The 57,671-nt window shown below is 46.4% G+C and carries 48 protein-coding genes (1 of these 48 running past the window's edge); 41 read left to right on the top strand and 7 right to left on the bottom strand.

The window, feature by feature from the left end; translation table 11 throughout:
- The 32 genes from rpoB to AC4OGX_RS15410 all read left to right on the top strand — a co-directional run.
- A protein-coding gene (gene rpoB / locus AC4OGX_RS15565; RefSeq protein ID WP_493331526.1) for a DNA-directed RNA polymerase subunit beta crosses the window boundary here: on the top strand, positions 1 to 3,386 show its 3' portion. Its footprint begins 472 nt before the window's first position; only the last 3,386 of its 3,858 coding nucleotides appear in the window; the start codon falls outside the window, past its left edge; it ends in the stop codon at positions 3,384 to 3,386.
- 14 nt (positions 3,387 to 3,400) lie between these two features.
- A complete protein-coding gene (rpoC, locus tag AC4OGX_RS15560) occupies positions 3,401 to 7,027 on the top strand; it encodes a DNA-directed RNA polymerase subunit beta' (RefSeq protein ID WP_493331525.1) in 3,627 nt (1,208 codons plus the stop codon).
- Positions 7,028 to 7,301: 274 nt separating this feature from the next.
- Positions 7,302 to 8,168 (top strand): hypothetical protein, encoded by an 867-nt coding sequence (locus tag AC4OGX_RS15555; RefSeq protein ID WP_493331524.1) that lies wholly within the window; start codon positions 7,302 to 7,304, stop codon positions 8,166 to 8,168.
- Positions 8,161 to 8,979 carry a CheR family methyltransferase gene (locus AC4OGX_RS15550; protein ID WP_493331523.1) on the top strand — a complete coding sequence of 273 codons (819 nt, stop codon included), beginning with the start codon at positions 8,161 to 8,163 and terminating at the stop codon, positions 8,977 to 8,979. The genes AC4OGX_RS15555 and AC4OGX_RS15550 overlap by 8 nt, the downstream gene beginning before the upstream one ends.
- 37 nt (positions 8,980 to 9,016) lie before the next feature.
- Complete coding sequence (locus AC4OGX_RS15545; protein ID WP_493331542.1) at positions 9,017 to 9,382, top strand: response regulator; 366 nt, start codon at positions 9,017 to 9,019, stop codon at positions 9,380 to 9,382.
- A 21-nt stretch (positions 9,383 to 9,403) separates the two neighbouring features.
- Positions 9,404 to 11,080, top strand: coding sequence for a methyl-accepting chemotaxis protein (locus tag AC4OGX_RS15540; RefSeq protein WP_493331522.1), 1,677 nt, complete (start codon positions 9,404 to 9,406; stop codon positions 11,078 to 11,080).
- Positions 11,081 to 11,101: 21 nt separating this feature from the next.
- Entirely contained in the window at positions 11,102 to 11,713 is a 612-nt protein-coding gene (locus AC4OGX_RS15535; RefSeq protein WP_493331521.1) for a chemotaxis protein CheC, read from the top strand.
- A 3-nt stretch (positions 11,714 to 11,716) separates the two neighbouring features.
- Positions 11,717 to 12,193 (top strand): chemotaxis protein CheD, encoded by a 477-nt coding sequence (locus AC4OGX_RS15530; RefSeq protein ID WP_493331520.1) that lies wholly within the window; start codon positions 11,717 to 11,719, stop codon positions 12,191 to 12,193.
- 46 nt (positions 12,194 to 12,239) lie between these two features.
- Entirely contained in the window at positions 12,240 to 13,208 is a 969-nt protein-coding gene (locus AC4OGX_RS15525) for a diguanylate cyclase (RefSeq protein ID WP_493331519.1), read from the top strand.
- A complete protein-coding gene (locus AC4OGX_RS15520) occupies positions 13,195 to 15,207 on the top strand; it encodes an ATP-binding protein (protein ID WP_493331518.1) in 2,013 nt (670 codons plus the stop codon). The genes AC4OGX_RS15525 and AC4OGX_RS15520 overlap by 14 nt, the downstream gene beginning before the upstream one ends.
- A complete protein-coding gene (locus AC4OGX_RS15515) occupies positions 15,198 to 15,650 on the top strand; it encodes a chemotaxis protein CheW (protein ID WP_493331517.1) in 453 nt (150 codons plus the stop codon). Before AC4OGX_RS15520 ends, AC4OGX_RS15515 begins: the two co-directional genes overlap by 10 nt.
- Positions 15,651 to 15,900: 250 nt before the next feature.
- Positions 15,901 to 16,632, top strand: a complete 732-nt coding sequence (locus AC4OGX_RS15510; RefSeq protein WP_493331516.1) for a GntR family transcriptional regulator — start codon at positions 15,901 to 15,903, stop codon at positions 16,630 to 16,632.
- Between the two features lie 393 nt (positions 16,633 to 17,025).
- On the top strand, positions 17,026 to 17,754 hold the full coding sequence (locus tag AC4OGX_RS15505) for a GntR family transcriptional regulator (RefSeq protein WP_493331515.1): 729 nt from the start codon (positions 17,026 to 17,028) through the stop codon (positions 17,752 to 17,754).
- A gap of 28 nt (positions 17,755 to 17,782) precedes the next feature.
- Entirely contained in the window at positions 17,783 to 18,985 is a 1,203-nt protein-coding gene (locus AC4OGX_RS15500) for a BMP family lipoprotein (RefSeq protein ID WP_493331514.1), read from the top strand.
- A 25-nt stretch (positions 18,986 to 19,010) separates the two neighbouring features.
- The gene (locus AC4OGX_RS15495; protein ID WP_493331513.1) at positions 19,011 to 20,552 is read left to right on the top strand and encodes an ABC transporter ATP-binding protein; all 1,542 of its coding nucleotides are present in this window, start codon (positions 19,011 to 19,013) and stop codon (positions 20,550 to 20,552) included.
- A complete protein-coding gene (locus tag AC4OGX_RS15490) occupies positions 20,545 to 21,615 on the top strand; it encodes an ABC transporter permease (RefSeq protein ID WP_493331512.1) in 1,071 nt (356 codons plus the stop codon). Before AC4OGX_RS15495 ends, AC4OGX_RS15490 begins: the two co-directional genes overlap by 8 nt.
- On the top strand, positions 21,615 to 22,532 hold the full coding sequence (locus AC4OGX_RS15485; protein ID WP_493331511.1) for an ABC transporter permease: 918 nt from the start codon (positions 21,615 to 21,617) through the stop codon (positions 22,530 to 22,532). Before AC4OGX_RS15490 ends, AC4OGX_RS15485 begins: the two co-directional genes overlap by 1 nt.
- Positions 22,533 to 22,547: 15 nt before the next feature.
- Complete coding sequence (locus tag AC4OGX_RS15480; protein WP_493331510.1) at positions 22,548 to 23,111, top strand: cysteine hydrolase family protein; 564 nt, start codon at positions 22,548 to 22,550, stop codon at positions 23,109 to 23,111.
- A 23-nt stretch (positions 23,112 to 23,134) separates the two neighbouring features.
- Entirely contained in the window at positions 23,135 to 24,091 is a 957-nt protein-coding gene (locus AC4OGX_RS15475) for a carbohydrate kinase family protein (RefSeq protein WP_493331509.1), read from the top strand.
- Positions 24,088 to 24,834, top strand: a complete 747-nt coding sequence (locus AC4OGX_RS15470; protein WP_493331508.1) for a nucleoside phosphorylase — start codon at positions 24,088 to 24,090, stop codon at positions 24,832 to 24,834. The genes AC4OGX_RS15475 and AC4OGX_RS15470 overlap by 4 nt, the downstream gene beginning before the upstream one ends.
- Before the next feature lie 184 nt (positions 24,835 to 25,018).
- Positions 25,019 to 25,810, top strand: a complete 792-nt coding sequence (locus tag AC4OGX_RS15465; RefSeq protein ID WP_493331507.1) for a BtpA/SgcQ family protein — start codon at positions 25,019 to 25,021, stop codon at positions 25,808 to 25,810.
- 21 nt (positions 25,811 to 25,831) lie between these two features.
- Positions 25,832 to 26,980, top strand: coding sequence for an iron-containing alcohol dehydrogenase (locus tag AC4OGX_RS15460; protein ID WP_493331506.1), 1,149 nt, complete (start codon positions 25,832 to 25,834; stop codon positions 26,978 to 26,980).
- 2 nt (positions 26,981 to 26,982) lie between these two features.
- Positions 26,983 to 27,696, top strand: coding sequence for a tryptophan synthase subunit alpha (locus AC4OGX_RS15455; RefSeq protein WP_493331505.1), 714 nt, complete (start codon positions 26,983 to 26,985; stop codon positions 27,694 to 27,696).
- 316 nt (positions 27,697 to 28,012) lie between these two features.
- Positions 28,013 to 29,050, top strand: coding sequence for a zinc-dependent dehydrogenase (locus tag AC4OGX_RS15450; RefSeq protein ID WP_493331504.1), 1,038 nt, complete (start codon positions 28,013 to 28,015; stop codon positions 29,048 to 29,050).
- A 90-nt stretch (positions 29,051 to 29,140) separates the two neighbouring features.
- Positions 29,141 to 29,983, top strand: coding sequence for a class I fructose-bisphosphate aldolase (locus AC4OGX_RS15445; protein ID WP_493331503.1), 843 nt, complete (start codon positions 29,141 to 29,143; stop codon positions 29,981 to 29,983).
- 21 nt (positions 29,984 to 30,004) lie between these two features.
- Positions 30,005 to 31,543, top strand: a complete 1,539-nt coding sequence (locus AC4OGX_RS15440) for a xylulokinase (protein ID WP_493331502.1) — start codon at positions 30,005 to 30,007, stop codon at positions 31,541 to 31,543.
- Between the two features lie 47 nt (positions 31,544 to 31,590).
- Positions 31,591 to 32,559 (top strand): D-2-hydroxyacid dehydrogenase, encoded by a 969-nt coding sequence (locus AC4OGX_RS15435; protein WP_493331501.1) that lies wholly within the window; start codon positions 31,591 to 31,593, stop codon positions 32,557 to 32,559.
- A 125-nt stretch (positions 32,560 to 32,684) separates the two neighbouring features.
- Positions 32,685 to 33,533, top strand: a complete 849-nt coding sequence (locus AC4OGX_RS15430) for a MurR/RpiR family transcriptional regulator (protein WP_493331499.1) — start codon at positions 32,685 to 32,687, stop codon at positions 33,531 to 33,533.
- A 369-nt stretch (positions 33,534 to 33,902) separates the two neighbouring features.
- Positions 33,903 to 34,856, top strand: a complete 954-nt coding sequence (locus tag AC4OGX_RS15425) for a phosphotriesterase family protein (protein ID WP_493331498.1) — start codon at positions 33,903 to 33,905, stop codon at positions 34,854 to 34,856.
- A 109-nt stretch (positions 34,857 to 34,965) separates the two neighbouring features.
- Positions 34,966 to 36,099, top strand: a complete 1,134-nt coding sequence (locus tag AC4OGX_RS15420; protein ID WP_493331497.1) for a substrate-binding domain-containing protein — start codon at positions 34,966 to 34,968, stop codon at positions 36,097 to 36,099.
- 62 nt (positions 36,100 to 36,161) lie between these two features.
- A complete protein-coding gene (locus AC4OGX_RS15415) occupies positions 36,162 to 37,679 on the top strand; it encodes a sugar ABC transporter ATP-binding protein (RefSeq protein WP_493331496.1) in 1,518 nt (505 codons plus the stop codon).
- A 4-nt stretch (positions 37,680 to 37,683) separates the two neighbouring features.
- Positions 37,684 to 38,664, top strand: coding sequence for an ABC transporter permease (locus tag AC4OGX_RS15410; RefSeq protein WP_493331495.1), 981 nt, complete (start codon positions 37,684 to 37,686; stop codon positions 38,662 to 38,664).
- A gap of 109 nt (positions 38,665 to 38,773) precedes the next feature.
- Here the strand turns inward: AC4OGX_RS15410 and AC4OGX_RS15405 are convergent, their stop codons facing one another.
- A complete protein-coding gene (locus AC4OGX_RS15405; RefSeq protein ID WP_493331493.1) occupies positions 38,774 to 39,487 on the bottom strand; it encodes a response regulator in 714 nt (237 codons plus the stop codon).
- Positions 39,477 to 40,550, bottom strand: coding sequence for a sensor histidine kinase (locus AC4OGX_RS15400; RefSeq protein ID WP_493331492.1), 1,074 nt, complete (start codon positions 40,548 to 40,550; stop codon positions 39,477 to 39,479). Before AC4OGX_RS15400 ends, AC4OGX_RS15405 begins: the two co-directional genes overlap by 11 nt.
- 301 nt (positions 40,551 to 40,851) lie before the next feature.
- On the opposite strand from AC4OGX_RS15400, the gene AC4OGX_RS15395 reads away from it, so the two are divergent.
- From AC4OGX_RS15395 to AC4OGX_RS15370, 6 genes are all read left to right on the top strand, one after another.
- Positions 40,852 to 41,571 carry a LytR/AlgR family response regulator transcription factor gene (locus AC4OGX_RS15395; RefSeq protein ID WP_493331491.1) on the top strand — a complete coding sequence of 240 codons (720 nt, stop codon included), beginning with the start codon at positions 40,852 to 40,854 and terminating at the stop codon, positions 41,569 to 41,571.
- On the top strand, positions 41,553 to 42,311 hold the full coding sequence (locus AC4OGX_RS15390) for a sensor histidine kinase (protein ID WP_493331490.1): 759 nt from the start codon (positions 41,553 to 41,555) through the stop codon (positions 42,309 to 42,311). Before AC4OGX_RS15395 ends, AC4OGX_RS15390 begins: the two co-directional genes overlap by 19 nt.
- Before the next feature lie 29 nt (positions 42,312 to 42,340).
- On the top strand, positions 42,341 to 44,323 hold the full coding sequence (locus AC4OGX_RS15385; RefSeq protein WP_493331489.1) for an FtsX-like permease family protein: 1,983 nt from the start codon (positions 42,341 to 42,343) through the stop codon (positions 44,321 to 44,323).
- Positions 44,310 to 45,062 (top strand): ABC transporter ATP-binding protein, encoded by a 753-nt coding sequence (locus AC4OGX_RS15380; protein WP_493331488.1) that lies wholly within the window; start codon positions 44,310 to 44,312, stop codon positions 45,060 to 45,062. The genes AC4OGX_RS15385 and AC4OGX_RS15380 overlap by 14 nt, the downstream gene beginning before the upstream one ends.
- 135 nt (positions 45,063 to 45,197) lie before the next feature.
- On the top strand, positions 45,198 to 46,286 hold the full coding sequence (locus AC4OGX_RS15375) for a M24 family metallopeptidase (RefSeq protein WP_493331487.1): 1,089 nt from the start codon (positions 45,198 to 45,200) through the stop codon (positions 46,284 to 46,286).
- Between the two features lie 438 nt (positions 46,287 to 46,724).
- On the top strand, positions 46,725 to 48,707 hold the full coding sequence (locus AC4OGX_RS15370) for a sodium-translocating pyrophosphatase (RefSeq protein WP_493331486.1): 1,983 nt from the start codon (positions 46,725 to 46,727) through the stop codon (positions 48,705 to 48,707).
- A gap of 107 nt (positions 48,708 to 48,814) precedes the next feature.
- On the opposite strand, the gene AC4OGX_RS15365 is transcribed toward AC4OGX_RS15370, so the two are convergent.
- From AC4OGX_RS15365 to murC, 4 genes are all read right to left on the bottom strand, one after another.
- A complete protein-coding gene (locus AC4OGX_RS15365) occupies positions 48,815 to 49,999 on the bottom strand; it encodes a ribose-phosphate pyrophosphokinase (RefSeq protein WP_493331485.1) in 1,185 nt (394 codons plus the stop codon).
- 18 nt (positions 50,000 to 50,017) lie between these two features.
- Complete coding sequence (locus AC4OGX_RS15360; protein ID WP_493331484.1) at positions 50,018 to 51,007, bottom strand: ATP-binding protein; 990 nt, start codon at positions 51,005 to 51,007, stop codon at positions 50,018 to 50,020.
- A 13-nt stretch (positions 51,008 to 51,020) separates the two neighbouring features.
- Entirely contained in the window at positions 51,021 to 52,265 is a 1,245-nt protein-coding gene (locus AC4OGX_RS15355; protein ID WP_493331483.1) for a DnaD domain protein, read from the bottom strand.
- A gap of 148 nt (positions 52,266 to 52,413) precedes the next feature.
- Positions 52,414 to 53,790 (bottom strand): UDP-N-acetylmuramate--L-alanine ligase, encoded by a 1,377-nt coding sequence (gene murC / locus AC4OGX_RS15350; protein ID WP_493331481.1) that lies wholly within the window; start codon positions 53,788 to 53,790, stop codon positions 52,414 to 52,416.
- A 214-nt stretch (positions 53,791 to 54,004) separates the two neighbouring features.
- On the opposite strand from murC, the gene AC4OGX_RS15345 reads away from it, so the two are divergent.
- The 3 genes from AC4OGX_RS15345 (at position 54,005) to spoVG (ending at position 56,757) form a co-directional block, all read left to right on the top strand.
- Complete coding sequence (locus tag AC4OGX_RS15345; RefSeq protein WP_493331480.1) at positions 54,005 to 55,279, top strand: glucose-1-phosphate adenylyltransferase; 1,275 nt, start codon at positions 54,005 to 54,007, stop codon at positions 55,277 to 55,279.
- Positions 55,276 to 56,394, top strand: a complete 1,119-nt coding sequence (glgD, locus tag AC4OGX_RS15340) for a glucose-1-phosphate adenylyltransferase subunit GlgD (RefSeq protein WP_493331479.1) — start codon at positions 55,276 to 55,278, stop codon at positions 56,392 to 56,394. Before AC4OGX_RS15345 ends, glgD begins: the two co-directional genes overlap by 4 nt.
- A gap of 75 nt (positions 56,395 to 56,469) precedes the next feature.
- Positions 56,470 to 56,757, top strand: coding sequence for a septation regulator SpoVG (spoVG, locus tag AC4OGX_RS15335; protein ID WP_109732663.1), 288 nt, complete (start codon positions 56,470 to 56,472; stop codon positions 56,755 to 56,757).
- A gap of 53 nt (positions 56,758 to 56,810) precedes the next feature.
- Here spoVG and AC4OGX_RS15330 read toward each other — a convergent pair whose 3' ends face one another.
- Positions 56,811 to 57,479 carry an RluA family pseudouridine synthase gene (locus AC4OGX_RS15330; RefSeq protein WP_493331477.1) on the bottom strand — a complete coding sequence of 223 codons (669 nt, stop codon included), beginning with the start codon at positions 57,477 to 57,479 and terminating at the stop codon, positions 56,811 to 56,813.
- Positions 57,480 to 57,671 lie beyond the last annotated feature (192 nt).

Genomic DNA, 57,671 nt, shown 5'->3' with positions numbered 1-57,671 from the left:
GAAAAGAACTTTACTCAGCGACAGTCATTCCGAACCGTGGTGCTTGGCTGGAATATGAAACAGACTCCAATGACGTTTTTTATGTACGTGTAGATAGAACGAGAAAGGTACCGATCACAGTACTGATCCGTGCACTTGGTATCGGAACGAATGCAGAAATCATCGACCTCTTTGGTGAAGAGCCTAAGATCCTTGCAAGCTTTGGCAAAGATACAGCAGAGAATTACCAGGAAGGTCTTTTAGAGTTATATAAGAAGATACGACCGGGCGAACCACTTGCAGTGGACAGCGCAGAAAGCCTGATCACAAGTATGTTCTTCGACCCGAGACGTTATGACCTGGCGAAGGTTGGACGTTATAAGTTCAACAAGAAGCTGGCTTTAAAGAACCGTATCAAGGGACAGAGAGTCGCAGAGGATATCGTCAGCCCTCTGACAGGGGAAATCCTTGCAGAAAAAGGAACGACGATCACCAGAGAGCTTGCAGATGCGATCCAGAACTCAGCCGTACCATATCTGTGGGTAGAGGGCGAGGATGAGTCACGCAACATCAAGATCCTGTCCAATATGATGGTTGATCTGCAGGCAGTTGTAGATATCGATCCGAAGGAAGTCGGAGTGACAGAGCAGGTATACTACCCTGTACTTGCCGGACTTTTAGAAGAGTCAGCAGGGGATATCGAGGAATTGAAGTCCATGATCCGCAGAGATATCCATGATCTGATACCGAAGCATATTACAAAGGAAGATATTTTGGCTTCCATTAACTATAACATTCATCTGGAATATGGGATGGGCAATGATGATGACATTGACCATTTGGGCAACAGACGTATCCGTGCGGTCGGAGAGCTTCTCCAGAACCAGTACAGAATCGGTCTGTCCAGATTGGAAAGAGTTGTCCGCGAGAGAATGACAACACAGGATCAGGAAGGCATTTCACCGCAGTCACTGATCAACATCAAGCCGGTAACAGCAGCAGTCAAGGAGTTCTTCGGTTCTTCCCAGCTGTCACAGTTCATGGATCAGAACAACCCGCTTGGTGAGCTGACTCACAAGAGACGTCTTTCCGCATTGGGACCTGGTGGTCTGTCAAGAGACCGTGCCGGATTCGAGGTCCGGGACGTTCACTACTCCCATTACGGAAGAATGTGTCCGATCGAGACCCCTGAAGGTCCTAACATCGGTCTGATCAACTCCCTTGCTACTTATGCAAGGATTAATCAGTACGGATTTGTAGAGGCTCCGTACCGTAAGATCGATAAGACAAATCCGGAGAATCCGATCGTTACAGAAGAAGTTGTCTATATGACAGCCGATGAAGAAGATAATTATCATGTAGCACAGGCGAATGAGCCTCTGGATGAGGAAGGACACTTCATTCATAAGAATGTATCCGGTCGTTACCGCGAAGAGACTCAGGAATATGAGAGAAGCAAGTTCGATTATATGGACGTTTCTCCTAAGATGGTATTCTCTGTGGCTACAGCCCTGATTCCTTTCCTGGAGAATGACGATGCGAACCGTGCGCTGATGGGATCTAACATGCAGCGTCAGGCAGTGCCGCTTCTGACTACCGAAGCACCGGTTGTCGGAACAGGTATGGAAGTAAAGGCAGCAGTAGACTCCGGTGTCTGCATCGTTGCAGAAAAAGCCGGTGTGATCGAGCGTTCCACTTCAACCGACATCACGATCAAGCATGATGACGGAACGAAGAAGACTTATAAATTAACGAAATTCTTAAGAAGTAACCAGAGCAACTGTTACAACCAGAGACCGATCGTTGACAAGGGCGAGCGCGTTGAGGAAGGACAAGTAATTGCTGACGGTCCGTCTACCTCCAATGGAGAGATGGCACTCGGAAAGAACCCACTGATCGGTTTCATGACATGGGAAGGTTACAACTACGAGGATGCCGTACTGTTAAGTGAGAGACTGGTACAGGATGATGTATACACTTCTGTTCATATTGAAGAATATGAGGCAGAAGCACGTGATACAAAGCTCGGACCAGAAGAGATCACAAGAGATATCCCGGGTGTCGGCGATGATGCGCTCAAAGACCTGGATGAAAGAGGTATCATCCGCATCGGAGCTGAAGTCCGTGCAGGAGATATCCTGGTCGGCAAGGTTACTCCAAAGGGAGAGACAGAGCTGACAGCCGAGGAGAGACTGCTTCGTGCGATCTTCGGTGAAAAAGCACGTGAAGTAAGAGATACTTCCCTGAAAGTACCTCATGGTGAATATGGTATTGTTGTGGATGCGAAGGTATTTACAAGAGAGAACGGTGATGAGCTGTCTCCGGGAGTGAATCAGGCAGTCCGTATCTATATCGCTCAGAAGAGAAAGATCTCTGTAGGTGATAAGATGGCCGGACGTCATGGTAACAAGGGTGTTGTTTCCCGAGTGCTTCCTGTAGAAGATATGCCGTACCTGCCGAACGGACGTCCTCTGGACATCGTTTTAAACCCTCTGGGTGTGCCTTCCCGTATGAACATCGGACAGGTGCTCGAGATCCACTTAAGTCTTGCTGCAAAAGCATTAGGCTTCAACATCTCCACACCGGTCTTTGACGGTGCGAACGAGATCGACATCATGGATACCCTGGATCTGGCAAATGACTATGTCAACCTGGAATGGGAAGAATTCGCAGAGAAGCACGGCGACGAGCTTCTGCCGGAGGTATTACAGTATCTGTCTGACAATAGAGAGCACAGAAAGCTGTGGAAGGGAGTTCCGCTGTCCCGCGACGGTAAGGTCCGCTTAAGAGACGGACGTACCGGAGAGTTCTTCGACAGCCCGGTAACGATCGGACACATGCACTACCTGAAGCTGCATCACCTGGTAGACGATAAGATCCATGCGCGTTCAACAGGTCCTTACTCACTGGTTACACAGCAGCCGTTAGGTGGTAAGGCACAGTTTGGTGGACAGCGTTTCGGAGAGATGGAGGTTTGGGCACTGGAAGCATACGGTGCATCCTATACTCTGCAGGAGATCCTGACTGTGAAGTCAGATGATGTTGTCGGACGTGTGAAGACATACGAAGCGATCATCAAAGGTGAGAATATCCCTGAACCAGGTATTCCGGAGTCCTTCAAGGTACTTTTGAAAGAGCTTCAGTCACTGGCACTGGATGTACGCGTACTGCGCGATGACAATACAGAAGTTGAGATCATGGAAACTGTGGATTACGGCGAGACCGACCTGCACTCCATTATCGAAGGAGACAGAAGATACCGTGATGATAATGAGCCTCTCGGGGAGCATGGATTCACGGAACAGGAATTTGTTGGGGAAGAACTTGAGGATGTGGAACCTGAAGAAGATGAATTCGAAGAAGAGGTAGAACTTGAATTCGATGAATTTATGGATGACGAAGAATAGGAGGAGCCATTTATATGCCAACAAGTAACAATGAACAACAATACCAACCGTTAACTTTTGATGCGATCAAGATCGGGCTGGCTTCACCGGAAAAAATCATGGAGTGGTCAAGAGGTGAGGTTACCAAGCCGGAGACCATTAACTATAGAACACTGAAACCAGAGAAAGACGGACTTTTCTGCGAGCGTATTTTCGGACCAAGCAAGGACTGGGAATGCCACTGCGGCAAGTACAAGAAGATCCGTTATAAAGGAGTTGTCTGCGACAGATGTGGTGTTGAGGTCACAAAGGCCTCTGTACGCCGTGAGCGTATGGGACATATCGCGCTGGCAGCACCGGTTTCCCATATCTGGTACTTTAAGGGAATCCCGAGCCGTATGGGTCTGATCCTGGACATCTCTCCAAGAACACTGGAGAGAGTCCTGTACTTCGCTTCTTATATCGTACTCGATAAGGGCGAGACAGACTTACAGTACAAACAGGTGCTGTCCGAGGCTGAATACCAGGAGGCTAAGGAAAAATGGGGCTACCGCTCCTTCCGTGTAGGAATGGGTGCAGAAGCGATCCAGGAACTCTTACAGTCTATCGACCTGGAGAAGGAATATGCAGAGCTGCAGGGCGGACTTACCAATGCAACAGGCCAGAAGCGTGCAAGGATCGTGAAGCGCCTGGAAGTGGTAGAGGCATTCCGCGAGTCCGGCAATAAGCCGGAGTGGATGATCTTAAGTGCGATCCCTGTGATCCCGCCGGATCTGCGTCCTATGGTACAGCTGGATGGCGGACGTTTTGCAACATCCGACTTAAATGATTTGTACAGAAGAATTATCAATAGAAATAACCGTTTAAAGAGACTCCTTGAACTGGGAGCCCCGGATATCATCGTCCGCAACGAGAAGCGTATGCTTCAGGAAGCGGTAGATGCCCTGATCGACAACGGCCGCCGCGGCCGTCCGGTAACAGGACCTGGAAACAGAGCGTTAAAATCCCTTTCTGACATGCTGAAAGGTAAATCAGGACGTTTCCGTCAGAACCTGCTCGGAAAACGTGTTGACTACTCAGGACGTTCCGTTATCGTCGTTGGACCAGAGCTTAAGATCTACCAGTGCGGTCTGCCGAAAGAGATGGCGATCGAGCTGTTTAAGCCTTTCGTTATGAAGGAGCTGGTAGCCAACGGTACTGCACACAATATTAAGAATGCCAAGAAGATGGTTGAGAGATTACAGCCTGAGGTATGGGATGTGCTCGAGGAAGTCATCAAAGAGCATCCGGTTATGTTAAACCGTGCCCCCACGCTGCACAGACTTGGCATCCAGGCATTCGAGCCGATCCTGGTAGAGGGTAAGGCGATCAAGCTGCATCCATTGGTATGTACCGCTTACAATGCCGATTTCGATGGAGACCAGATGGCTGTCCATGTACCGCTGTCTGTAGAAGCACAGGCTGAGTGCCGTTTCTTACTGCTCTCACCAAACAACCTGTTGAAGCCGTCCGATGGTGGACCGGTAGCCGTTCCTTCACAGGATATGGTACTTGGTATCTATTATCTGACTCAGGAAAGACCGGGAGCTAAGGGAGAAGGCATGTTCTTCAAGAGCGTGAACGAGGCCATCTTAGCTTATGAGAATGGTTATGTAACACTGCACTCCAGGATCAAAGTCCGCGTGACAAAGACAATGCCTGACGGCACAGAGAAGACAGGTGTGATCGAGGCAACTGTGGGAAGACTTCTGTTCAATGAGATCATTCCGCAGGATTTAGGCTTTGTAGACCGTGAATCAGGAGACAATGACCTGGTACTGGAGATTGATTTCCACGTAGGCAAGAAGCAGTTAAAGCAGATCCTGGAAAAAGTAATCAATACTCACGGTGCAACACAGACCGCTGAGGTACTGGATAATGTAAAAGCGATCGGTTATAAGTTCTCTACGAGAGCAGCCATGACCGTTTCTATTTCCGATATGACCGTGCCGCCGCAGAAGCCGCAGATGATCGAGGAAGCTCAGAATACTGTTGACAGGATCACCAAGAACTACAAGCGTGGTCTGATCACAGAGGAAGAGCGTTACAAAGAGGTTGTTGAGACATGGAAGGCAACCGATGATAAGCTGACAGAGGCACTATTGTCCGGTCTGGATAAATACAACAACATCTTCATGATGGCTGATTCCGGAGCCCGTGGTTCCGATAAGCAGATCAAGCAGCTGGCAGGTATGCGTGGTTTGATGGCCGATACAACAGGACGTACCATCGAGCTGCCGATCAAGTCCAACTTCCGTGAAGGTCTGGACGTATTGGAGTACTTCATGTCTGCGCATGGAGCTCGTAAGGGTCTGTCTGATACGGCTCTTCGTACAGCCGATTCAGGATACCTGACAAGACGTCTTGTTGACGTATCCCAGGAGCTGATCATCCACGACAGTGACTGTGTGGAAGAAGGAAAAGAGATCCCGGGAATGTATGTCAAAGCATTCATGGACGGAAACGAAGAGATCGAGAGCCTACAGGAGCGTATCACAGGACGTTTCTCCTGCGAGGATATCAAAGATAAAGACGGTAATGTCCTTGTAAAAGCAAACCACATGATCACTCCGAGACGTGCGGAGAGAGTCATGAAAAAGGGTGTTGACGAGAAGGGCAATCCATTAGATAAAGTGAAGATCCGTACCATCCTTACATGTAAGTGTAAGAACGGTGTATGCTCCAAGTGTTATGGAGCCAACATGGCAACAGGTGAAGCTGTTCAGGTCGGCGAAGCTGTCGGAATCATTGCCGCACAGTCCATCGGTGAGCCTGGTACCCAGCTGACCATGCGTACGTTCCATACAGGTGGTGTTGCCGGTGACGATATCACACAGGGTCTTCCTCGTGTCGAGGAGCTTTTTGAGGCAAGAAAGCCGAAAGGTCTTGCCATCATCACTGAGTTTGCAGGAACTGCAACCATCAGCGACACAAAGAAGAAGCGTGAGATCATCGTAAGCAACAGCGAGACAGGCGAGTCCAAGGCATATCTGATCCCATACGGTTCCCGTATCAAGGTACAGGACGGTGCAGTATTAGAGGCCGGAGACGAGCTGACAGAAGGTAGTGTAAACCCGCATGATATCTTAAAGATCAAAGGCTTACGTGCCGTACAGGATTACATGATCCAGGAAGTACAGCGTGTATACCGTCTGCAGGGTGTTGAGATCAACGATAAGCATATCGAGGTCATCGTACGCCAGATGTTGAAGAAGATCCGCATTGAAGAGCGCGGTGATTCTGAATTCCTGCCGGGAACCATGGCGGATGTACTGGAATTCAATGAAGTGAATGAGCAGTTAGAAGCAGAAGGAAAAGAGCCTGCAACAGGCGAGCAGATCATGCTTGGTATTACCAAGGCATCCCTTGCGACAGATTCCTTCCTCTCAGCAGCTTCCTTCCAGGAGACGACCAAGGTACTGACAGAAGCAGCGATCAAGGGTAAGGTGGACCACCTGATCGGTCTGAAAGAAAACGTTATCATCGGTAAACATATTCCGGCTGGTACAGGTATGAGAAAGTACCGTGATGTAAAACTCAGCACGGAATTAGCAGTTGAGGATGAACCGGAATTCGAGGAAGAACCAGAGCTTGAAGAAGAACTGGTGCTTACAGAAGAATAAGAGATAGGTAAGACAGCAGTATGGCTGAGGGACCTTGTGTCCCTGGCTGTACTGCTGTTTTTATGTAAAAATCTTCGGAAGCTCTCCAGGGATTGTCGTGCCCCTAAGGGATATACGGTTCCCAAATAAACGCCCCCTCTTAAAAAGTATAAAATCACAGGAGAAACACTTGAAAAGTAAAAAGTTTTTAAGAAAAACAGGGACTTTCCTTGTGTTTCTGACTAGAATAAAGTATGATTAAACTAGCTAAATGAGGCAGGGGGCGGGCAAAGAAATGGTAAGTTTGAACAGGTCTTATCTGGCAATTAAGTCGGATGGGATTTACTATCTTCTTCCGCTGGAAGAAGTGGAACAGATCGTGGACGGGAGTCTGGAGACGGAGCAGGAATTCATTGAGTTTTCCCACATTACCGGTACAGCTCAAAGTGGCGGAAATGCCGGGTACCAGTATGGGATCCTTCTTCATCTTAGGCAGGATGCCACAAGTGGAACGGCCTTAAGCTTCGGGATCCTGACAGAAGAGATCGAAGGGATCCTTAAGGAAGCAGAGTCAGAAGAATTTATGCTGGATAAGCCTGTGATAAACTGTCAAAACCGATACATAAAGGCTGTGTGCAGGATACGGACGGAAGAACGGGAATATACAGGGTTCCTTTTGGATGCCGCACAGCTTTTTAAAGTGGTACGTCAAGACTGTGACAAGGAGGAGAAACACAGAGAACGAAAAGACAGTCACAGCTGCCGGGGAGAAAAGGCCCGGGGTAATGAGGGGGATGAAGACGCCCTGCAGTTTATCACCCTGGAACGGGACGGGGAGCTATTGTATGTGGATAAATCGGCAGTTGAAGCCGTTATCATGAAACCGGAGATTTTAAAGATACCCGGGATCGACAGCCGGATCCTTGGGATATCTTTCTATGAGAGAGAGCTGGTCACGTACTATGATCAGCTAGAAGAGGAAAAAGGGCCAGACTGGCTGCGTCAGCGGACAGTTTATGCCTGTGGAGTGTTATTTCGGACGCGGGAAGGGAATCTTGCAGGGCTGGCAGGAGATTCTACTGGAGAAACAGCATTTTCCACAGTTGATCTGGAAAATGTGATATCTATGGGAAGTGGGATTTGGGTGAGAAAACGTGATTAGGCTGACAGAACAGGAATTTTTAGATGTGGTGGAATATTTCCGTAGTCATTACGGGATCAATCTGAAGAATAAAAAGATATTGATCGAGTGCAGGATGACGAAAGAACTTGAGCGGTGCAAGGTGTCAAACTTTGGAGATTATCTGCGCCTGCTTAAGAAGGACAGTACAGGAGAGATCGCCGGAGGCATGGTGAACCGGCTTACGACAAACTATACATATTTCCTTAGAGAGCCTGCGCACTTTACGTTGCTGGAGGAGAAGATATTTCCCGAGCTGCTCGTGAAAAAAAGGTATGGGCCCTTATATATCTGGTGTGCCGGATGTGCTACGGGGGAAGAATGTTATACCCTGGCGATGTGTATGAATGAGTACCAGGAGAGAACGCAGGAGATGTTAAACGGCAGGATCATAGCCACGGATATTTCTGAGGAGGTTCTCGAGAAGGCACAAAAGGGAGTGTATCCCAAGCGGGAGATCGAGGATATCCCGGCAGCCTGGCAGCAGAAATACTGCAGAGAGGTAGATAAGAACAATTTTTGTGTGGCAGATGAGCTAAAGTATCCGATTAGATTCATGAAACACAATCTGATGCAGCCATTTAAGGAATCGGGAAAGTTCGATATCATATTCTGCAGGAATGTAATGATCTATTTTGACCGGTCTTCCAGGAAACAGCTGGTGTCAATGCTGGAAGAGAACTTGAATCCGGGGGGATATCTGTTGATCGGTCATGCGGAGCTTCTGGCAAGGGAAGAGACGAATCTGGAACAGGTGAATCAGGCCGTTTATAGAAAGCGGGAGAATGTATGACGGGCAGTCAGGACAAGCGGAAAGGGTAAGGTGGATGATGGAAGAAAAGATTATGTTAGTGGACGATGCGCTATTCATGCGGATGACGATACGCAAGACACTGGAAAAGAATGGATACTCAAATATATTGGAGGCAGCTGACGGGGAGACAGCCATACAGATGTACCATGATGAAAAGCCGGATCTGGTCCTTTTGGATATCACGATGCCTGGAAAGTCCGGGATCGATGTGCTGGAGGAGATCTTGGAATTTGATCCTAAGGCAAAGATCGTAATGTGTTCTGCGATCGGGCAGGAGATGATGATACAGAAAGCGATCGGATGCGGGGCGCTGGAATTCATTGTCAAGCCATTCAAACCCGAAGAGCTTCAAAAGATCGTAAAATATGTGCTGCAAAACTGATACAGATGAGAGGAAAATCAAATGAGAGAATATTTTAAAAACCTGAGAGTCGGAAAAAAACTAACGATTGCTTTCTTAGTAGTGATCGGGTTATATATGATAACAGTCCTTGTGTCTGTATTTAATATTAGTCAGCTGTCCCGTGAGATGGAGAAGATGAATAACGGTCCTTTTGCAAATGTAGAGAGTGCACATGATACCAGCGCGAATATACAGATTGTAGGAAAGAATCTCTCTCTTTTAGCATCCACAGAAAATGTGGTGAATGAAGCAAAGTATCTTGAGGATGCAAAAGCAGCAGCGGCAAAGGTCGAGGCAGGGCTGGCGGAACTGCAGGAGGGCTATGTAAGCGGGGAGGCGCAGGTAAAGGAGCTTTCAACGGAGTTTGTTGAATTGAAGGTGACCCGGGATAAGGTGATCAACTGCCTGGAGAAAAATGATAAAGCCGGGGCATTTCAAGCATATTTTAACGATTATGAACCGCAGTCACTTGAGGTGAGATCGCGTCTGGCTGATGTCATCAAAGCCTGCAATGAGGATGTTCAGAGCAGCCTGCGTGACACGGCACAGCTGCGCATGCAGATCATTATTTTCATTCTGGGTCTTTCGGTTATCTGCGTATTGTGTACTGTCGTGTTATGCATAGGAATCACCAGGAGTATTGTTACTCCTGTCAAGGAAGTGAAGAATGCTGCAAACCAAATTTCAAATGGAAAGCTGAGTATTGACCTTGATTATACCTCTAAGAATGAGTTTGGAAATCTGGCGGATGATATCCGGTCCACGGCAGAGACTCTGGATTCCTATGTCTCTGAGATTCAGAAGGCACTGCTTGCCCTGGGCAGCGGGAAGCTGAACTATGAAAATTCATTTCAGTTTAAAGGGGATTTCATCAGGATAGGTGAATCCATGGAGATGATCAGTAAGATGCTGAGAAATTCCATCCAGCAGATCAACAGCAGTGCGGAGCTGGTCTCCGGTGGAGCCGAACAGGTTTCTAATGGTGCTCAGGTCCTGGCACAGGGTGCTTCCCAGCAGGCAAGCTCCATCGAGGAGCTTGCGGCCAGCATCAATGAGATTGCCGAAAGTGTGGGGATGAACGCAGAGAATGCGGTAAGGTCCAGCGAACACGCAGAAAAGGTAGGAAACCAGATTCTTGAGAATAACAATCAGATGCACAAGCTCAAGGAAAGCATCCGGCAGATCCAGGATAATTCGAAAGAGATCACAGGAATTGTCAAGGAGATCGAAGACATTGCCTTCCAGACCAATATCCTGGCACTCAACGCATCCGTAGAGGCTGCAAGAGCCGGGGAGGCAGGAAAAGGCTTTGCAGTCGTGGCCGGCGAGGTGCGCAGGCTTGCTGCGAAGACCACAAGTGCATCGAAACTGACGGCACAGCTTGTCGAAAAGAATACGGAAGCTGTACGTGCAGGGTTTGAAGCGTCAGAGATGACGGCACGTACACTGCACGATTCAGTAGAAGGGGCACAGATGGTAAAAGAGATGATAAAGAATATCTCGGAGCTGTCAGAACAGCAGGCGGATGCGATCACTCAGATCAGGAAGAGCGTGGAATTGATATCCGATATTGTACAGGGGAATTCTGCTACGTCTGAGGAGAGTGCGGCAGCCAGTGAGGAGCTGTCAGCCCAGGCGCAGATCTTAAAAGAACTGGTGGAGCAGTTTGAGCTGTAGAGGCAGGAAAGAAGGATGCAGATGGAGAATTATGAAGAGTTGGATCATGTGGCAAAGGATATCTTAAAGGAGCTGGGGAACATCGGAACGGGAAATGCAGTCGCATCTCTTGCCCTTATGATGGAGCACCCGTTCCAGGTAGGAGTACCTGAGGTCCGGTTTGTGAGATACCAGGATGTTTTCAAGGAATTGGATATTCACGAGGATATTCAGGCAGGGATCATGATCCGGGTATTCGGAGAGCTGGAAGGAATCTTTTTGTTTTTGATGGACGAGGCATTCACCCGCGCTGTACTGGACCGGATGCTGGAAGAGAAGGTAAGGAACCTGACTTCTCTGGATGAGATGGAGCTGTCCGTTTTGAGCGAACTTGGAAATATCATGTGCGGCTCTTACATTCGTGCACTGTCCCAGGTAACGGGGATGGAGACGGATGTATCGGTGCCGGATATGTGTATCGATATGGGCGGTGCGATCCTGGGAGTACCTTTATCCAGACATATCCGAGTGAGTGATGATGTACTTCTGATCGAAAATATATTTCGTATGGGAGAAGCTTCCTTTGTGGGCAGAATCCTGTTCTGGCCGGAACTGGAATCCATGTCGGCAATGCTTCATAAGCTCAGGGAGTGATCTATGGAAAAGATAGTGGTGGGAATTGCCGAGGGAAAGACGGCCATACGTGGACAGGCGCTGATATCCTATGCTCTGGGGTCATGCGTAGGTGTATGCCTGTACGATACAAAGAATAAAATAGCAGCAATGGCCCATGTCATTCTGCCGGACAGACAACACTCTGTGAACCGGGAGAATGCATATAAGTTCGCGGTGGAGGGAACACATGAGCTTGTAAGACAGATCTGCAGAAAAGGCGCCGAGAAGAGATATCTGACTGCTAAGATCGCCGGGGGTGCCAAGATGTTCAGTACAGCTGAACAGAACTGGAACATTGGTTATTGGAATGTCAAAAATGTGAAGCAGACGCTGGCAGAAGAAGGAATACGGCTTGTGGGAGAAGATACAGGAGGCAGTCATGGCAGAACGATCACATTTCTGTCAGAGGACGGTACATTGGAGATCAGATCTGTGAGGCAGGCAGTCGTTTATTTGTAAGGGCAGCAGGGCTTTGGATATAGATACATTAGATGGAGGGATTATCATGGAAACGGAAAGTAAGCAAATTGTAATGGCGGTCGATGACAGCCTGATGGTCTGTCAGCAGATCCGGGCGGCGCTTGAGGAGACACCGTTCTTCCTGTGTGAGGCGCACACAGGGGAAGAAGCCCTGGAAAAGATCGAACGGTATCAGCCGGATCTGATCCTTTTGGATGTGGTGCTCCCGGATAGGGACGGGTTTCATTTATTTGAGGATTTAAAGACGAAAGACCAGAATAATGCCTCCATACTTTTTCTGACATCCAAAGATACAGATGATGATGTGGTAAAAGGTTTTGAAGTGGGTGCCTGTGATTATATCAAGAAGCCCTTTTCGAAAAGTGAGCTGAGATCACGGGTAGTGACCCATCTGCAGCTTAAAAAGCAGAAGGATGAGTTGAACAGGATGAATCTGGAACTTAAGTCCAACATGGACAGACTGAACGAGCTTGCTTTTCGGGACGGACTTACAGGCCTGTATAACAGAAGGTATGTTGTAGGTGACCTGCTGGATGATATCAAAGGCAGCCGGGTGGAGGAAAAGAAGAATGTTGTGATCCTGGCCGATATCGATGATTTCAAATCGGTAAACGATACCTATGGGCATGAGGCAGGGGATATGGCACTGGTATGTATAGCCAGTATCATGGAAGCCCACTGCAGGATGCACAGAGTGGTGCGCTGGGGCGGCGAGGAATTCCTGATTATACTGTTTAATGTAACAGAGAGTGAAGCCTTTGAGATCAGCGAGTCGATCAGACAAGATGTAGAGCAGTTCAAGATTATAAATAAAGCAGATGAATTCTCATGTACCCTGACTCTTGGCCTGCATGTGTATGGGCAGCAGGAAGGGATCGAGGAGTGTATTGCATGTGCAGATAAGGCGCTGTATTACGGGAAGAGACATGGCAAGAACCGCAGCGTATGGTATGAAAGCATAGAACAGACGGAGTGGGAAAATGGGATACTTTGATGCAGATGCACAGGAAATGTTGGAAGTGTATTTATTAGAGGCAAGGCAGTTATGTGAACAGCTCAGTGGAGTTCTTCTTGATGCGGAAAAAAATAATGCATTCACTGAGGGAGAGATCCATAATGTTTTCCGGGTCATGCATACCTTGAAGAGCTCTTCTGCGATGATGGGGTTAAAGAATCTTTCTCTGCTGGCACATAAGATGGAGGATCTGTTTTCCTATTTCCGGGAACAGGGCGGGGGTGTGGAAGCTGCCCAGCCGGAGATATTCGATCTGCTCTATAAATTCTTAGATTACATCGAGGATGAGATGAAGCGGATGCCCGATGGAGATTATGAGCCTGGTGATACTTCGCTTATGCTGGAGGATGCCAGAAGATATCTGAACCATGCGGAAAGGAAGAAGGAGTCCGAAAAGCAGGCTGAGCTTCCTGAGGAAGACAAAACATGGAATCCGCCACCGGAAATGCTGGCAAAGCCGGGGAGTGTTGTCAGGGTGAGATTCGAGGAAGGCTGCCGGATGGAACATCTCAGGGCATTCATGCTGATTCGCCAGGTGAAGGGGATGTGTACGGAAATAGAGACATATCCAAAGGACTTGGAACATGCCCAGGATCAAGCGGAGGAGATCGGGGAATATGGGATTTTTGTCCGCTTTGAGAGTGAACGTAAAGACGAAGTCCTTACTGCCTTAAGCCAGGGGCTGTTTGTAGAAAGCTGCGAGAAGATACAGGATAAGTCCGGGAAAGAGGAAACAGAACCGGAGGTGAAGGAGAAAGGGCCAAAGCCTGCGCAGGCATCTGTGAATCCAGATACGGAGTTTTTGAGTGTGCGCAGTGACAGGCTTGACCGGCTCCAGAATCTTGCCCGTGAGATGATCATCCAGATCATGACATTGGAGATGCAGCTGGAAGAAAACGGGATGAATGAAATCAAAGAAGGAACTGCCCATCAGATCAACCGTCTGATCGGAGATGTGGAACACACGGTCATGGAGATGCGCATGGTGCCGGTTGAACGGATCGTACCGAAGCTGCGCAGGATACTTCGTGATATCTGTAGAGACGAGGATAAAGAGGTTGACCTTGAGGTGAGCTGTGGAGACATCGAGGCAGATAAAAGTGTAGTGGAATATGTCTCAGAGGCTCTTCTGCATCTGATCAGGAATGCAGTGGATCATGGGATCGAATCACCTCAGGAGAGGATTGCCGCAGGAAAGCCCCGGAAGGGAAAGATCAAGTTTACAGTAGAAAGTACGGTCGGCGAGGTTCTGATCACCATATCGGATGACGGCAGAGGTCTGAATAGTGATAAGATCCTGTCAAAGATCAAGGCTATGGGCTTAATGACAAAGCCGCAGGAGGAATACACAAGAGCAGAAATCCTGAATATGATCCTGCAGCCCGGATTTACCACGAAGGAAGTGGTGACTGAGTATTCAGGACGCGGCGTCGGTCTGGACGTGGTTAAAAATGTTTTGGAAAATGCAGGCGGCAATCTCTACATCGACAGTGAGAAGGGGCGGGGGACTACCTTTACACTGGTCGTGCCTCTGACCCTGGCAACGATGGAGTGTATCCGCTTCCGTGTGGAGGATTACCGTTTTTCTATTCCTGCAAGATATGTGTACCGCTTCTTAGAATATAAGGAGGAGATTCCGGAGATTCGTGAGATCAATGGACGCACATATATCTTGTACGAAGAGCGGATGGTGCCTCTGATCGATCTGAGGAAGTTCTACCATATCGGGGGAACAACGCCGGAGGATGCAACGATCATCTATGCAAGGGGAACGGATAAAGAGGGCTGTATTCTGGCGGATTCCCTGTATGAGCAGAAGCGGATCGTGTTAAAACAGCTGCCATCCCTGTTCGGAGTAGATTTCAGGCGCAAGACGGGGGTCAGTGGAATGAGTATCATGGGGACAGGAAGGATCTGCACGGCACTGGATCTGGAGATTATGTTCCGGTTATATGAAAGAGGGAACGGATGGGAATAGATGATGTTTATGATTTGCTTTGTATGAAGGGGGAGGACAAAAGCTATGCCTTTGAATTCTCCGCGGTGAAAGAATTGTGTCCGGAACTGCAGATTTCGAAGGTCCCCTGTCTGCCGCCGTATTTTGCCGGGGTGTGCAATTATAAGGGGGAGATCGTACCGGTCCTGGCCCTGAATAAGGATGCTTATATTGACAAGAGGAAGATCACGATCATCTTTGGAAATCAGGAGTACTTGATTGGGATCTTATGCTATGGTGAACCTTATATCCTGAGCACAGAGTCGTGTAAAGAGATCCAAAGTCCTGATCTTGAGGACGAGATGGGGATGTGGGCGGAGAAAAGACTGATCCAGTCAGGGGATGAGATACTGACAGTGCTGGATATGGAGAAGATCATATGTAATCTTGCGGATTACTTTAAAGGGGAATATTTGCGGAGTTAGGAGGAAAGGCGCACCAAAGAGGATGCGCCTTTTTGACTGTAAAGAAAAGCACTGCAGTATCTGCATATAAGAGTCAGACCGGCAGGGGAATGTTATACTTTATAAGACGCCTCATAAGACGTATATGCAAATAGCCAGAGAGGTATTTCACCAGTTTCGTATTTGTGGTACAATCTATATAAAAGTTGTCCTGCATACACAAAGTATAAAGAATTGAAGACAGGACAGTACATGAACAGGAAGGAAAGCTATGAACGAGGAACGAGTGCCAAAGTATTATCAGTTAAAAAAGGCGATCATTCATAAGATCGAGATGGAGGAATACACACCCGACGGTCCCATCCCGAGTGAACGCGAACTCATGGAGCAGTACCAGGTCAGCCGTATTACGGTCCGTAAGGCAATCGATGAGTTAGTGGTAGAGGGATATCTGTATAAGGTCCAGGGGAAGGGGACTTATGTGAAGACGGACGAGAAGAGTAATGATTTATTTTCGCTTGTCAGCTGCACCCAGGCGGTGCGCAGCATGGGAATGACACCGACAAAGCAGGTGATCGTTTCGCAGATCCTGACGGCGGATAAGAAGAGGGCAAAGGCGTTGAATCTGACGGATACAGACCAGGTCTTCCAGCTGGGGAGGGTCCTTTATGCCAACGGAGAACCGCTCAATTACACACTGGCTTATCTGCCGTTAAAGCTGTTTCCGGGTATTGAGAAGCACCAGTTTGACATTGAGTCTTTGTATCAGGTATTGGGGGAAGAATATCATGTGAATATTACAAAGGCAAGAAGAACAGTAGAGGCAGTGCTTGTGGAGGATGAGATCGCAGAATATCTGGATATAGAACCGGGAATGCCGGTGATCTTATTCGGATGTACCACCTATGGAGAGGTGAATGGGCAGGAGCTGCCGATCGAGAATTTTAAGTGCTATTACAGGACAGATAAGTATAAGTTTTATATTGACCAGGTGGCAGACTAGATATGGACCGGGCAGCAGACAGACGCTCCGGTACGAGGAACAGAACAGAGAGAGGGATTTCAGACAGAAGTCCGTCTCTCTGTTTTTTGTATGATATAGAAAACGTTTCTGGAATTTTCTATACTATAAATCTCTCCGGGGGCTTGCCCACTTTGTTTTTTGTCTTATCAGGGAAGCAGAAAAACGGAATCAGAATCCCAGTTCTAAAAAATAGTATCCGGCAGAATTCACAAATTATTATCGTAAAATATGTGAAAATAAACAAAAATGAATTTGACAAATAAAAAAACTTGTTAAAACTGTTGACTTTTGAAAAGTTTGGATTATTATATAAGTACAACTGGTTATGACGACATAACGACATGATGAGTAGAAGAAAAAAGGGGGAAATGAATGGACGAAGAACGTGTACCAAAGTATTTTGCTCTCAAACGTGAACTGATCCGGAAGATCGAGGAGGAAGCGTTTGAACCTGACTGTCCCATCCCCAGTGAGCGTGAACTGATGGAACAGTATCAGGTCAGCCGGATCACGGTGAGGAGGGCCATCGATGAATTAGTGGCAGGAGGATACTTATACAAAGTCCAGGGGAAAGGAACCTATGTAAAAAGCGATGATTACAGCCAGAACCTGTTTGCGATCACAAGCTGTACGGATGATGTGATCAGACTGGGAAGAAATCCTTCCAAAAAGGTGACAGTCAGTGAGATCGTCCCCGCCGATGCAAAGAGGGCAAGGCTTTTGAACACCGCGGTGGGGGACGAGCTGTACCTCCTGGAACGGATCACCATGGCTGACGGAGAACCCTTGAATTATACGATCACCTATCTGCCCCGCAGACTGTTTCCGGGAATTGAGAAATATGATTTCAATGTCCAGTCGCTTTATGATCTTCTTGCAGAGAGGTATGGGGTCAGATTTGCAAAGTCAAGAAGGACCATAGAAGCAGTTTTAGCAGAGGAGGAGATATCAGAGTACTTAGATATTGACGAACAGATGCCGGTGATTTTATTCGAGAGTACAACGTATGGCATTGTACAGGGCCGGGAGCTGCCGATTGAAAGCTTCAAATGTTACTATCGGACGGATCAATATAAGTTTTATATTGAGCAGGTCAAATAAAGAAAGTGAAAGAACAAGGAGGAGCATTATGAAAAGAAGCAGAAAAGTTTTGAGTGTGTTGTTGGCAGCGGCTATGACAGTAGGATGTCTGACAGCCTGCGGCGGAGGAAGCAAGGACGAAAGAAGTGCTGATTCCGGGAAAAAGGCGGACGCAAAGATCGCCATCGTATGTGATTCGGCAGGACAAAACGACAACGGATACAACCAGACCGCAGTAGAGGGGGCTAAGAAAGCAGCGGACGAGCTTGGTGTGGAATATAAAGTCGTAGAGCCGACAAACGGAGTCCCGGCAGCCCTGGAGACTCTGGCAGAGGATGGTTACAACGTGATCTTCAACCTGGAATATGATTTTGATGCCCTGATCAAAGGCGTAGGCGGTTCCCAGCCGATCGCTGAGATGTATCCGGATACCACATTCGTATGTGTCAATGACAATCCGAACCAGGATGAAAACGGAAAAGTGATCCATGATAATGTCATCTGTGCATTGTTTGACGTGCATGAGGCTTCCTATATTGCAGGGGCACTCGGCGTACAGGTATTAGAGAATAAGGATGTCTTATTCCCGGCTGAGAACTACAAGTTCACGGATCTGGATAAGGGCGGACGTGCAATCGGATTTGTAGGCGGAACCAATTCCAACGGAATCACCGTATTCTCTTACGGTTTTGTGGAAGGAATCAACAAGGCAGCTGAAGATCTGGGTGTAAACTATGATTACTATGCAAAATATGATGCAGGCTTCTCAGATCCTGCAACAGGAAGCACCATCGCAGGAACCTATTACAATCAGGGTGCAAACCTGGTATATGCAGTGGCAGGAAGTGTGGGAGACGGTGTTGCGTCCAAAGCAAAAGAGGAAGGCAAGCTGGCGATCCATGTTGATGCCAATAAAGACGATATGCAGCCGGGGCATATTCTGACAAGTGTCATCAAAAATACCTCTGTTCCGGTATTTGACATCACAAAGGCATATGTAGACGGCAAGATCAATGATATTGACAGACTGCAGACCTTCTCACTGGCATCAGGGGCTACCGATATCACAGACCTGACACAGATCAAGAATGCACTGGCTAAGACAGATGAAGCACAGGCAAAATGGGATGAGATCATGACATATATTGATGACCTGAAAGCGCAGATCGCAGATGGAACGATCAAGGTAACGAATGCACAGGTTGGGGAAGAATTTGACCCGGCTGCATGTAAAAATGTAACGATCAAGTAGACGAATCAGAAACGAGGGTATACATATGAGCATGATAGAAGTGGTTGATCTGACGAAAAAGTTCGGTGACTTTACAGCCAATGACAAAATCAGCCTGAGCGTGGAAGAGCAGGAGATCAAATGTATCGTCGGCGAGAACGGCGCCGGAAAATCGACACTTATGAATATGCTCTACGGCCTATTGCAGCCAACCAGTGGGAAGATCCTGATCCGCGGAAAAGAAGTCCGCATGAACAGTCCCATTGATGCAATAGCAAATGGGATCGGTATGGTGCACCAGCATTTTAAGCTGGTGCCCAGCCTTACCGTGTATGAGAATATTTTGCTTGGTGTCGAGATCAAGAAAGGAAAGAGTCCTTTTGTTGATGCGAAAACAGAGATTGAAAAAGTACAGAAACTGATCGATGAATATCATTTTGAATTAAATCCTCTGGATAAGATCGAGGATATTTCCGTAGGCGGAAGACAGCGCGTGGAGATCCTGAAAATGCTCTACCGTAATGTAGATATCCTGATACTGGATGAGCCTACGGCAGTGCTTACTCCCCAGGAAGTGGATGACCTGATGGTAAGCCTTAAGAACATGAAGAAGCAGGGGAAGACGATCATTGTCATCACACACAAACTGCGTGAGGTAATGGAACTAAGCGACAGCGTCACGGTGATCAAGCAGGGAAAGGTGATCGGGCATGTGAAGACGAAGGATACCAGTGAGGCAGAGCTTGCACAGATGATGGTCGGAAGGAATGTTGTCCTGACCGTGAGTAATGAGAGAAAAGAACCAATTTCGGATGAAGTGATATATGAAGTAAAAGACCTGTGTACTATCAATGATTATGGGAAGGAAGTAGTATCGGACTTGTCCTTCAAGGTACACAGAGGAGAGATCCTGGGAGTTGCGGGTGTAGAAGGAAACGGCCAGTCAGAGCTTGTGAAGCTGATGACAGGGCTGATGGAAGCGACAAAAGGAACGGTTACGTTTTTGGGAAAGGACGTGACAAATAAGTGGCCCGCACAGCTTCGAAAAGAAGGTGTCGGTATCATCCCGGAGGACAGATATGCGCAGGGCTTGTGCGGCGATATGAATATCTCACAGAACTGCATCGCAGGATATCACGGGAATCCGGATGTCTGCAAGAGAGGGATCTTTGATCAGAAGGCGATCCGTGTAAAAAGGGATCATTTCATTGAAGAATTTGATATCCGTATCGGCGATCTGAACGGAAATGTATCCAGTCTTTCAGGCGGAAATGCACAGAAGATCATCGTTGCCAGAGAGCTTTCTGCCGGACCGAAGCTTCTGATCGCATGTCAGCCGACACGTGGAGTCGATATCGGTTCCATTGAATTCATCCATAAGCAGATCTTAAAGTTCCGGGATGAGGGGAATGCGGTCATTCTCGTATCCAGCGAGCTTTCAGAGATCTTGAGCCTTTCTGATAACATGATCGTGATGTACAAAGGAAAGATCTCCGGGCGCGTCAGTCAGAGTGAGGTCACAACAGCAGGCATCGGACTCTTGATGGCAGGTATCCAGCTTGAGAAAAAGGAGGCAGCTCATGAATAAAAAAGGAAATATTTTAAGAAATGTAATGAATTCAGTCCTGCCGATCCTTCTGGCATTTGTCATCGGAGGGATTGTCATAGCATGTATCGGTGAAAATCCGCTGGAGACTTACTGGATTCTGTTAAAGAAGTCCTTTCTGTCCTCCACAGGCTTTATGAATACACTGCACTATGCATCCCCGCTGATCCTGACCGGTCTTGCGATCGCAGTGACCTTCAAGGCAAATCTCTACAACATGGGTGTGGAAGGACAGATGCTGCTGGGCGGTTTCTTTGCGGGAATCGCGGGAGCGTATATCACAGGCATGAACCCGCTGGTACATAAGCTGATCTGTTTTGCAGTAGGAATCCTCTGCGGTATGGCATTTGCTTTGATCCCGGCGCTGTTAAAGGCAAAATGTAAAGTAAATGAAATGGTTGTAACTCTGATGCTGAACTATGCGATGGCAAAAGCGCTGGAATTCCTGTCCACAGGTGTTTTCCGGGATCTGAGTTCCGGCTATGTTGCCACACCGACCATACAGGAGAGCGCAATGTTCTCCCGGTTCGGACGCTCCAGACTTACGATGTTTTTCGTGATCGCGGTCATCGTACTGATCATCATGTATATCGTGATGAAGAAATCCAAGTTAGGATATGAGCTGACAGCCATCGGTAAGAATCCAGAGTTTGCAGAAGCAGCCGGGATGAACGTGGCAAAGAAGACGATCATCCTGATGCTGTTAAGCGGCGCCCTGGCAGGAGTCGCAGGAGCAGGATATATGATGAGCGAGCAGTTTAAATACACCTTAAGCTTTTCCGGGACACCGGGACTTGGCTGGGACGGTATGCTGATCGCACTTCTGGGCGGACACTCTCCGGGAGGGATTTTCATTGCGGCGATCTTCTACGCAGCACTGAAAACCGGAAGTGACAATATTAACATGTATACCAGTGTCCCGAAGGAAATCGTGGCATTGATCCAGGGACTGATCATTCTTTTCCTGGCAGTGAAATTTATCTCCGAGCGGACGAATTTCTCATTCCGTAAGAAGAGTGCAAAGAAAAGAGAGGGGGCTGCATAATGGAATTACTCAATAACATTCTGTACGATACTGTTTACCACAGTACGCCGATCATCCTCTGTGTCATAGGCGGTATGTTCGCATATAAGGCCAATGTGCTTAATATCGCATTGGAAGGCATGATGCTCAACGGTGCGTTTGTTGCGACTCTTACGATGTTTTTTACCGGAAATCTGCCTCTGGCGGTCCTTTTGGCTATTATTACGACGATGATCTACGGTCTTGTCTTTTCAGTCATGGGCATTACCTATAAAGGAAATGTTATCGTCGTAGGTCTCGCCATCAACCTGATCGCTCCTGCGATTGCGGGATTTGTCATGAAGATGATGGAGACGGCGAATATCAACCTGACAAACGTGAATATTGCAAAGTTTAAGATCAACATTCCGCTGATCAAGGATATTCCCATCATAGGAAGTATCTTAAGCGGGCATCCTCCGATCACTTATCTGGCTTTTATTGGGATCGCGGCATTCTCGGTGCTGATGTATAAGACGAGATTCGGTATCTATGTGCGGGTAGTCGGGGAAAACGAGGACTCTGCAAAGAGCCTTGGTATTAAGACGAACTTTTATAAATATGCGGCAGTTTTGATCGGTGCCTTCTGCTGTGCACTGGCGGGAGTGAACCTTTCGGTAGAGCGTCTCGGTCTTTACACCAACGATATGACGGCAGGGCGCGGATTTATCGCAATCGCGGCAATCTACTGCGGACAGGGCAGGCCGGTATTATCTTCCCTCTATGCGATCCTGTTTGGCGTGGCCAGGTCGCTGGCAGTCAACTTAAGTATCTATGCAGGGCCGGCAGCAGGATTGTTTGACATCATTCCATATATCATCATGGTCACTGTGCTTGCGGTGGTATCCATTGTCAAGTATAAGAACGTGAAGGTACGCGGATTCAAGAACGAACTGTAGAATGGAGGGGCATGTATGGGAAAGACAGCACTGCTGATCGTGGATATGGTGAAGGATTTTACAGATCCTAAAGGGCTGGTATTCTACCCCCAGAACCGGGAGATCCTTCCGAAGATCCGAAGGGTATTAGATAAATGCAGAGAAAAGGATGTACTGATCGTGTTTTTACAGCACTGCAACCGGAAAGGAAAGTTTGACCGGAAAGCCGCTGCTATGCGTCCGAACTGTATCGAGGGCAGCGGGGGTGAGGACATCGACCCGTTGCTTGAGGTGAGGGAATCAGATTACGTCATCAAGAAGAGACGTTACAGCGGATTCTTTGCGACAGATCTGGATCTGGTGCTCAGAGAACATGATGTGAAGAATGTGATAATCGTGGGAACGAAGACAAACTGCTGTATCAGGGCAACCGTGACGGATGCATTTTACCTGGACTATGAGGGGTATGTCATCAGCGACTGCGTGGCGACCAACTCGGAGACAGTCAACCGGGTGCATCTGGAGGACATCAATAAATATCTGGGGCATGTGATTGATACAAAGACATTATTTAACATGCTGGATGAAGGGACTTTATAAGCCCGGCAGGAAAGGAAACAAGTATGAAAGAATATGACGTGATTACCAGTGGATATGTCAGCATGGACCATATCATAAAGATCGCTTCGCCTGCGAAGATCGGTTTTACCTCTTTAGTCACCAATAAGAATAACAGCCAGATCCAGTATGGGGGCTGCTCCGTCAATATTGCCTATGCACTGAGCAGGCTTGGAAAAAAGTCACTGCCCGTTTTAAGGGTGGGCGGGGACTATGAGGCAAATGGTTTTAAGGAATTCCTGGAAGACGGAAACGTCCCGCTTGACGGTATCTCGGTGCTGGAGGATGAGATCACCTCGATCTGCTATCTTCTGCAGGATAATAACAATGATCACATCACCATCTTTTATCCCGGCGCCATGGATGGGAAATTTGCCGGTCAGATGGAGGATGCCTTGTTTGAGAAGACAAGGCTGGGGGTCATCACCGTGGCATCCAGAAAAGATAATGAGGTATTCTTCAGACAGTGTAAAAAGTACGGCGTTCCGGTCGTATTTGGGATGAAGGATGATTTCGATGCATTTCCGGAGGAGTTTTTGAAAGAACTTCTGACCGGGAGCCGGATTATTTTCACAAATGAGGTGGAGCGGGGGATCATCGAAGAGCTGTACGGATTTCAGGATATCACAGAGCTGTTTGACATCGGAGAAGTGGATATTATCGTGACAACGATGGGAAAAGACGGAAGTATCTGTTACGAACGTACGAAGGAAGGGATCAGGACCGGGAAGATCGGCATCTGTCCGGTGGAGCATGTGGCAGACGCGACCGGCTCAGGGGATTCTTACATGGCAGGGTTCTTGTATGGCTATCTGAATGGGGAGCCGGCGAAGGAGTGCTGTGTCATGGGAAGTGTGTTATCCTGGTTTGTCCTTCAGAAGGAAGGCTGCTGCACGAATCTGCCGACAGAGCAGACATTTTTAGAAAAATACCGGCAGGTAAAAGAAGGAGGTCAGTCATGAGTACATTATATTTAGGGGCTGATAAGTCAAATGTATCAAAATATGTATTATTTTCCGGAGATCCGTGGAGAGTGGAGGTACTAAAGCAGTACCTGGACAATCCGCAGAAGGTTGCATTTAAAAGGGAATTCAATACTTACACAGGAACATATAAAGGTGTGGAGATCACAGTGACTAGTACCGGGATCGGAGCGCCATCCGCGGCCATTGCTATGGAAGAGATGTATGAATGCGGAATGGAGGTGGCTGTGCGGATGGGAACGGTCATGGCCCTTGAGGATGATCTGCTTGGAAAGTTCATTATCCCGATCGCGGCGATGAGAAGAGAAGGAACAAGCGGATCTTACGTGGACATGGCCTACCCGGCGGTGGCGGATATCGACCTGGTCAACTGTATGAATCAGACCGTCACAGATATGGGAGCTGAGTACAGAAACGGTTTAAACTGCACAATGGATGGATTTTACAGCAAGATGCATGATTCCCGTTTCTCCTTAGAATGGGGAAGGGATATGACACAGACCTTTGAGGAATTAAAGAAATTAAAGGTGACAGGAATTGATATGGAATCCGCCTGCATGCTGACGGTGGGACGGCTCATGGGGGTGAAAACCTGCATTGTGACCATGACCACTGTTCTGGAGAATTTGAAAGAGACGCTGCAGGGGCAGGAGAGAGCAGATGCGGAAGATCTGCTGTGCCGGGTGGCGCTGGAGGGGATCTACCGGTTTGGGTGTTCATAGGGGTCAGACCCCTTTGCACTTCATATATCCTCAATTCTGACAATTGTGGAGAAAGGAGCATGTAAACCGTGTTTCTATGTTAGAAGTAGTGCTAATATTTAGAATTGTATACTGAATAGGGCTTGCAGCCAGAACATTATACAGAGCAGGAAAAGGTAAAATAGGGAAGGAAAGGTGACAGATAATGAGTAGCCAGGAAATATTGAAGGTTGGGGATACGACGGTGATCGGTATGGTGCACTGCCTGCCGCTGCCCGGAACCCCGGGGTTTGATGGTGATTTTAACAAGATCATCGAACATGCAGCTGCAGATGCTGTTACATTGGAAAAGGCCGGAGTGGATGCCGTGATCGTAGAAAATATGGGGGATACCCCCTTTACGGCGCTGCTGACGACTGCCCAGGTTGCGGCCTTGAGTGCGGCAGCATATGCGGTAAGACAAAGTGTCAGTATTCCGATGGGAATTGACGCGGCATTCAATGACTGTAAGGCATCCCTTTCCATTGCGGGGATGTCAGGGGCTGATTTTATCAGGGTTCCGGTGTTTGTGGACACGGTAGTTTTTTCAGACGGGGTCATTCGTCCGGTGGCAAGGGAATGTGTAGAGTTTCGAAAACAGCTTGGCCTTGAGCGCGTTAAAATTCTGGCGGATGTCCAGGTCAAACACGCCCACATGCTGCTTCCCTATATCACCATCGAGCAGTCCGCTAAAGAGGCAGCAGATAATGGTGCAGACGGGATCATTGTAACAGGAAGTGTGATCGGAGAGGAGACACCGCTCGAAATGATCCGGCGTGTGAAAAAAGTGGTGAATATCCCGGTTTTTGCGGGAAGCGGGGTGAAAGCTTCTAACATTAAGTCACAGATGGAAATTGCGGATGGCGCGATCATCGGCTCAAGTCTGAAAGAGGGCGGGATCTTGACAAACCCGATTTCCTATGACCTGGTAAAAGAAGTGATGGATGGACTGAAATAAAAGAAAAGAGGATGATAAGTTATGATGAGACCAATGAAATTAGCAGGGAGCCAGCTGCTTTTCGGGGAAGGCTGTCTGGAACATTTAAAGGCGCTGAATACGAAAAAAGCGTCCATCGTGATCGGCGGCAGCAGTATGGTAAAAAGTGGAATGCTGGATAAGGTAAAAGGGTATCTTTCAGAGATCCAGGCACAGACACAGGTGATCGAGGGCGTAGAACCAGACCCATCCTTTGCTACCGTGATGCGCGGGGCAAAAGAAATGCAGGAGTTCGGACCGGATCTGATCATCGCACTTGGCGGAGGTTCTGTTATGGACGCTGCAAAGACGATGTGGGTATACTATGAGCATCCCGAACTCGATACGCTGGAAGCACTTCTTCCGCCTAATGGGTTCCCGAAACTCAGAGAAAAAGCCGTGTTCTGCTGTATTCCGTCCACAGCCGGAACTGCAAGTGAGGTTTCTCGTTCTGTTGTGATCTCTGACACAGAGACCGGGATCAAGCACGGAATCGGGAACATGGAAATGATGCCGGATATCGCTATCTGTGACCCGGAGGTGACCCGTTCTATGCCGCCAAGGATCACCGCAGAAACAGGGATGGATGCCCTGACACATGCATTAGAGGCCCTGGCATCCACCCGTGCAAATTATATCGGCGATGTTCTCGCAACCCAGGCTGCACTCGATATTATGGAAAATCTGCCAAAAGCGTATCAAGACGGAAACGATATGCAGGTCAGAGAGACGATGCTCAATGCGTCCATGGCAGCAGGTCTTGCATTTACCAACGTTTCTTTAGGAATCGTGCACTCCATGGCACATACCCTGGGCAGCTATTTCCATGTTGCACACGGACTGGGAGACGCTATGCTCCTTCCTTACATCATCCGTTTTAACAGCCGTGATGAACGCGCAGCAGGAATCTACAGGACGTTTGAACAGAAAGCAGGAGGAGAAGATCTGGCGGCAATGGTAGAAGCATTGAATCAGAAATTGAACATCCCTCATGCGTTCAAAGAGATCATTGCAGACGAGGAAAAATATATGTCCATCCTGGAAGAAATGGCTGAAATGGCAAAAGCAGACGGATGTACCAAAACAAACCCGGTCATTCCAACCATAGAAGAATTCAAAGAATTATTTATCAAGGCATATAAAGGAGAATAAACATGGAAGTGATTTTATACCTATCGAACGGCTATCCTACATTGGAGAGCAGTTATCAGACAGCGATTGAATATGCAGAGGCGGGATGCCGCATGATGGAGATTGATTTCCCATCCCGGAATCCATATCTGGAGGGCGAATACATTGCAGACAGAATGGCGAAAGCGCTGGAGGTCTGTGATGATTATGAAAAATATATGGAAAGCATGGTGCGCCTCAAAGAGCGTCTCCCGGAAGTACATTTCCTTGTGCTGGCCTATGAAAATACGATCGAGGAGATCGGAACGGAGCGTTTTATCAAGTTCTGTAAGGAGCATGATTTCGAAGATGTTCTGATGGTTGGTTTAAAAGATGAGAAGATCAAGAATGAGATCATAGAAAGCGGCCTCAAGGTATCTTGTTATGTGCAGTTCCATATGCTGCCGGAAGAAATAGAATCTGCAAAGGCATCCAACGGATTTGTGTATATGCAGGCGAAACCGAATGGAAATATCAACCCGGATTATCCGACCTTAAAGGACTGCATCCGGCATTTGAGAGACTGTGGCATCGACAGGCCGATCTACTGTGGTGTGGGAGTACACGCACCGGAAGATGTGAAGATGGTAAAAGAAGCAGGCGGTGATGCAGCCTTTGTGGGAAGCACGATTTTAAAGCTGCATGAAGATGTGCCGGCGATGAAGGAAATGATCAGAAGATATAAGGCGCAGTGCTAGATGTGTTATTAAGTTACGAACACAAGGAGTTAAAGATCCAGTGAAAAGAAGGATGTCTTTTCACTGGATCTTTTTGAATGAGTTGAAAAAAAATTACAATAACTAATGGTAGAAAAGAAAAAAAGAGACATGGTAAAAAGTGGAAATTCTTTACAGATAGAACAATCTGAATGTAGTTAATACCAGAAAATCAAGGGGATTCAGCTCCTTTTTGACAAGAAAGATGAAAATATTTTACAAAATAAAAATAAAAGATTGAAAATATTTTTCATATATGATATGATTCAATCAAGTTAAGGAAAAGGAGTGAATAACTATGAAAGCAGTTGTATTAAATGCACCAAATGATTTTGCCCCCGCAGAGCTGCCTAAGCCGGAGATCGGTGATAATGATATGCTTTTACAGATGAAGAAAGCGGCTATCTGCGGAACTGATATGAGAATACTGACAGGAGCAAAAACGAAAGGTGTGCGTTATCCATCTGTGATCGGACATGAGATGTGCGGGGTGATTGCAGAAGTGGGGAAAAACATCACGGGATTTGAAGTCGGAGATAAAGTATCTATAGCGAATGTGATTCCGTGCGGTTCCTGCCCTGCCTGTTTGGAGGGCAGAGAAAATGCCTGTATGAACCGAAAGGCTATCGGGTATGAATTCAACGGTGGTTTTGAAGAATATATCCTGATTCCGGAAATCGCGATTAAAAGTGGCAATGTAATGAAACTTCCCAAACAGGTATCCTTTACCGCGGGCGCTTTGATTGAACCGCTTTCCTGCTGTATCCGAGGGTTGAAAAATGCGGGTACAGGTTTTAATGATTCTGTTCTGATCGTGGGTGCAGGTCCGATTGGTCTGATGCATATGCAGTTATCAAAGATCGCTGGGGCCAAGCAGGTCATAGTTAGTGAACCCAATGAAATGAGAAGACAGATTGCGTTGGAATTAGGTGCGGATAGAGTTGTGGATCCGACAGAGGAAGACCTGGAAAAAATCGTAAAAGAGGCGACTCAGGGCATGGGCGCAGATGTTATCATCATGGCAATAGGGGTTCCCTCATTAGTAAACTCTACGTTAAAGCTATGCAGGAAAGGCGGGACAGTAAATCTTTTCGCGGGATTTGCAGGTACAGGAGAATGCAGCATAGAAGTAAATACAATCCACTATAATGAAATTAATGTAAACGGCAGTACTGCTTACAAAAGAGAGGACTATTTGGAAGCAGCGGATATGGTGGTCAGCGGCAAGATAAACTTAGATAAGATCGCAACACATACCTATAAATTAGACGAATTTCAGGAAGCGTATGAAATGTGCAAAAGTGGAAAGGGACTCAAAATCTTAATAGAGCCTTAAAAGGCGGTTTACTGATACATATACAGAAGTTTAACCTGCAGCTGCGCAGGGTTTTAAACGAAATATTTTATAACAAAGGAGAAGATAATTATGGCAATGTTAGGAAAAGAAGTAAGAATGAGCAGACTGGTTAATCCAAAGAGCAATAAAATGATGGCAATTACAGTAGATCATGCAATTTCCAGAGGAATTGCACCGATGACAGGACTGCATCGGATCCAGGATACGATCGATAAGATTATTGCAGGGAAACCGGATGCAATGACGATGACAAAAGGGATTGCGGAGCATTGTATGTGGAAACACGCTGGAGATGTTTCTATGCTCATGAAGGTTTCTAATTATTCACCTGTTGCCCCGACAAAGGATACTATTTTTGGAACTGTAGATGAGGCTGTCCGTATGGGCGCTGATGCGGTGTCTATGGGAGCTATGACGTTAGGTGATTTTCAGGGCGAGCAGTTCGAAGAGATCGGTAAATTTTCAGAAGAATGTATGAGAAAAGGTATGCCTCTGATCGGACATGTATACCCTAAAGGGGAGAGTGTTCCGGTGGATAAGAGGACATCCTGGGAAAATATTGCTTATTGTGTGAGAAGTGCATGTGAATTAGGGATGGATATTGTAAAGACAACATACACCGGTGATCCGGACAGCATGGCTAAAGTTGTTGCGTGTGTTCCGTCTACGTTTAGAATTGTTATCCAGGGCGGCGACTCCTGTAAGACACTGGACGATTATCTTTTGATGACAAGGGAAGCCATGGATTGTGGAGTCGGTGGTGTCACAATGGGAAGATTTGTATGGGACTATAAAGATGTAACTGCTCTTGTAATCGTACTTCGCTATATGATCCATGAGGGGTACAGTGTAAAAGAGGCGAAAGAACTTCTCGCACAGCTGGAGAACGACAAGAATTACGAGAAATTTTAATAAATAAGACAGGTGTTTGGAATGGGGAATCAGTATTTATTAGGTGTAGATGTAGGAACCACGAGTATCAAAGTGGCAGTAATCGATGAAAATGCCAGACTGCTTGGAATGAGCAGCAGCTCATATAGAATGATAACGCCGAATCAGGACTATGCCCAGATCGACACAGAAGATATGTGGAGAGCATTACTGAAATGTGTGCAGCTATTGAAAGACGGGAAACAGATAGATTTGTCGAAGACTGCAGGGATCAGTATTTCCAGTCTCTGCCCGGGGCTTGCGGCTCTGGGGGAAAATGGGGAAGTACTGGTCGATCCGATTATTTATTCTGATAGGCGCAGTACAAAAGAAGCCGGGCTGATCAAAGAAGCGGTGGGAGAAGAACGACTTTTTGAGATTACGGCGAATACTGCAATGGCGGGGGCTACGTCCGGGACCTCTATGCTCTGGATTAAACGAAACCACCCAGAGCTTTACGATAAGACCAAATACTTTGGACATGTCAATACGCTGCTGGCGCAGAGGATGTCAGGAGTGTTTGCAATGGATTATTCGAATGCTTCGTATACGAACTTATTTGAAACAACAGGAGGATTTGGCTGGTCCGAATTTTTGTGTCAGAGAGTGGGGATCGACATTCAAAAGCTGCCGCCGCTGCATCCATCTACAGACGTGGTGGGAGGGCTGATTCATCAGGATCTTATTCGTCTTGGGATTCCCTGCCAGACACCGGTGATCATAGGAGGAGGCGACACTGCCTGTGCAGCTTATGCGGCAGGAATCACCCGGGACGGAGATGTATGTGAGTCTGCCGGTACGACGGATGTCCTGACAGTCTGTGTAGATCAGCCCAGATTTGACAGAGGGTTTATCAATCGGTGCCATGTGGTCGAAGGCACCTGGATATATCAGGGGGCCTTATCTCATACCGGCTCGTCTTATCAATGGTTCCGGGATAACTTCTGTCCGGATCTGATCAAACAGGCCGGGGGGAATGCCGGGAGGGCATTTGAATTGATGAATGAGGAAGCAGCTCTGGCGGAACCGGGCTGCGGAGGTCTTGTTTTTCTTCCGTATATGCTGGGGGAAAGAAGTCCGATATGGGACCCTTATGCCAGAGGCGTATTTTTTGGACTTTCTCTTAAGACTACACGCAGGGAGATGAACCGGGCGGTCATGGAAAGCTGTGGATATGGGCTTCGGCAGCTGAGCGAAATCGCGGAGCGTGTCACAGGCCGCGAAATCACGAGATTTGTCTCAATAGGCGGAGGAGCCAAAAGTGTGGTCTGGGCGCAGATGAAAGCAGATATTACCGGAAAGGATATTGAGATACTTGACATGAATGATATGGCACCGATTGGTGCGGCTCTGCTGGCAGGAGTAGGAGCAGGAATTTTCAGCCATGTTTATGAGGCGGCAGAAAAGGTGGAAAAGAGGGTATACAGGATAGTAAAAAGCAATCATATGTATGAAGATATCTACAGTAAAAGATATAAAGTATATACAGAACTGTATCCCAAGATCAAAGAGCTGTATAAAATAGGGAGTGACCTGCAATGAGGGCTGTTCCAAGGAAGTGCCATGGCATAGGAAAGGAAGGCGTAAAATTGAAGATTGTAATTTTGGATGGGTATACAGAAAATCCCGGAGATTTAAGCTGGGAAGAGTTTGAAAAAATGGGTGAACTGACTGTGTATGACAGGACTTCTCTTACTGACTGGCGGGAAGTTGCAGACCGGATCGGGGACGCTCAGGCTGTATTAACGAACAAGACCCCTCTTGTGAAAGAGGTGATCGACAGGTGCCCTGACCTGAAGTATATCGGGGTACTGGCAACCGGGTATAATGTGGTGGATATCCAGGCTGCTAAAGAAAAAGGAATTGTGGTATCCAACATCCCTTCATATGGTACACAAGCAGTAGGACAGTTCGCGATTGCTATGTTATTGGAGATCTGCCACCATATCGGCCATCATGATCAGGCAGTTAGAGAAGGCCGCTGGGAGAGCAGTCCGGACTGGTGCTTCTGGGACTATCCGCTGATCGAACTTTCAGGAAAGACGATGGGTGTGATCGGATTTGGGAGAATTGGGCAGGAAACCGGCAGAATAGCGAAAGCATTGGGGATGCGCGTGATCGCAAACGATGAGTATCCGAATGATGCAGGACGTGAGATTGCTGAGTATGTATCCATAGAGGAATTGTTTTGCCAGGCAGATGTGATTTCTCTGCACTGCCCTCTGTTTCCTTCTACTGAGGGACTCATAAATAAAGAAAGTATAGCCAAAATGAAGGAGGGTGTTATCATCCTGAATACTTCCAGAGGGCCGTTGATTGTGGAAAAAGATTTGGCAGAAGCATTGAACAGTGGAAAAGTATACGCGGCTGGATTGGATGTGGTTTCTGTGGAACCGATCAGAGGAGATAATCCTTTACTGACAGCCAAAAACTGTATCATTACACCACATATTGCATGGGCGCCTAAAGAAAGCCGGCAGAGGCTGATGAATATTGCGGTGGAGAATCTGGAATTGTTTATGAAGGGGAAACCTGTAAATGTTGTAAACAGGGCATAGGCCTTGCAGGGCAGAAACGTTGTAAAGTGGCAATTCCTGTGTTATGATTAAAAATAAAAGTGCATGACTATACAAAAGATACAAGAGAGATACTCTGTATGTGTTGAGAAAACGGAGGGATTGCTTTGGAAGGAATCAGCTGTAAACAAAAAATCAGGGGTAAGATGAACCATCTTACCAACACGGAGGCGAAAATCGCCAAATATGTTCTGGATCATTATGACCAGGTTTTGAGCAGTAATATTACAGAATTAGCGGAACAGGCAGGAGTCAGCGATGCCTCTGTAGTACGTTTCTGCAAAAGTCTTGGATATAAGGGATATCAGGATTTTAAGATCAATGCAGCAAGGGACCTTCTGCCGAAAGAGAAGCATTTGAATCCTAGTCTGGAGCCCTCTGATGACATGGGGACGATCTGTAAGAAGATTTTTGGAACAGAGGTGGCAGTTTTGGACAGGACCCTGGCCGGGTTAGATATGGAGGCTGTTGAACGGGCGGCGCATATGATCAGGAATGCAGAAAAACTTGTGATCTTCGGCAGCGGAGGAAGTCTGCTCGTAGGAAAAGATGCGCAGCATAAGTTTTTAAAGATTGGCATTCAGGTATATGTTTATGAAGATATGGATATGCAGCTGATGGCTTCGTCGCTTATGAAAGAAGGCGAGGTGGCACTGTGTATTTCACATTCCGGTTATAATTCTAATGTGGTAAACTGTATGAAGAATGCGGCTGAATGCGGCGCCGGACGTATTGCGCTTGTAAGCCAGGGGAAGACGCCTGTTTCTAAGAATTCAGATGTGGTACTTTATACTGCTTCAGAAGAGACTATTTTTAAATCGGAATCAGTAAGTACAAGGATCGCGCAGCTTGCAATTATTGACAGCCTGGTTGCGATCGTGGCCTTTCAGGATTACGAGGATTCCTATCAGGCGATCCAGCAGACACGCCGGGCGACTTCACAGAATAAATATTAAGCGGTTTGAAGAAGAGGCTTAGCTTAAACAGAAGAATAGACTAGATTAAAAATGGCATTTGAGTGAAAATTATTTTCATTCAAATGCCATTTTGCGTTATGTTTTGTTTAAAATGCAAATGAAAGAAAATGATGATCGTAGATTGTGAAAAAATGAACCAGAGATAATCGATAAAAATGTAAAATGTTTTCATTAAATGAGAGAAAGAACCCATAAAAGCGCAGTGCTTTTATGGGAAATTATGGAAAAATATTACTATGATTGAAAATTATTTACAAAAGTTGAAAAATATGTTGAAAAATATTTTCACATATGATATAGTTTCAATAACGAAGGAAAACATAAGAAGGTAAAAGGCGGGTGAAAAAGATGGGATTCATAGAGACAGTGACTGGGCAAGTCGATGAGGGCGAGATAGGGCACTGCCAGCCTCATGAACATGTGTATATTACGCAGACACCGGCACTGCTTACCAATCCTGAGCTTCGGCTGAATAATCTGGCAGCGTCGATCAAAGAACTGCAGATGTACAGGAAGGCGGGCGGGAATACTCTGGTAGATGCCAATCCGTTAGCAACAGGCCGGGATGCACTTGCCCTAAAAAGCGCATCAGAGGTATCGGGTGTTCAGATTATTGCGTGTACAGGTTACCATATCCCGATATTTTATGCAGAAGACCACTGGATATGGAATACGCCGGAGGAGCGTTTGGAGGCGCTTTTTGTGAGTGAACTGACAGAGGGGATGTTTCTGGGGGGCTGTTATGGGTGGCCTTCTTACCAGACAGATATCAGGGCAGGACTTGTAAAAGCCATGCTGACATCCGAGGGGGTCAGCGGCAGGATCAAGGTGCTTTTGAGAGCGGCAGGGCGTGCGGCAGCGAGGACAGGTGCTTCACTCATGCTCCATACAGAGTATGGGAAGGGAGCACTTGAGGCAGTACAGCTTTTGAAAGAGCAGGGGATGGAGGAGAAAAAGATACTGGTCTGTCATGTGGACAGGCAGGTCGAGGATCTTTCCATACATGAAGAAATCGCGGCGTCAGGTGTATTTATGGAATATGATACGATCACTCTTTTCGAGTTCCATGACAACGATTCAGAGATCAGGATGTTGAGGCATATGATAGACAAAGGTTTTTTGAACCAGATTCTGATCTCCACAGACCCAACGGCGGACAGGCTGAAGAATTATGAAGGGGAATGCGGGATGGATTACATATTAAAAACATTTGTTCCTGAATTAAGAAAACAAGGTTTCACGGATCAGGAAATCTTACAGATAACAAAAGAAAATCCTAAGAGAGCCCTCGTCTGTGGCTAAATGCAGCATTCGAGGCAAAAAAGGGCGCTTAGGAACACGCAGAGGCATTTGTGTGTAAGGTACGGGTTAACTTAGTTTAACTAATTTAAAAGAATATGGAGGAAGAAGTATGAAGAGGAAAGTTGCATTGCTGTTATGTCTGGCACTGACAGGGACGATGGTGTTGGCTGGATGTGGAAGTTCAAAAGGGGATTCTAAAGGGGGAGATAAGGCTTCCTCCAAAGAGGCAGGAAAAACGAAGTGGGCCTCAACAGATGAGACGTTCAACCCTTTGGAGGATAAGGATGCCATAAGTTTCGAGGAGTTGAGAGAGGAATTGGGACCGATCTCCAAATCAGACAAAGAATTCAGTTTTGCCGGTAACGTAAAGGCCTTTGAAAATGTTGTGTGGCAGGAAATTGCCAATGGCTATGAAGGCTTCGCAGATGATGCAAAGGCGGCAGGGAGAAAGCTGTCGGTAGATACAACATCTCCTATGGGGGAAGGCGATGAAGAAGGACAGCTGTCCATTTTAAAGGACCAGGTAAGACAGGGAGTGAATGCAGTTCTCTTATCTCCGATTTCTGATGCGAACTGCCTGCCGGGAATCGAGGCGGCCCATGATGCAGATATTCCTGTGTTTGCAGTAAACAATGAGTTTAATGGAGCAGATATGTTTGTTGGACCAAATTCTTTAGAGCAGGGTGAGATCGCAGCACAATGGGTCAATGACAAGATCGGCGGCAAGGGAGAGGTTGCTATTGTTATGGGTATGGCAAAGACAGGTGTGACAAGAAACAGAACAGAGGGATTCGAAAGCTGGTTTAAAGAAAATAACCCGGATATTGAAGTGGTTGCAAAACAAAACGCTGACTGGGATCGTTCAAAGGCCAAGGATGTAGCTGCAACCTTTTTGAAAACATACCCTGATCTGAAAGCTGTTTTCTGTAACAATGACGTTATGGCATTAGGAGTTGTTGAAGCAGTGAAGGAAGCGGATCTGGAATTGAATAAGGACATCTATGTAATAGGATGTGACGGGCAGTCAGAAGCATATGACTCTATCCGTGCCGGGGAAATGGCTGCAACGATCGATTCTTTTCCATATTATGAAGGCTATATGGCGGCAGAGGTCTGCTACCGCTGGATGATTGGGCAGGATGTCCCGAAAGTAGTATTTACGCCGTGCAGGATGCTAGATTCCACAAATGTTGATAAGACAGCAGAGGAAAACTTAGGCTGGGAAGCACCTACATTTAAATAAAGAAAAGCTGCCAGCCGGTGCTGCCATGCCGGCTGGTCTGCTTTCAGGCAATATCAGCAGAGATGGGGCCGAAAAGAAAGGAGCAGTGCTTTGTGAGTGAGACGATGATTCGGTTTGATAATATACAGAAAAAATTTCCCGGTGTGTATGCCCTGAAAGGTGTGTCATTTTCGATCAAGAAAGGAGAGGTACATGCACTTCTGGGAGAGAATGGGGCAGGAAAATCTACATTACTGAACATTCTGCATGGTGTTTTTACGGCCACAGAAGGGGATGTCTATATAGAAGGGGAAAAGGTTAATTTTGGGACCCCGGTAGAGGCATTGAAATATGGGATCGCAAAAGTGCATCAGGAAATACATATGGTAGAATGCCTGACAGTCGGACAGAATATTGCCCTCGGATTTGAGATCCAAAGAAAAGGAAGGCTGGACTATCAGGATATCTATAAAAGAACAGATGAGATACTAAAGCAGCTTGGCTGCAGATTCAAAAGCAGGGACAGCATCCAGGGCTTAAGTGTCGGAGAACTTCAGATGATCGCGATTGCCAAATCACTCTATCACAATGCGAAAATCATATCCTTTGATGAGCCGACGGCTTCGTTGTCAAATGCGGAAACAGAAAGATTATTTGAAATCATAGACGAATTAAAGAAAAAAGGAATAACAATTCTGTATATCAGCCATAAGTTAGATGAAATATTTCGTATAGCAGACCGTGCCACTATTTTGCGGGATGGAAGCTATATCACGACTGCGGATGTTGCTGATATGACAAAAGAGGAATTGATAAAAAATATGGTAGGACGGGATGTGTCCAGTTATGCAGTGAGGTTAAAACCGTCCTGTGTGCAGGAAGAGATCGTGTTGGATGTACGCAGACTCTGCGGAAATGGTTTCCGGGATATTAGTTTTGTACTGCATAAAGGTGAAATCCTGGGAGTCTCAGGCTTGGTCGGGGCAAAACGGACAGAAGTCATGAGGGCGATCTTCGGGATAGATAAAAAGACGAGCGGTGAAATTTTTGTACATGGTAAAGAGGTGGATATAAAGTCACCGCAGGAAGCACTTAAAAATGGAATTGGTCTGATATCAGAGAATAGAAAGAGCGAAGGATTTGTGCCGGTAATGAATAATGCAATGAATATGGGGCTGGCGGCACTGCCGTCTTTCTATAAAGGAATCGGTTTAAATAAACAGTTGATCTATAAAAGCTTTGAGACCTTTGGGAAAAAGGTTCAGCTTAATATTATGGACCCGGAGCATCTGACACAGAATCTGTCAGGAGGCAACCAGCAGAAAGTGATTTTGGCCAAATGGTTAGCGACCAATGTGGATATCCTTATTTTTGATGAACCGACAAAGGGTGTGGATGTCGGTGCAAAAGCGGAAATCTATGCCTTGATGGAAGAATTTGCTGCAGAGGGAAAATCTATAATTATGATCTCCTCGGAGCTTCCCGAGGTCATAGGAATGAGTGACAGAATTATTGTATTAAAGGAAGGACGTATGTCAGCCCTGGTAAACCGAGAGGAATTCAGCGAAACAAATTTACTGGGACATGCGATAGGTGAGTAGGGATATGGGAAAACTAAAGAAAAGCATAAAATCATATTCGAGGGAATTGTCTACATTATTGGCGCTTTTGTTTATCATAGTCATATTTTCAATCATAGCTCCAAGATATCTTGAGATCAGCAACCTGATGGACATAGTGGAACAGGGAACGGTAAATGGATTCCTCGCCATTGGGGTGACCTGTGCGATTATCACCGGAGGGATCGATCTTTCAGTTGGTTCTGCTATGGCTGTGAGCATTGTGACATGCGGCAGGCTCGCGGTAGCCGGTGTTCCGCCATTTGTGGTGGTGCTGACCGGCCTGGGGCTGGGGGCTTTCATCGGAGTGATCAATGGAGTGCTGGTAACAAAGATGAAGCTGCAGCCATTCATTGCGACAATGGGCACCAATAGTGTATTAAGAGGAATCGCATATTTGATTACAGGGGGGTGGCCTGTTTTGAATATCCCAAAGGAGTACCGTGAGATTTTCCAGTATTCCATTGTGCCGAATCTCAGAATGTCTATGATAGTATTAGTTTTGATGTCGATTGTGTATTCCTTTGTGCTGAAAAAGCGGAAGACAGGCGTATATATTTATGCGATCGGCTCAAATGAAGAAGCCACAAAGCTTTCGGGTGTGAATACGGATCGGTTTAAGATCATGGCATATATGCTCTGCAGTATGGGGGCAGCCATGGCAGGTATGGTGACTCTCGCCCGTCTGGGAACAGGAGAGCCTACAGGAGGAGAAGGCTATGAACTCAACGCAATTGCAGCAGCAGCGATCGGTGGTACCAGTCTGGCAGGAGGAAAAGGAAGTATCCTGGGAACGGTTCTCGGAGCATTGATCTTATCGGCGCTTAAGATCGGCCTCGTTGTTGTGGGTATGGATACGTTCTATCAATATATAGCAACAGGTTTGATCATCATAGTAGCCGTATATCTTGAGGTGGTACAACAGAAGGTTTCAGGTATTTTTTCTAAAAAGAAGAAAATGGCTTAAGTGCTTCAGATTTAGAGCTTATATATGGGAATAGAGAAGGAAGCAGGAATAAAAAAGTGCTCTGCCGGACCGGCTGTTTTACAATACCTCCGATCCGGCAGAGCATTTTTTACCCCTCCAATTCATCCTCTTTCATCCGATACCCCACACCAACCTCCGTAAAGATATACTTCGGCTGTGCCGGGTCAGACTCCAGCTTCCGTCTGATGTTAGCCATATTGACTCTCAGGATCTTATTGTCATCATCCGCATACGGCCCCCATACATTTGAAAGAATGGAAGCATAAGTCATCACCTTGCCGGAATTCTGGGCAAGATAAGCTACGATCTTATACTCGATGGGCGTCAGGTGGATCTTCTCCCCCTCAATTGTAAGAAGGCGTTTGGAAAAATCCAGCACCAGTTCGCCGCACTGGTAAGGCCGGATATAAAGGGTGCTGTCTGTATTCAGCCGGTTGCTGTGGCGCAGAGATGCCCTGATCCTTGCCAGCAGTTCGGAAGTGCCAAAAGGTTTCGTAAGGTAATCATCGGCACCCAGGTCTAGGGCGGCCACCTTTTCCTTCTCCGCGGAGCGTGCGGATATGACGATGATCGGTGTGCTGCTCCATGTCCGGACCTCACGAATGACCGTGTTCCCGTCCATGTCCGGCAGACCCAGATCAAGCAGGATGATATCCGGGCATTGGGAATGGATCAGGTTCAGACCTTCTCTGCCATTGTCTGCATAGAGAACTTTATAATCATGTTTTTTCAAAATCTTCCCCACAAAAGTCTGTATATTCTTTTCGTCCTCAATTATCAAAATGGTAAACTTAGGTGTCATGTTCGCTCTCCTTTTCCATTGGAAGTGTAAATGCAAATTCGGCTCCGTCTTTATGATTGGCGGCGCAGATCGTACCGTCATGTGCTGTGATGATGGTCTTACAGATGGACAGTCCTATTCCGATGCCGCGGTATCCGTCTGTGTGGTCAATGCTGTATTTCCCTTCGAAAATATAGGGGATCTGAGCTTCGTCTAATCCGATCCCATGATCTCTGAGGCGGAAGGCAACCTGGCCGCCCTGGCTTTCGATCAGCAGGTCTAGGGGAGCCTGGCTTTGGGAATGGAGGAACGCATTCTCCATCAGATTGATCAGAACCTGTTCGATCAGTGTGGCATCCATGGGGATCATCAAAAAATCCTGGGGCATCTGCACATGGACAGACAGACCGGGATGCCGCTTCTGTACCCTGGTAATGGCCTCACCGACCACCTCCTCAACCACCTCCAGAGATTTGATGACCCTGCCGGACTCGTTCTGGATGCGTGTTACAGTCAGAAGGTTTTCAACCATATTTAAAAGCCAGTGTGCATCCTCGTTAATATTTGCGATCAATTCCAGCTGTTCCTTTAGTGTCAGATTTTCGTGGTCCTCCAGATAGGAAGCTGAGGAACCGATGATGCTTGTCAGGGGTGTGCGCAGATCATGTGAGACAGCCCGCAGAAGATTGGCACGAATCCGCTCCTTTTCCGCTTCCGCCAGCTTTCTCTCCCGTTCCTCCAGTACTGCCTTTTGCTTTTTGGTTCTTGTTGTTGTAGCACTTGTGATCAAGCTGATCGCCAGCATCCCGATAAAGGTGACAGGATATCCGGCAATGGAAAAGTCCATTTTGTAGAACGGATATGTAAAAAATATATTGACTGCCGCCACACAGAACAGGGATGCCAGAATACCGTACAGGTACCCGGTCGTATTCAGGGCGATCAGGATCAGTGCAAGAATATAGATCAGTGCAATATTGGCTGAATTTTTGTGTCCCAGATGAAAGAAGAAAAAGGATAGTATGGTCGCACTCAGCAGGCCCAAAAGTGTTATCCCGAGATTTTTAAATATGTGTCTGTTCAATTTATTATCACCCCAGTCTTTTCTATAACAAGAATCGTATAAAAACAGCATAACATAAAACCAGAAAAAATCTACATCTATTTCAGTCTGACGCGGCGGGGAAGGGTTTCGGACCGCTGTGCTTTAGGAACAGACCAGCCCGAGCGTAAAAAGCAGGTTCTACGAAAACTGATCCTGCGAAATCAGATCGGGGCTGTAAAAATCAGCCTATGTTTTTGTCAAAAATGGTGATCCAAATGCAGCAGGCAGATATGGTATAATGGATCTATGATATTTACAGGCTGGAGTGTGGGGGGAGAATATGTATCGTATAGCTGTCTGCGATGATGAGAGAATCACCTGCAGAGAAATAGAGGAACATTTGACGCAGTTTATGAAAAGCACAGATGTAGAGCTGATCATAGAAAGTTTTTATTCAGGGAAGGATTTTGTGGAAAGGCTGAAGGAGGAAACGTTTGATATCGTATTTTTGGATATCGAGCTGCCTGATCAAAGCGGTGTGGAGATAGGAAGACATATCAGGAGTGTCTGCCAGGACCAGAAGATGCAGATCGTGTACATTTCATCGAAGACCCATTACGCTTTGGCGCTTTTTAAGATGCGTCCGCTGGATTTTTTGGTGAAGCCTGTTGAATATGAGAACGTGGAAAGAGTGATGAAGATTTTTCTGGAGCTGTTCGGAAATGGCAGTGAAGTCTTTGAGTATCAATCGGGACAGAGCTTTTACCGCATACCGTATGACGAGATCCTCTATTTTACGAGTGAAGGGCGGCAGATCAGGGTGAAGACAGTAGGGGAAGAGGGATTTCCCGTGTTTTATGGAAAGATGAATCAGGTCTTAACACAGCTCAATGGAGGTTTTATCATGATCCATAAATCATTTATTATCAATCTGCATTATATCAAACAATATACCTATGAATCCGTTACTATGATAAACGGGGATGAACTGAGCATCAGCAGACCTCACAGAAAAGAGGTGCGGAGCAGGATGATGCAGTTATGGAGGAAATTACGATAGATATGCTCAATAGATTCATGATTATTTTAATCGTGCTTTTAATCGTCTGCATGATCTTATCTGTATCGGCGCTGTTTCTGTATATACGTTGGAACCAAAAGAGCCGCAGAGAGAAAAATATGGAGAAACAGATCGAAGCATATGACAATCAGCTGCGGATCATGGAAGATGCACAGAGACAGATGAAGGTGTTCCGGCACGATATCAGGCATCACCTGATCGTGCTTAAAGGTCTTGCCAAGGACGGCGGGGACTTTCCGGTGCTTAGTTACATTGAAGAGATCGAGGGCTATCTGGAGGAGACAAAGGAATATGTTTTCACTGGCAGAAAAGAATTAGACAGTATTTTGAACTATGTCATCAAGCAGGCAAAGGATGCCGGGATTGAAATTAAATGGAAGATAGAGGTTCCGACGGAGGTTTCTGTTAAAGCCTTTGATCTGACTGCGATCCTGGGTAATCTTCTGGAAAATGCAGTTCAGGGAGCAAAAAAGACAAAGGGGAGATGGATCCATATTTTTGTGAGGGCGGATGAGAGTATTTTGTATATCCGGATCGAAAACAGCTGTGAAGCTTCACTTGGCAGGAAAAACGGAAGATTTATGACAACCAAGAAGGATCAGGAAAAACATGGCTTAGGGTTATATAGTGTACAGAGTATGGTAGATAAGAATAATGGGACCTTGAAGCTGGACAGCAGCGGAGGCAGGTTCGCAGCGGAGGTCCTATTATACTTGTAAACAGATGATCTGAGGATGGGGAGAGAAAAATGCTATTTAAAATAATCGTTAAAAATTTTAGATTTAATCTGAAAAACTATGTCCTGTTTTTTATCAGTGAGATGATGGCGATCATCATGCTTTTTACATTCCTGGCATTAAAGTACTCACTTTCAGCTGGGGTCGAGGATGGTATGACCCGCTATATCGTGAATATCCAGTTTATGATAGCTGCAGCTATCATTATTATCATCAGTGCGTTTGTAATGATTTTTTCTATGAAATATTATATGAAGATACGGATCCGGGATTATGGAATGTTTCTCACACTGGGAATGAAAAGAAGCATGATCTTTTTGATGCTTCTGACGGAATCGGGCGCCGGGGTTTTTATGTCCATTGCGGGAGGGCTGGTTTTGGGCAACGGCGTACTGTTTGGGTGCCAGAAGCTTCTTCGTTGGATCGACCCGGCCTATCAGATTCATATGAAGGTCCCGCTTTCGGTATATGGGGATACGATTCTTTTCAGCTTTGTGATCATGCTGGCGGCTCTTTTTTCGATTATGATCCTCATAGGTGAAAAAAACGTATCTGATCTGGCAGAGGACAAGCAGAAGAAGGAACTACGTCCAAAAGGAAAATGGCTTCTCTTTGTATTAGCCGGCATCGCGCTATGTGTCCTGGGAATCTATATATATAAGGAGGATGTGGGTGAAGGTGCGTACCGTGCGATTATGGTCTGGGCTTTAGCCGTGTTCTTTCTGCTTTATTTTGGAGTGGGGATTGTGCTGGAACTGTTAAAGAGGAACCAGAGGTTCTATTTTCGGAATCTTTTACATCTGAGTCAGCTTTACCATCAATACAGCTCTAACTATCTGATCATGTATGGGCTTGCACTGATTCATTTTATAGCCATAGGTTATCTGGCGGGACAGATTGCAGAGACGCTTCCCCTCAACCCGGATCCGTCAGGATATCCCTATGATATCGTCTGGTCTGCGGCAGATAAGGATGAAGATTATATCCGGGCTTATGAGAAGAAATATAATGCCGCGGTCAAACAATATCCGATGTTTTCTGTTGTGGGAAGGAATATGGTACAGCATACCGGGATCTCTGAGAGCACTTATCAGGAGATCACCGGGGAGCGGGCTGGATTAAAGGGAGACCAGATCCTGTATGTGGATCAATATATGAAATACTTAGACCGGAAATCAAAGGAAGAAATCCTGGATAAGACGGATATCATCCATATAGGAAGATACCGAAAGGGGCTTGTGGAGGTTTCCGGGGCAGGGGCTGTCTATGGCAGAGGGGAATTCCAGAAGACGAATATAAGGGAAATGGTAGTGCGTCCGGCAGTTGGAAGGTATAGCATAGATGGGTGGCATATCAATGTTTTGGTGTTTTCAGACTCCTATTTTGAGGAACAGTGGAGGAAGATCAGAGAGAAGACAGATGAGCAGAATCTGCTTGTACTGATAAATCTTCCGAAAGCTGCTCAGAAAGAAGGGACCGGAGAACTAAAGGAGTATGAGGAAAAGGAAGGGATTAAAAATGATGCACAGGACATTGAGATCCCCAATCTCTTTGTTACAGACAGCTTTCTGGAAGGGCTGAAAATGCAGAATACATTTAATTTCACAAGCCGTATCATCATACTCTTTGCGCTTGTGTTCAGCTGCCTGTTCCTGATTGGACTGAAAGGATTCTCGGCAATGGAATTCTACAGGCGCCAGGATGAGTTTTTTTATTGTATGGGGATGAAACGCAGCAGGAGAAGAAAGACGGTCAAAAAGGAGATTTACAATGGGATCAGGATCCCCTTGTTCTTCGGAGGGGGCATGGGTCTTGTCTATACGGGATGCTATGCATGGATCTTTGAACCGGCGAAATACGGAGACTATACCTTCTGGAAGGCCTGGATCATGGTATCCGGGGGATATATCGCAGTAGTAGCAGCAGGAGCCTTTATGATGTCGCAGTATCTTGTGAGGAAAATGGAGGAGGTAACAAGGCATGAACGCTATTGAGGTGAAAGATCTGGTCCGCAACTATCGAAAGTCCTTCCTGAAAAAATCAGAAGAGGATGTAAAGGTGTTAAAAAATCTGAATTTTGCGGTGAAGGAGCATGATTTCGTGGGGATCATGGGAAAGTCGGGATGCGGGAAGACAACACTTTTAAAGGTGCTCGGTCTGATTGATAAGCCTACTTCGGGGAAGGTCTTTTTCAAGGGGCGGGATACGGAGGAACTGTTTGGTGATGAATTGGCAGAGATCAGACAGAAGGAGCTTGGATTTATTTTCCAGGACTTTTATCTGATGGACAGTCTGTCTGTAGAGGAAAATATCATGCTTCCCATGATCCTGGGGAAGGAAAAGCCTGAGAAAATGAAGAAGGCCGCCAAGGCTTATGCTGCCAAGTTCGGGATCGAACATTTGATGAAAAAGAATCCCTATGAGCTTTCGGGGGGAGAAAAGCAGAGAACTGCAATCTGCCGTGCACTGGTAAACGATCCGGACCTGATCCTGGCGGATGAGCCTACGGGAAATCTGGACTCCAAGTCGGGCGGCATTGTCATGAATGCCCTGGAAACGATCAACCGGGATTTTCAGAAAACAATTGTCATGGTAACTCATGATCCCCAGCTTGCCAGCCACTGCAAAAAGATTATTTTTCTAAATGATGGGGTCATATTGGACACCATTTGTGCGGGAGAAAGCAGGGAGAGATTTTATAAAGAGATCATCGGCCGTATGGCAGATCTTTAGGCGGAAAAAAGTTGTAAGAATTTCGCAAGATTCCTTTCTAGAATATTGACATACCGCACAAATAGCTTTACAATTACTATGGTATGTTTATTAAAGTTGCATATAAGAATATGCAAGAAAAAGGAGGAGTTAACAATGGATACAGGAAAGTTAAACAGAATACTGGAGGCTATGAAGGAAAAAGATATGCCGCAGATGATTATTGCGGATCCTCTTACAATTTTCTGGCTTACAGGGAAGATGATCGTTCCAGGCGAGAGACTGTTAGCATTATATCTGAATGTAAACGGTAACCACAAGATGATGATCAATGAACTGTTCCCGCAGGAAAAAGACCTTGGGGTAGAAATCGTATGGTATAACGACGTACAGGACGGCGTAGAGATCCTGTCACAGTTCGTTGAAAAAGATAAACCGATCGGAATCGACAAGATCTGGCCGGCAAGATTCCTGCTCAGATTACAGGAGTTAGGCGCAGGAAGCAAGTTCATGAACGGATCTATGATCGTTGACTACATCAGAATGATCAAAGATGAGAAAGAACAGGAATTAATGCGTGAATCCTCAAGATTGAACGACATCGTTATGGAAAAGCTGATCCCATGGGTAGGCAAAGGCCTGACAGAGAGACAGCTGAATGAAAAAGTACGTGAGATCTACAAAGAGGTTGGATGCGAAGATGTTTCCTTCGACCCGATCACAGCATATGCAAAAGGTGCAGCAGATCCTCACCATGTAACAGATGATTCCAAGGGTAAACGCGGAGACTGTGTAATCCTTGACATCGGTGGATTCAAGAATGCTTATGCATCAGACATGACAAGAACTGTATTCCTCGGAGAAGTTTCTGACAGAGCGAAAGAGATCTATGATATCGTAGTAGAAGCTAACATGAGAGGAATCGCAGCAGCGAAGCCAGGCAACAGAATGTGCGATGTTGATGCTGCATGCCGTGATTACATAACAGAGAAAGGCTTTGGCCCATACTTCACACACAGAACCGGACACTCAATCGGTCTGGAAGATCACGAGTTCGGCGATGTTTCTTCTGTAAATGAAGACATCATCAAGCCAGGACAGTGCTTCTCCGTTGAGCCAGGTATCTACCTTCCTGATGAAGGAATCGGTGTTCGTATCGAAGACCTTGTGATCATCACAGAAGACGGATGCGAAGTTCTGAACAGCTTTACAAAAGATCTGATCATTGTTCCGATCGAGGAATAATCGAAAAGAGGGACAGCACGAGTAAAGGACATGCTGAGACCGGGATTGCGTGAAATGACGCTTTGCATTATGAAATATGCATCAGCGTTCTGAAAGGGCAGATCCGGGATCACTTGAGAATTTGTTGAAAGTGCTGTAAAGGTATACCCAAAGGGCATCCTGCAACGTATGTCCTGGCGGGTGGGTTCGTGGTAAACTGCGGATCAAGGTTTGTATAGCGACAAGGCGGTCGCCTGTAGAAATTGTTTCAAACTATAATTTTTGCAGGTTTGACCGCTTTTTCTTGCAAAATCTTGAATAAGACAGTATCATAATAGTAAGCAAAGGGCTTGGTCTGTTGACTGAGCTCTTTTCAGAGGCTGATGGCAGGAAAGGAGGGGCGTTTCATAAGAGATGCCAAAAGCCAAAGGATAGGTATTATAAATCAGGAGGATAAAAATGGAAAAGTTATTGTATGTGGTTCCGGTGGTAGGAATCCTGACACTGCTCTTTGCCGTATATCTGGCGGTGAAGGTTGGCAGACAGGATGCCGGAAACGACAAGATGAAAGAGATTGCCGGAGCGATCAGTGAAGGAGCACGAGCTTTCCTGACTGCGGAATATAAGATCCTGGTAATCTTTGTGGCCGTACTGTTTCTTTTGATCGGTGTCGGTATTGGAAGCTGGGTAACAGCTGTATGCTTTGTGGTGGGGGCATTATTCTCTACACTGGCAGGATATTTTGGAATGAATGTGGCAACTAAGGCAAATGTCAGGACAGCGAATGCTGCAAAGGAAAGTGGTATGAACAAAGCACTGTCCATCGCATTTTCCGGCGGTGCAGTAATGGGAATGTGTGTGGCAGGTCTGGGTGCTCTCGGAGTAAGTGTTGTCTACATTCTGACAGGTAATGTGGATGTTTTATCAGGCTTCAGCCTGGGGGCTTCCTCCATTGCATTGTTTGCCCGTGTGGGCGGCGGTATTTATACGAAGGCAGCCGATGTGGGCGCAGACCTGGTAGGTAAGGTTGAGGCAGGAATCCCTGAGGATGACCCGCGTAATCCGGCGGTTATCGCTGATAACGTGGGAGACAATGTGGGAGATGTGGCCGGTATGGGAGCCGATCTGTTTGAGTCCTATGTTGGCTCGCTTGTATCGGCACTTACCCTCGGTGTTGTTTATTTTAAGGCATCCGGTGCGATCTTCCCGCTTGCGATCGCTGCATGCGGTCTTCTGGCTTCTATTATCGCAACCTTCTTTGTCAGGGGTGACGAAAAATCAAGCCCGCACAAAGCATTGAAGATGGGAAGCTATGTATCGGCTGTTCTGGTGGTGATCGCTTCTTTGATCCTGAGCAAGGTTTTGTTCGGGGATTTCAACGGAGCTATAGCGGTGATCGCCGGACTGGTGGTCGGCGTTCTGATCGGGATCATCACAGAGGTATATACCTCCGCGGATTACAAGTTTGTAAAACGCATCGGTGAGCAGTCTGAGACTGGCGCTGCAACTACGATCATCAGTGGTATTGCAGTCGGTATGCAGTCCACGGCAGTGCCTCTGCTTTTGATCTGTGTCGGTATTTTTGTGGCTTTTCAGGTATGCGGCCTTTACGGGATCGCACTGGCAGCTGTAGGAATGCTTTCCACGACAGGGATCACTGTTGCGGTTGACGCATACGGACCGATCGCAGACAATGCAGGCGGTATCGCAGAGATGTCTGGCCTGGATGATTCTGTACGTGAGATCACAGATAAGCTTGACTCTGTGGGAAATACGACCGCTGCTATGGGAAAGGGATTCGCGATCGGATCTGCAGCCCTGACAGCCCTGGCGTTATTCGTGTCTTATGCGAATGCAGTGAAGCTGGATAACATCGATATCCTGGATTACCGTGTCGTTATCGGTATGTTTATCGGTGGTATGCTGACGTTCTTGTTCTCAGCATTTACGATGGAATCTGTATCAAAAGCCGCTTATAAGATGATCGAGGAAGTAAGACGCCAGTTCCGTGAGAAACCAGGCATCATGAAAGGAACAGAAAGACCGGACTACAAGTCCTGTGTGGCGATCTCAACAACCGCAGCGTTAAGAGAGATGCTCCTTCCGGGTGCAATGGCAGTAGCAGCACCGCTGCTTGTTGGTGTTATTCTTGGCCCGCAGTCATTGGGCGGCATGCTTGCCGGAGCACTGGTCACAGGTGTTCTGATGGCGATCTTTATGTCAAATGCCGGTGGTGCATGGGATAATGCAAAGAAATACATAGAAGAGGGCAGCCACGGTGGAAAAGGCAGCGAAGCTCATAAGGCAGCTGTTGTCGGCGATACGGTAGGAGATCCGTTCAAGGATACCTCAGGACCATCTATCAACATCCTGATCAAGCTTATGACTATTGTATCATTGGTTTTTGCACCATTATTCCTTTCTATCGGCGGACTGCTGTAGAAAAAAATACGGTATCCTATGGGGAGTGTAGTACTCCCTGCAGGATACCGTTTTATATTCATGACAATAGAAAGTTCGCGCAAGCGTGTTTCTATCGTTTGAGAGATCTAAATTTCTTCGCCATTTTGATACTTCGAAAGGACATGCTGTATTCTTTCGCTTGGATTCAGCAGTGTGCTGATGGATCCGTCATGATTCAGTGTATCGATCAGAAGAGCGATATACTTGCTCATATCACAGTTGATATAGTAAGGCTTGGAGAGCAGCTCCGGTGTCTGATAGATCAGGTTGGTCGTCAGGATTCCGGTGATAAGGCCGTCCTCATAAGCCTTGTCAAATTTCTCCATTCCATTTGTGAATAAACCGAAGGTAGCAGCAGCGAAAATGCGGTTCGCTTTTCTACGCTTTAATTCGGTTGCAACCTCGATGATGCTGTCTCCTGAGGAGATCATATCATCGATGATGATCACGTCCTTGCCCTCTACGGAACTGCCGAGGAACTCATGTGCCACGATCGGGTTGCGTCCGTTGACGATCTTAGTATAATCACGGCGTTTATAGAACATACCCATATCCAGGCCCAGGACATTGGCAAGATAGATCGCACGGTTCGTGCCGCCCTCATCCGGGCTGATGATCATCATGTGCTCACTGTCGATCTTAAGATCCTTCTCTTTGCGGAGCAGTCCCTTGATGAACTGATAGGAAGACGGAACTGTCTCAAATCCGTTCAGCGGGATCGCATTCTGGACTCTTGGGTCATGTGCATCAAAGGTAAGGATATTGTCAACACCCATGCGTACCAGCTCCTGAAGTGCCAGAGCACAGTCTAAGGATTCCCTTCCGTTGCGTTTGTGCTGGCGGCTCTCATATAAGAAAGGCATGATAACATTGATACGGCGGCCTTTTCCTCCGATAGCGGCAATGACACGCTTTAAGTTCTGGAAGTGGTCATCCGGTGACATATGATTGATGTTGCCGGTAAGAGAATAGGTGATGCTGTAGTTACATACATCGACCATAAGATAAAGATCTTTTCCACGTACAGATTCATTAATGATACCCTTGGCTTCCCCTGAGCCAAAACGAGGTACTTTGGTATTAATGATATAGGTATCCTTTTCGTATCCTGAAAATGCAATATCATCCTTGTGCTCGATAGCGCTTTCACTGCGCCACTTTACCAGATAATCATTGACCTTGCTGCCGAGTTCTTCACATCCTGCAACAGGAATCAGTCCTAATGCGCCTACTGGAATGTTTTCTAAAGTTCTTTCTGTACGGTGTAACATGAGTTGACCTCCCTGATTTTAAATTCTTTTTAATTTTTTCTTGATTCTGATATCGTCCCCGATCAGCTTCAACATCATATAGTTACTCGTAATTCTGGAAAAAGAACGTTCTGTATACAGATCTGCCAGGGTATCGAGCGAAAGATTGGTTGAAATGATCGTGGATTTACGGCTCAAGAGCCTCTCGTTGATACAGGTAAAAAACTGTGATGCTACAAATGTGTTTGTAAACTCTGTCCCCAGATCATCAATGATCAACAGATCACAGTCAAAAATATACTCATACATATTTTGCGCATCAATGTCCTTTTTGTCAAATGTATTTTTCGCCAGGATAGAAAAAAACTTTGATGCGGAAAAATAGAGGACAGAAAATTCTTTGTCCATCAGCTCTTTGGCTATACAGTTTGATAAAAATGTCTTACCAATACCTACATCTCCGTAAAGAAACAGATTATTGAATTCGCTTCCAAAGCTATCGGCAAAATGGCGGCATACTTTTAGGGCATCCTGCATAACCTGTCTGGAAGAACGCCCTGTTTTTGGATCTATATAGTTGTCGGAGTAATAATCTAAAGAAAATGTAGCAAAATTTTCCTGACTGAGAATCTGGTTTAAGTTAGACTGCTCATAAAGGATGCCGATCACTGCCTTTTTAAAGCAGTGGCACTTTTTGTTGTTAATGTAGCCGGTATCTTTACAATCCCTGCAGTCATAGACTGGTTCCAGATAATCATCAGGAAAGCCGCCTGACTTGAGAAGCTCCTTCTTACTGTTCCTTAGGATAGAAAGCTCCTCCTTTAAGGAATCGACAGCCTTCTCATCTCCATTCAGCAGCTTCCGGCCATACTGGACGGAGAGAATGGAGATGGAATCGTCTAAGGACTTGAACTCAGGGAGTTTACGGTAGACCTCTTCGTAATGTCTGGTCAGGATGTCATGGTTCTTTAACTGACGCTGTTCATAATCACGCATGATAGCCTGATATTGTGATGGTTTTAATCCCACAATGGTACTCCTTTTAATTACTGTTTAATAGTTGCTCCTCCAAAGAATCCATGTCATAAGCTCGTCTCTCGAAATTGTTCAGATTCTTGGAAACTGGTTTCTGTCTGCCGGAGGTTGTCCTTGCGGCCTTCTCTTTCTGATAAGCTGCATCTAAGACAGCGATATCTTTCAGATGGCGGACGCCATTCTCCTGCCATTTGCGCAGAATGGTATCGGTATACTCAAAGCTGGGCTGATGGGTCGCAATGATGGTACGGCTGCATGCCTCCTGGATGATATCCAGGCTAAAGCCCATCTCTTCTGTCCACTTTTTGATATAGATCAGTTCTGTTGCAGCAGGGCCTCTGTTCTTGATGCCGAATGCATTCAGGACAGTGTAGCAGTTCTTGTTATAGTTAGCGGACTGCTGGCGCGCCTGCTCTATCGTTGTAACTCCGCTGTCAGACCAGGAGAGTGCTACCTTCTGGATATAATGGATACTCTTATGACCATTCTCAACGCAGGATTCGATGAGATATTCGATCAGGTCTGCGGACATGCCCAGCGTCTCATAAAAGTATGTAATTGCATCCACATCTGTCTTGGATAAGGTCTTTCCAAGGTACTGCTCTGCGATGAAAAGCAGGGACTTGATCTCTTTCTGAGCCTTAAAGGAAGTCAGAGGGATGGCTTTTGCCTTCGGAGCAGCCTCCTGTTCGAGGATAGGCTTGACCTCTTCAAAAACAGGCGCTTCCGGCATAGCTGTAACTTGTCTTAAAATTGTGGTTCCCGGAACTGTCGTTACTTCTCTGATCAGGGAAGCCTCAGGAGCGGATGTTACCTCTCTGATGACAGGCGCCTCTGCAAAAGAAGCGGTCTCCCGGATGACAGGGGACTCAGAAACAGAGGTGACCTCCTTGAAGGCAGGCCTCTCCGGAATCGCTGTTACCTTTGGAGCGGTCATCTTCCTGTGTGAGATAGATGGAGTCCGTTCCAATTCGATCCCGATGATCTTCCCGTCCTGATCCTTTTCCAGACTTAAAAGCCCTTCAGATTCCCAATATCTAAAGGCTCTTAAGACGTCATTCTCCGTATTATTCAGGCAGTCGGCGATCGTGGAGATCGTGAGATTAGAACACGGATCATCCAGGTGCCTCAGCAGGAATAAGTAAACCTTAATAAACTCCCCATTCGCGTTGATCATATAGTTATCAATAAAATCATTCGTGATTAAGGTTACGTTCGTCTGGAATTTATTTTTTAATGTTAATGTCTTCATGTTATTTCCCCTACCCTTTGGTTTTCGTACTTGACTCTCTCAATGCGTAAACGTATTATAGCACCATATCTTTGGCGGAAAAAGCACTTCTTTGTGGGAAAAACAGGGTTTTTTGTAGATAACTATGTGGGGAGAATGTGGATAAGTTTTAGCGTAAAAGGTCCTCTCCAATGTTTACAACGTCTCCGGCACCCATAGTTATCAACAAGTCGCCTGAAACGCATTTTTCTTTTAAGAAATTTTCGATCTCTTCAAAACTGGAAAAATAATATGCATCTGTGCCCAGCTTCTTTAGCTCCCCGGCCAGATCCCTGGAGGATATTCCCAGTGTATCTGTCTCACGGGCAGCGTAGATATCAGCAAGCACGACATGGTCTGCGTGGGACAAAGATTCGGCAAATTCGCGGAAAAATGCCTTGGTCCTTGTGTAAGTGTGGGGCTGGAATACGCACCACAGCTTATGATGCGGGTAATGGTGGGCTGCCTTTAAGGTCGCTGTGATCTCGGTCGGATGATGTGCATAATCGTCCACGATCGTAACGCCGTTTAAAGAACCCTTATACTCGAAACGGCGGTCAGTGCCTGCAAAGGAGAGCAGCCCCTTTTTGATCGTTTCCATATTCAGGCCGAGCAGCTCAGCAACAGCGATGGATGCCAGCGCATTAGATACGTTGTGGTCACCTGTGACAGAGAGTGTGATGTGTTCGGCATCTCTGCCCTTCCTTACCAGGTCAAAGGAGACTCTTCCCTTGTCGTCATAGCTGACATTTCGTGCGCTGTAATCCGCATCCTGAGCACTTCCGTAGGTGATGATATTGCAGTGCAGGCCCTCACAGATCTCCTGATAATTCTGGATATCTGAGTTGATGATCAGGGTTCCGTCCTTTGGCAGAAGTGATGCAAACTGGTGGAAGGAATGGCGGATATCTTCCAGATCTTTAAAGAAATCCAGGTGGTCTTCTTCTATATTAAGAATAATACTGATCTTAGGGTAAAAATCCAGAAAACTGTTGGTATATTCACAGGCTTCTGTGATAAATGTATCAGAATTGCCGACACGGATGTTGCCGCCGATGGCCTTTAAGATTCCTCCGACAGAGATCGTCGGGTCCATATCACCCTCAAGGAGGACATGGGAGATCATAGAGGTAGTCGTGGTCTTCCCGTGTGTGCCGGAAACTGCAATCGCATTTTTATAGTTCTTCATCAGCTGTCCCAAAAGCTCTGCACGTGTCAGCATCGGAATCTTTTGGGCAACGGCCTCAATAAGCTCCGCATTATCCCGGCTGATGGCAGCAGTATAGACGACACAATCGATCCCTTCGATGATATTATCAGCCTTCTGTCCGTAAAAAATCTGTGCACCCCTGCGCTCCAGCTGTTCGGTCAGTGGTGATCTTCTGGAATCAGAGCCAGATACTGTAAATCCTTCTTTCATCAAAATCTCTGCCAAACCGCTCATGCTGATGCCGCCAATGCCTATAAAATGGATATGGATCGGCTTCTGGAAATCAATTTTATACATAAAAATATCCCTTTCTCAAATAAAAATTCTTTAAAATAGTCATAAACAATTACTACTTTTTATATTATACTATATATGGGGAAAATTTAAAGATGTTCTTTTTGTGCAACATTAACAAAAAGGCAAAACGTTCCGCTAAAAATTTGTAAAAATTGTGCGCGGGAGAGAAAAGTGTGCTATAATGAGTGCAACTAACTAGAAATGAGGTGACGACATGATTAAGAAGGAAATGATTGCCATGCTTTTAGCAGGAGGACAGGGCAGTCGACTGGGGGTCCTTACCGCAAAGGTGGCCAAGCCGGCAGTAGCTTTCGGCGGTAAGTATCGTATTATTGATTTTCCATTAAGTAACTGTATTAATTCAGGTGTTGATACTGTAGGTGTCTTAACACAGTATCAGCCTTTAAGGTTGAATACTCATATAGGAATTGGTATTCCGTGGGATTTGGACCGTAATGTCGGAGGGGTGACTATTCTTCCGCCGTACGAGAAGAGTACAAGCAGTGAATGGTATACCGGTACTGCAAATGCGATCTATCAGAACCTGGATTATATGGAGAACTATAATCCGGATTATGTCCTGATTCTTTCAGGGGACCATATTTATAAGATGGATTACGAGGTGATGCTTGATTTCCATAAGGCGAACAAGGCAGATGTGACGATCGCAGCCATGCCGGTTCCGATGGAAGAAGCCAGCCGTTTTGGTATTGTCGTTACTGATGATGAGAGCCGGATCAAGGAATTCGAAGAAAAGCCGGAGAAGCCGAGCAGCAACCTGGCTTCTATGGGAATCTACATATTCAGCTGGCCGGTGCTTAGGGATGCTCTGATCAGGCTTTCAGAACAGCCGAACTGTGACTTTGGTAAACATATCATCCCATATTGCCATGAGAATGGTAAGAGAATGTTTGCATATGAGTACAATGGCTACTGGAAGGATGTCGGAACATTGAGTTCCTATTGGGAAGCAAACATGGAATTGATCGATATCATTCCTGAATTTAACTTATATGAAGAGTTTTGGAAGATCTATACCAACAGCGCGAACCTTCCGCCACAGTATATTTCGGAGCAGTCTGTAGTTGACAGATGTATTATCAGCAACGGTTCGGAGATCTACGGTGAAGTCCGCAACTCTGTGCTTGGAGGCGGCGTGACGATCGGTAAAGGAAGCGTGATCAGAGATTCGATCCTGATGAGAGATGTGACGATCGGAGATAACTGTGTGATAGAGAAAGCCATCATTGCAGAAGGTACAGTGATCGGAGATAATGTTGTGATCGGCATCGGAAGCGAAGTTCCGAATAAGGATAAGCCGAATATTTACAGCGGCGGCCTTGCAACGATCGGTGAGAATTCAAAGATACCGTCTGGGGTACAGATCGGTAAGAATACCGCCATTAGTGGTGTTACATCCATAGAAGATTACAGCGATGGAGTACTTGCAAGCGGTGAGACATTAATAAAGGCAGGTGATCGAGTATGAGAGCAGTAGGTATTATCTTAGCAGGCGGGAACAACAGGAAGATGCAGGAGCTGACTTCCAGACGTGCGGTTGCGGCCATGCCGGTAGCAGGCAGCTACAGGGCGATCGATTTTGCATTGAGCAACATGGCTAACTCCCATATCCAGAAGGTGGCTGTCCTGACACAGTATAATGCGAGATCCTTAAATGAACACTTGAATTCATCCAAGTGGTGGGATTTCGGAAGAAAGCAGGGAGGACTTTACGTTTTCACTCCTACGATCACTGCAGAGAATGGTTACTGGTACCGCGGTACTGCTGATGCGATCTATCAGAACCTGGATTTCCTTAAGAGATGTCATGAACCGTATGTGATCATTACATCAGGGGATGCGGTGTACAAGCTTGATTATAACAAGGTACTTGAATACCATATTGCGAAGAAAGCAGATATTACTGTTGTGTGTAAGGAACTGGGACCGAATGAGGATGCAACCCGCTTCGGCACCGTGCGTATGAATGAATCCGCAAGGATCGAAGAGTTTGAGGAGAAACCTATGGTGGCTCACTCCCAGACGATCTCTACTGGTATTTATGTTATCAGGAGAAGGCAACTGATCGACCTCATCGAGCATTGTGCAGAGGAGGAAAGACATGATTTTGTAACCGATATTCTGATTCGGTATAAGAATCTGAAGAAGATTTACGGTTATAAGATAAACAGCTACTGGAGTAACATCTCAACAGTGGACGCATATTACCGAACGAATATGGATTTCCTGAAACCGGAAGTACGAAACTACTTCTTTAAAGAGCTTCCGGCGGTCAACTCTAAGGTGAGTGATCTTCCGCCGGCGAAGTACAATCCTGGGGCAGTTGTAAAGAACAGCCTTGTAGGAAGCGGAAGTATCATTAACGGAACAGTTGAGAATTCCGTGATCTTCAAGAAGGTATTTGTCGGCAATAACTGCGTGATCAAGAATTCCATTATCCTGAACGACGTTTATCTTGGGGATAACACGTACATTGAAAATTGTGTTGTAGAAAGTCGCGATACGATAAGGGCAAACACGAGACATGTTGGTGAGAATGGTGTGAAAGTGGTAGTTGAGAAAAACGAGCGGTATGCATTATAAAGGTTGTGCTTATTGTGCTTAGGGCTCAATCAAGTAAAAGATTTAATGCAGGCGGAGAAAGGAGACTTGAACATTATGCAAATCACAGATGTGCGTGTGCGCAAGGTAGCAAAGGAAGGTAAGTTGAAGGCGGTAGTTTCTATTACGATTGATGATGAATTTGTAGTTCATGACATCAAGGTAATCGAAGGAGAAAAGGGGTTATTTATTGCAATGCCGAGCAAGAAAGCTCTTGACGGTGAATACCGCGACATCGCGCACCCGATCAACTCTGGCACAAGAGAGCGGATTCAGAAGATCATCCTGGAGAAGTATACTGAGGCCGTGGAAGAAGAGCCGGAAGTAGTGCTTGGGGAAATGTAATTGGAGTAGCAGATAAAGGCTGCTGCAGACTTATCAGGTCTGCAGCAGTTTTTTTAGATTGAGGAGAGCCTGTCAAGTCGGAATTCCATCTGACGGTCCGTGCGGGGATGCCGGAAAGTAAGACGACAGGCATAAAGCTGCAGTGTGTCATAGCTTTCGTTTGAGGCATCAGGTGACGCGGCACCATATTTCCGGTCTCCGGCGATGGGACACTTAAGGTGGTGTGCCATCTGGACACGGATCTGATGGTGGCGTCCGGTCTCAAGCGTGATCTCCGCCAGTGAAAAAGGCGGTTTGGATTCCAGGATTTTATAATGCAGGACCGCCTTTTTTGCACCGTTTGTATCAGGGGCACAGATACGTGATGTATTCGTCTTCCCGTCTTTGACAAGATAGTCACACAGGCTGCCCTGATCGGGGGAGGGCGTTCCGACAAGCAGGGCACGGTAATACTTTCCGAAACCATATTGCGTCAGCTGTTTGGTGAGCTTTGCGGCGGCCGAACGGTTTTTTGCAAATACCAGAAGTCCTTCAACCGGCTGATCCAGACGATGGATCACGGCAAGATACGGCTCGGCCTTTTTTTCGCCCTTTTTGTAGAGATGATTTTTTAAAATACTCACCATATCCGGGGTTCCGATACGGCTGTTCTGGGTTGCAATGCCCGAGGGCTTTACACAGACAATGATGTCCTGGTCTTCATGTAATATATCAGGGGTCATTTTATTTACTCCTTTGGCTTGATATCCTTGACTTTTCAGACGAATCTGACTACACTGATTATCGTACAAATGAAAAGTGAGGTCAAGTATGATAACATATTTATTATTGACTCAAACTTCCCACACCAATAAGGTGTGCTGAACCTTGAAAATCCAATATTTCAGCCAATAAAAAAGGCATAAATACAATCC

Source organism: Faecalicatena sp., from assembly GCF_058819085.1.
The sequence above is the reverse complement of the archived record's forward strand: the minus strand, read 5'-3'. Positions and strand labels throughout refer to the sequence as shown.

Excerpts from the sequence above, each read along its gene's own strand:
- AC4OGX_RS15385 (WP_493331489.1), top strand. The coding sequence starts at position 42,341 with ATGCTATTTAAAATAATCGTTAAAAATTTTAGATTTAATCTGAAAAAC.
- AC4OGX_RS15405 (WP_493331493.1), bottom strand. The coding sequence starts at position 39,487 with ATGACACCTAAGTTTACCATTTTGATAATTGAGGACGAAAAGAATATA.
- glgD (WP_493331479.1), top strand. The coding sequence starts at position 55,276 with ATGAGAGCAGTAGGTATTATCTTAGCAGGCGGGAACAACAGGAAGATG.
- AC4OGX_RS15420 (WP_493331497.1), top strand. The coding sequence starts at position 34,966 with ATGAAGAGGAAAGTTGCATTGCTGTTATGTCTGGCACTGACAGGGACG.
- rpoC (WP_493331525.1), top strand. The coding sequence starts at position 3,401 with ATGCCAACAAGTAACAATGAACAACAATACCAACCGTTAACTTTTGAT.
- AC4OGX_RS15330 (WP_493331477.1), bottom strand. The coding sequence starts at position 57,479 with ATGACCCCTGATATATTACATGAAGACCAGGACATCATTGTCTGTGTA.
- spoVG (WP_109732663.1), top strand. The coding sequence starts at position 56,470 with ATGCAAATCACAGATGTGCGTGTGCGCAAGGTAGCAAAGGAAGGTAAG.
- AC4OGX_RS15545 (WP_493331542.1), top strand. The coding sequence starts at position 9,017 with ATGGAAGAAAAGATTATGTTAGTGGACGATGCGCTATTCATGCGGATG.
- AC4OGX_RS15555 (WP_493331524.1), top strand. The coding sequence starts at position 7,302 with ATGGTAAGTTTGAACAGGTCTTATCTGGCAATTAAGTCGGATGGGATT.
- AC4OGX_RS15370 (WP_493331486.1), top strand. The coding sequence starts at position 46,725 with ATGGAAAAGTTATTGTATGTGGTTCCGGTGGTAGGAATCCTGACACTG.
- AC4OGX_RS15440 (WP_493331502.1), top strand. The coding sequence starts at position 30,005 with ATGGGGAATCAGTATTTATTAGGTGTAGATGTAGGAACCACGAGTATC.
- AC4OGX_RS15425 (WP_493331498.1), top strand. The coding sequence starts at position 33,903 with ATGGGATTCATAGAGACAGTGACTGGGCAAGTCGATGAGGGCGAGATA.
- AC4OGX_RS15505 (WP_493331515.1), top strand. The coding sequence starts at position 17,026 with ATGGACGAAGAACGTGTACCAAAGTATTTTGCTCTCAAACGTGAACTG.
- AC4OGX_RS15465 (WP_493331507.1), top strand. The coding sequence starts at position 25,019 with ATGAGTAGCCAGGAAATATTGAAGGTTGGGGATACGACGGTGATCGGT.
- AC4OGX_RS15530 (WP_493331520.1), top strand. The coding sequence starts at position 11,717 with ATGGAAAAGATAGTGGTGGGAATTGCCGAGGGAAAGACGGCCATACGT.
- AC4OGX_RS15470 (WP_493331508.1), top strand. The coding sequence starts at position 24,088 with ATGAGTACATTATATTTAGGGGCTGATAAGTCAAATGTATCAAAATAT.
- AC4OGX_RS15380 (WP_493331488.1), top strand. The coding sequence starts at position 44,310 with ATGAACGCTATTGAGGTGAAAGATCTGGTCCGCAACTATCGAAAGTCC.
- AC4OGX_RS15355 (WP_493331483.1), bottom strand. The coding sequence starts at position 52,265 with ATGAAGACATTAACATTAAAAAATAAATTCCAGACGAACGTAACCTTA.
- AC4OGX_RS15450 (WP_493331504.1), top strand. The coding sequence starts at position 28,013 with ATGAAAGCAGTTGTATTAAATGCACCAAATGATTTTGCCCCCGCAGAG.
- AC4OGX_RS15485 (WP_493331511.1), top strand. The coding sequence starts at position 21,615 with ATGGAATTACTCAATAACATTCTGTACGATACTGTTTACCACAGTACG.
- AC4OGX_RS15540 (WP_493331522.1), top strand. The coding sequence starts at position 9,404 with ATGAGAGAATATTTTAAAAACCTGAGAGTCGGAAAAAAACTAACGATT.
- AC4OGX_RS15415 (WP_493331496.1), top strand. The coding sequence starts at position 36,162 with ATGGGGCCGAAAAGAAAGGAGCAGTGCTTTGTGAGTGAGACGATGATT.
- AC4OGX_RS15375 (WP_493331487.1), top strand. The coding sequence starts at position 45,198 with ATGGATACAGGAAAGTTAAACAGAATACTGGAGGCTATGAAGGAAAAA.
- AC4OGX_RS15460 (WP_493331506.1), top strand. The coding sequence starts at position 25,832 with ATGATGAGACCAATGAAATTAGCAGGGAGCCAGCTGCTTTTCGGGGAA.
- AC4OGX_RS15510 (WP_493331516.1), top strand. The coding sequence starts at position 15,901 with ATGAACGAGGAACGAGTGCCAAAGTATTATCAGTTAAAAAAGGCGATC.
- AC4OGX_RS15495 (WP_493331513.1), top strand. The coding sequence starts at position 19,011 with ATGAGCATGATAGAAGTGGTTGATCTGACGAAAAAGTTCGGTGACTTT.
- AC4OGX_RS15455 (WP_493331505.1), top strand. The coding sequence starts at position 26,983 with ATGGAAGTGATTTTATACCTATCGAACGGCTATCCTACATTGGAGAGC.
- AC4OGX_RS15535 (WP_493331521.1), top strand. The coding sequence starts at position 11,102 with ATGGAGAATTATGAAGAGTTGGATCATGTGGCAAAGGATATCTTAAAG.
- AC4OGX_RS15395 (WP_493331491.1), top strand. The coding sequence starts at position 40,852 with ATGTATCGTATAGCTGTCTGCGATGATGAGAGAATCACCTGCAGAGAA.
- AC4OGX_RS15365 (WP_493331485.1), bottom strand. The coding sequence starts at position 49,999 with ATGTTACACCGTACAGAAAGAACTTTAGAAAACATTCCAGTAGGCGCA.
- AC4OGX_RS15410 (WP_493331495.1), top strand. The coding sequence starts at position 37,684 with ATGGGAAAACTAAAGAAAAGCATAAAATCATATTCGAGGGAATTGTCT.
- AC4OGX_RS15515 (WP_493331517.1), top strand. The coding sequence starts at position 15,198 with ATGGGAATAGATGATGTTTATGATTTGCTTTGTATGAAGGGGGAGGAC.
- AC4OGX_RS15475 (WP_493331509.1), top strand. The coding sequence starts at position 23,135 with ATGAAAGAATATGACGTGATTACCAGTGGATATGTCAGCATGGACCAT.
- murC (WP_493331481.1), bottom strand. The coding sequence starts at position 53,790 with ATGTATAAAATTGATTTCCAGAAGCCGATCCATATCCATTTTATAGGC.
- AC4OGX_RS15390 (WP_493331490.1), top strand. The coding sequence starts at position 41,553 with ATGGAGGAAATTACGATAGATATGCTCAATAGATTCATGATTATTTTA.
- AC4OGX_RS15345 (WP_493331480.1), top strand. The coding sequence starts at position 54,005 with ATGATTAAGAAGGAAATGATTGCCATGCTTTTAGCAGGAGGACAGGGC.
- AC4OGX_RS15500 (WP_493331514.1), top strand. The coding sequence starts at position 17,783 with ATGAAAAGAAGCAGAAAAGTTTTGAGTGTGTTGTTGGCAGCGGCTATG.
- AC4OGX_RS15520 (WP_493331518.1), top strand. The coding sequence starts at position 13,195 with ATGGGATACTTTGATGCAGATGCACAGGAAATGTTGGAAGTGTATTTA.
- AC4OGX_RS15490 (WP_493331512.1), top strand. The coding sequence starts at position 20,545 with ATGAATAAAAAAGGAAATATTTTAAGAAATGTAATGAATTCAGTCCTG.
- AC4OGX_RS15445 (WP_493331503.1), top strand. The coding sequence starts at position 29,141 with ATGGCAATGTTAGGAAAAGAAGTAAGAATGAGCAGACTGGTTAATCCA.
- AC4OGX_RS15525 (WP_493331519.1), top strand. The coding sequence starts at position 12,240 with ATGGAAACGGAAAGTAAGCAAATTGTAATGGCGGTCGATGACAGCCTG.
- AC4OGX_RS15480 (WP_493331510.1), top strand. The coding sequence starts at position 22,548 with ATGGGAAAGACAGCACTGCTGATCGTGGATATGGTGAAGGATTTTACA.